The organism is Pseudoalteromonas sp. SWXJZ94C, assembly GCF_015864385.1.
Classification (GTDB): Bacteria; Pseudomonadota; Gammaproteobacteria; order Enterobacterales; family Alteromonadaceae; genus Pseudoalteromonas.
The window spans coordinates 115,343-172,793 of sequence record NZ_JADYXF010000002.1 but is presented as its reverse complement, the minus strand read 5'-3'; the positions used below and the strand labels follow the sequence as shown (position 1 = coordinate 172,793).

The following is a 57,451-nucleotide window of genomic DNA, read 5'->3' as shown; positions in this document are numbered from 1 at the left end:
TCTTCCCAGCCTTGGCATCCAGACACAACAGCGCTGACGGCTAAGAATATGATATCAAATAGTTTATGAACCACTTTACCTTGTTGGCGAGGATCATCGATTGATTCGAAATATTTAAATAGCTGAATATCAAGCATGAGAATGCTCCTTGAAAAAAGGAGTATAAGATCATACTTTTAAGTCAAGGTAAAGTTCGTGATCTTGCCCTGCCCAAAAGACCCACTTTTTAAACGATTTTAAGAACATAAAATAAGTTACTTATTCTTAAAACTGATAAGAAATCGATAAGCGAATATCGCGCCCAGATTCGTATGGACCAACAACAGTGTCAAATACTTCACTGTAATCACCCACACTTGAATGATCGATATATAACTCATTAAATAAGTTAGTAACAGCAACATTAAATAATAATGCATTCGTCACATTCCACTGCCCATATAAATCAACAGTGGTATAGCTTGGTTTATTTAGGGTATATAAAGAATCAGTCCAACCAAGGTCAACAGCTTGATGAAGAGTATCAATATCGAGTGAATCGACTTTAGTTACACTAAAACCAACCTTTGCATCGGTGTTAATGTCGTAATCAACGCCAGCAACCCATGTATTGCCTCTGCTATTACCTAAACCGACAAACTCATAGCCATTAATATCAATTGCATCATAACTTACACTGTACAACCCATCACGTGGGTCAAGCTCTGTATCAGTAGCTGAAAATCCAATGAAGAAATCAAATGAATTTAAACGATATGCTAGGTCAAACTCAAATCCTTTAGTCTCTAACGTGCCTATATTGTTATAAACCGAGTTTCCTTCATACCCTTCAAATATCACATCATCTAAAGACGAATTATAAATACTTGCCTTAGCGGATAAATTTTCATTAGTGTACGTTATGGATGCTTCAATATTAGCTACGGTCTCAGGTACTAAACTTTCATCCGCTACTGGAATATCTGAACCGTCATATAAATATCCATCAATGGTAAAGCCATCCCCTATTTGTTTACCACGCGCGGCTTCAGCATACCCAAGCCCTACTGTCCAAGCATCATTAATGTCATATGCTAAACCGATATTAAAGCTCACTTCATTGTCGTCTAAACTCGATGCGCTTTCTGTAATTGCAGTGCCATAATATTCATCTAATAAGATGTCTTGTTTAAACTTATAACTATCAAAACGCACCCCATAACTCAGTAAAAGTTGTGGAGTAATATCACTATAACCTTGTGCATAAACACCCAGTACACTGCCTTGTTCTGAATTTTCTTTTGCACCTGCTGCAGACCCACTCGATACTTCATCGTTTCTATAATCAATGCCATAAACAAATTTATGTTCATCAATAATACTTGTATTACGAATATCTAAGCCATATGTGTCAATGTCAGCAAGCCAAGCAAATCGACCGCCATTAAAAGATGATTCGGTTTTGTATGCTGTCACCTCTAAATACAATAAGTTATTGTGAGAAAATATATAATTAGCAACGTAAGTCTCTCGCTCTGCTTCACTTGGGTACAAAGCATCACCTTCTTGTACCGCCCAGTTAGGGCGTGCTGAAAAATCCCCTTCTTCGTCGCGTTTTTCAATACTTACCGACAAATGATGATTATCTGCTAACTCACCACTGGCTTTAATAAACATCATATCTTGATCGGCAGCCGTACCATAAATAGTATCGCCATCACCATCTTCCATGTTGTCGCGATCCACAGTACTGAAATATCCTAGTACACCCCATGTATCACTTAATTTACCGTATACACTGGTGCTTAAACGCGTACCGTCATTTGAAAAGTAACTTGCTTTAACACGTCCACCAAATTGTTCACCTTGATTAAGTAGGTCTTGCGCGTCTTTAGTTTTAAAGCGGATAGAGCCGCCAATCGCACCAAGACCACTTGTTGCTTCTCCGGCACCTGCTTGCACATCTATTTGCTGTAATAGGTCAGGATCTATTGTTACACGACCAATATGATGAAATAACGTTGATGTTTGCTGTGCACCATCAACCGTTATATTTAATAAAGAATCTTCAACACCACGAATATAGATCTTTTGTGCAACGCCTACCGAGCCACCCACACTAACAGAAGGTGAATGTCGAAAAATGTCAGCCAGATCACTTGCTTGATATTGTTCTATTTCTTCAGCTGTAATACTCAAATTAGTTGCAGAACCAACTACAGATATTTTTTCAACAGACGCTGTATTTTTAGCAAGTTCTTGCGCGTATATAGGTGAACTAAATGATGCACAAATAGCACTCATTAAGGCTAATTTTTTCAAGGGGGACGTTCCTTCTTAATTGCAAATAAGAAGGATTATCATTTTCTTTTAATGAAAAGCATAGCAATTTTACATTTGTTACATTTAGGACATATACAAAGACGTGTTAGGTGCAATCTACTTTAGTTGTCTAAAAACATGTAAGTAAGGGCGTGAGCAGGACGAGAAAGCGTTGCTCAGTTTTTACAAGCACAATATAAAATGTAATTTATACACCTTTAGGAACCGTTACAGTCATCACTAAACCACCTGCAGTATCGTTTTTAGCAAATACTGTTGCAGCAATCGCATGTAATTGCCTTTGTGCTAAAGCAAGCCCTAAACCAAAGCTATCACTGTTGCATGAGCGAGCTGAATCAATCCGGAAAAAAGGTCTAAAAATAGTATTTAAATGCTCTTTAGGTACTCCTGGACCTTGATCTGCAATAATAATTTGATATTCATGTTTATAATCAATGAGGCTAACCCGTACTTTTTTATTAATGGGTGTGTAACGTAGTGCATTTCTAAGTATGTTCTCCAGTGCTTGACCTAATGCTCTGTGATTACTGTTTTCAATATGGGCTTGATTAGGTAAGTCAGCAGAAATCAGTTTATCTGGGTACTCAAAACGCCCATCTTCAATGAGAATTTCGAGTAAATCGACTAAATCCAAAGATTCAATGCGCAACTGAGGTGACTCGTTATCTAACCAGGATAAAGTAAGCGTGTCATCCACTAACTTACGGATGTGCTGTGACTCTTTGTGAATACGCTCTAATTTGATTTGCGTGTCTTCTACACCTTTTTCTCTGTGAGTGAGTAAATTGTCAGTTGCTATGTCTAAGCGTGTTAAAGGTGTTCTCAACTCGTGAGACAGATCAGTTAGTAATACACGTTGATGCATAATCTGATCACTGATCCGCTCTGCCATTAAATCAAATGTTTCAGCTAACTGGGATAGTTCATCATTGCGTGAGCCCAGCTGCTCTCGAACTCTGACACTAAAGTCTCCTTTGCTAAATGCCCTACTTGCTAAGTCGAGTTCTTTAATGGGATGCATAATATGGCGATATAACACAATCGATAAACACACCAATATCAGCATTGGTAATAAAACTTGTAACGACAAACGTGTTAAATTCCAAAGTGATCCTGGGCGCATTCTTTGCGGCAACTGCACAACAAGGCTAGTTGCACCATCTTTAAAAGGTAATTGCATAACGGGTGCATGCTCAAAATACAGATGGATTTTCCAATCAATACTTCGCCCCAAGTTATACCCTGTATACTCATAACGATGAGAGCGATTACCAGCTAACTCAACCACATTGGCTTTAGCAATTACAGCCCAAATATTTTCTTGTTGTTGTAAATCATCAACCCAACGCTCAAGTTCGCTCATATCGCCTTGATCAAATATAACCTCAGCCTTTTTTTGCCAATTAATTAACTCTTCTCGGCTTGAGTCACTTAACATGCTCATATCATTTTCAAAATGATTAACCGCGACATTAATTAAATAAAACATCGCAACAACACCAGTACCAATAATTAAGCACAGCTTCCAAAATAAACGTCGTGTCATTTAATACAGTACCCTTGCCCATGCACAGTGTGTAAACGGCTGCCATCCCAGCCGGCGTTATTTAATTTTTTCGTATACGACTCATATGCATATCTAAACTACGATCGTACTGACTGAAACGCTTGTTAAGCGCCACTTGATATAAAAAAGGTTTTAACAGTATTTGTTCTTGGTTTTTCATTAAAATTTGCAGCAAGGCAAACTCAATAGGCGTAAAAGCTAATAGCTCACAATGCAGAAAAACCTGCTGGTGTAGGCTATCTATTTCAAGTCCATCAATATTAGCAATGTAAGGGGTATTTGTGTCTTGTTTAAAAACGCGCCTTAGTACTGAATCTACGCGTAGTAATAATTCTTGGCTATTAAACGGTTTTGCTAAGTAATCATCTGCACCGGCTGATAAACCTAGAATACGCTCTTCTTCAGCATGTTTTGCCGATACAATTATTACAGGGGTGTTATTACAACTACGTAAAATATTAAGTACTGCTAAACCGTCTTTGCCCGGCAACATAACATCTAATAAAATAAGACTAAAACGTTGAGCAACCGCTAAATCAAGCGCTTGATTACCATCAAAACACTGTGTAACAGAGTATCCTTGGTTGGCTAGTAATTCCGTAATTTGATCATTAAGTAATGTATCGTCTTCAACAACTAAAATATCAAAATCAGATTTGTTGCGTTGATAGGCCTGTGGTGCAGACATAGAAAGCCATAATTTTTATAGTATTAAAACAAATTAAAGCAAATGGTAATACAAATCAATATCAAAAGCAGTGTGTAGGAAAAAAGTTAACTTTTTGAGTGTTTTGAGTGTTTTGAGTGTTTTGAGTGTTTTGAGTGTTTTGAGTGTTTTGAGTGTTTTGAGTGTTTTGAGTGTTTTGAGTGTTTTTTCAAGCATAAACTTGTTATTGAGGAAATAACAAGTGGCGGAGTGGACGGGACTCGAACCCGCGACCCCCGGCGTGACAGGCCGGTATTCTAACCAACTGAACTACCACTCCATAATAAGAATATGTTTTACAACCATACGTTGTGTAAGTGTTGGCGGAGTGGACGGGACTCGAACCCGCGACCCCCGGCGTGACAGGCCGGTATTCTAACCAACTGAACTACCACTCCAGCTTAGTACTTACAAGTTTTCGAAAATGGCGGAGTGGACGGGACTCGAACCCGCGACCCCCGGCGTGACAGGCCGGTATTCTAACCAACTGAACTACCACTCCATATTTCCGGTGCCGTTTAGGTCTCCCTTAACAGCGGCGTGAATAATACGAACCAGCCCCTATTTCGTCAAGGGCTTTTTTACTTTTTTATAGGTTTTTTAGTCATCTGACATCGAAAGGTTTAAAATTTCACCTGATTTGTCATTTTTTGACCCGTTTGAACTACTTTGATTATTTTTGGAATCAGTCATTTCACTATTTTCGTCTTTCTTTTTATTTAAGAAAGGCAGCTTAACTTTAAATGTAATTGGTTTTTTCTGAACAAATATACGAACACCAAGCCAACCTATTAATAAAACGAACAAATTACAACCAACTATTAAGCTAATTAATGTCGCTGTTGCCATTTTCTCTTCTTCGGGTTCGCTCTCAATTATAAGGTCGGGGTTAATTATTGTACTAGGATCGATTTCTGGTACGGCTTCGATAGGTCGTGCTATTTCAAATTTGTATGTCGGGAGCGTCGCCATAAATTCACGACCATTAATATTTGTACCAAAAACAGACAACTCAACACTATATCGACCCCAATCATAATTTTTAATTGCAAGCTGACGTGATGCATTAGGTGCGGCATCAATGGTAAACATTTGTTCTTCATTATTGGGATAGTAAATTTTACCCTGAATAAGCACTGTTTCTGCTTTAACTATTTTACTATCAATATTAATAGTAAGCAGATGCTCATCAATATTTTCCTCACCGAGTACAATATCGTAACTAAAAGGAGGCTCATGAACGATAATTGTGTCTTGCACTATACGGCGCTGTAGTAAAGGTGTTGCAACGTACAATTCTGGTATCCACTCTCCTTCTGGAAAATCTAATTTAAACTCACCAGTAAAAATACCGTCGTTTGAGCGCTCATCAAATTCCCGTCCGTCGTCTTTAAATGAGGCGACTTCTTGTGTGCTAGTCCCAAAGTTAGCAAATGCATCATTATTAGTACTAACAAAGTCGACATTGAGGCTCACCACATCTTTAAATAAATTGGCATTAATTGACTCGCCATCATTTAATATTTTTCCAGTGATTTTGAGTGTCTCACCTCTAAATAACATAGGCGGGAGTGGATCTGCCAAAAGAGAAATTTCCCCAAGCACTACAATTCGGCTTTCGGGCAATATACTGCCGATTACTTGCCATGGCCCTGGCATAGGATTTTTAATAGTAACAAGATCGTAGTTTAGCTCGTCAAACCACTCCAAATTAGGGTTTTTAACCGACTCAGTAGCAAAATACTTGCTTCCGTCTGGTCTGACTAAAATAACGGCTGGCGCGCCTGACTTTCTAAAGAAGAGTAAAGTTATTTCATCAACTTGGCTGTCGATACGAAAACGATTTTCTAAAAGAGGGATCTCATTTTGTTGCCCGTCGCGCTTTAGTACCTCAACTTGCTTAACACCATACGCATGGCTTGTAAAAAAACTAGCTGTGCATAGCGCTGTTACAAAATACATCGTTTTCATTTATTAGCCTTATTCAGCGCGCCATAAACATTGACCGCCTTCTTTATTAACGAGATCTAATCGCGCCTCGTGTGCGCTTTGTTCTGCATCATCTGCATGCAATACAATAAGCGGCGCTCTATCGCTACTTAAACGTTTTATTCCACCCTTTTGTTGATCGCTGCCATCATCTTTATTTTGATTCAAATTCAGCTTTGTTTGACCCCCAGTCATAGCAAGGTAAACATCAGCTAATATTTCAGAATCCAGCAATGCGCCATGCAAAGTACGCTTAGCGTTATCTACATCATAACGACGGCATAATGCATCAAGGTTGTTCTTTTGACCTGGATGCAAGTCACGCGCCATTTTAAGCGTGTCGAGAACTTGGCAAAATGTACTTGTTTTAGGATAGCCCTGATTAAGTAATGCAAATTCATTGTCCATATGCCCAACATCGAACGGTGCATTATGGATAACGAGTTCAGCTCCTTCAATATAGTCGAAAAACTCTTGTGCAATTTGATGAAACAACGGCTTGTCACGTAAAAACTCATTAGTAATACCGTGAACGTCTATTGCTTCCTCTTCGCTTGCTCGTTGTGGATTAATATAAACATGAAAGTTATTACCTGTTAAGCGGCGATTTACTAACTCCACACAACCAATTTCTATAATACGGTGCCCTTGTTTAGGGTCGATGCCGGTGGTTTCTGTATCTAAAACTATTTGTCTACGTGCCATATCGAATTTAGCCTGATTCTGGTATCTTTCTATAATCACTTTATTGTACATAAGATCAAGGTAAAACAGTGCAAAAAACCGTAGAGATTTACACCGATGGCTCATGTTTAGGTAATCCAGGCCCCGGCGGTTATGGTATTTTTATGATTTACGATGCCCACGAAAAAGAATTAAGCCAAGGCTATAAACTCACAACTAATAACCGAATGGAAATGCTCGCGGCTATTGTAGCCCTTGAATCACTGACCCGCCCTTGTGTTGTAACTATAACAACCGACAGCCAGTATGTTAAACAAGGTATAGAATCGTGGATTGCTAACTGGAAAAAACGTGGTTGGTTAACATCCGCTAAAAAACCAGTTAAAAATGTAGATTTATGGAAACGTTTAGATAAAGCATGCAGCGAACACACTGTAACTTGGAAATGGGTTAAAGGCCACAGTGGTCATAAGTATAACGAAATAGTTGACGACCTCGCTCGCGACGCAGCCGGTAGTAAATATTTACTAGAGGATGTAGGCTACCAGCCTTAAAATACCTTTATTCTTAATAAACTTATCTCAGGCAACAGTTTAAAATTTTTGCCTATAGAGCATTTACTTTATTAAAAATTAATGTATCTGCAAGACATTTAATAATCACTTAACTATTATTTTTGTCTTGCTCACATTGCTTAAAGTGTTGTTTAGATGTTTGCCTTAGTCCGGCACCTTTTACTGGTGAAAACTGCGGTCTAGCATGCCACTTAGGTTTAATAGGCGTAAGTGGCGCAACTCTTTTACGTGCCACCAGCATATAAACACTGCCCATCGGTTTTAAATATTGCTTAGCAAAGGTACGCCAAAATTCAAACCTTGATAACCGATTTCCTCTTGCTAATGATGAATAAATAAAACGCTCATCGCCTACAATTTCAAATCCTAATAAATTAAGCCAATCTTTAACTCTTGCCGGAGTAAAAAAGCGCCCTGTCCACGGTAATTTTTGCCCACTAAAGGGCAGCATTTGTGCAAGTCCGCATAAACTAAATGGGTTAAAACCTGTAATAACAATATACCCACCAGGAATTAACGTGCGGTGAGCTTCGCGTAAAATATGATGCGGATCAGAGTGATACTCTAAGCAATGGCTTAAAATGCACGCGTCAACGCTATGCTCATAAAATGGTAACTCATCTATATCAGCAACCACCCCAGTGTAAGGTCCAGGCTCAGCAACACATACTTGGTGCTTAATAGTGCTGATACTTGTATTTAATTCTCCGCTTAAATTACCTAACTTAAGCATATGATAACCAAACATACGGGGTAACCATGGTTCCATTTTACGTTCAATGCCTGCACGTAAATAGTCCCCATGAGGAAACTGCTGCCACGACAGTGGTTTGGGTCCTTCTTGAAAACTAAGGGCTGGTTTCATTTTATGAGCTCGTTATACTATGTGTTAACTGTCACTTTATAGAGCAATTTACCATGGTGCAAGTCAAAGCAATTAAAGCCTTTTCCGATAATTACATTTGGTGCTTAACAAATAGTAATAGTAACCAAGCTTGGGTAGTTGACCCAGGTCAAGCCGAACCAGTAATAGCGCACTTAGCTGAGCATAACTTAATACTTGCTGGCATTTTAATTACACACCATCATTATGATCATACAGATGGTGTAGCAACATTAGTTGCCAGCAATCCAAGCATACCTGTTTATGGTCCGGCTAATAGCCCATTCAAAGGGATTACTCACCCACTAAAAGATGGTCAAAATATTAATGTACTTAATGTTGATTTCAATATTATCGAAACGCCAGGACACACGCTAGACCATATTTGTTATACCAATAACGAACTCGCATTTACCGGCGACACATTATTTAGTGGAGGATGTGGGCGTTTATTTGAAGGTACTGCAGAGCAAATGTGGCATTCATTTAATAAACTACGTAGCTTACCTGAAAGTTGCAATGTGTATTGCACACACGAGTACACGCAAGCAAACCTTGCTTTTGCAAAAGCAGTTGAACCGCGCAATCCTGAACTACTTGCATACAGTAAAAAAGTTGATGAACTGCGTAGTCAAAATAAAATATCTTTACCGACCTCAATTGGGCAAGAGCTGAAAATAAACCCATTTATGCGAAGCGACTTACCTACAATTACAGAACTCGTGCCAACAAAAATGTCCTTAGTTACAAAAAACAATGAACCTTGGGAGAACTTTGCGAGTCTCAGACAGTTCAAAGACAATTTTTAGCACAAGCGTTATTATTCAATAATAATTACTAACTAACTAACTATCAAATAGTTAAAGTTAGTTAGTAATTAAGCGTGATGTATTGAAAAGTCATTAAGTGGCAATGTTTACTCATAACGGGTAGTATTCGCCGAGTTTTTTACTCGATGTATTGGTATTTATGAATAAATCTCCCCTTTTATTAGCCTTAGTATTAGCACTAAGTGGTTGTCAAACGCTGACAACCCAAGATTCAGACTCACAAGTTGCTAATCAGGCAAACGAACAGCTCGAAGGCGCAAGCCCTGACGACATTAACAATGCATTGAAAATAAACGCACAATATCAGCAAGTAGCTGATGATAATGACGACGAAGCAGCCCCTATTTTTGATGATGTATGGGAGCGTATTCGCTACCAGCTTTCTATAAAAGTCCCACAAAATCGCCCAGTCGTAACGCAACGTAATTATTATGCAAAGCATCAAGCTTATTTAGATCGTATTTCTAAACGAGCAGAACCATACCTACACTTTATTGTAGAAGAAGTTGAAAAGCGTGAAATGCCAATCGAAATAGCCCTACTTCCTATTGTAGAAAGTGCATTTGACCCTTTTGGTTACTCTAACCGTAGTGCATCCGGTATTTGGCAATTTATGCCACAAACCGGTGAGCGTTTTGATTTAAAGCAAAATTGGTGGTACGACGGTCGTCGTGACATTGTACAGTCAACACGAGCTGCTCTTGATTATTTGTCGTATTTACATAAAACCCTTGATGGTGATTGGTTAAATGCAATTGCTGCCTATAACTCAGGTGAAGGTCGTTTATTACGAGCAATAAAAAAGAACCGAAAAAAACACCTACCAACCGACTTTTGGTCACTTGATTTACCAAGTGAAACAACGGCATATGTCCCTAAATTACTCGCGCTCGCTGATTTATTAAAGCGTTCTGATGATTTTAACGTTACGTGGCAACCCGTTATTAATGCACAAGTAGTTGAAGTAGTTGATGTGGGATCGCAAATTGACTTAGCACTCGCAGCTGACATGGCTGATATAACACTGACTGAACTATACAGATTAAACCCTGGCTTTAACCGCTGGGCAACTGATCCAAACGGTCCACATTTTTTACTATTGCCAGTGGATAAAGCAGAACAGTTTAGTCAAAAACTAGCTCTTACCGATGCAAAAGATCGACTACGCTGGCAACGTTACACTGTTGTACGTGGTGATAGTTTATCGGTTATTGCGAAAAAATTTACGACTAGCTCTAGTGCAATTAAATCATTAAATAAATTAAGCTCTAATACTATTCGTGTAGGTCAAAAGCTACTAGTACCACTTACTGATGGTGCAATAAATAGTGAGCATTTACCTAAGCAGATGCGCTTAGCTGCAAATAAGAGTACGCGTACAAAGCTTTCGCATACAGTAAAAAGTGGTGATACGTTGTGGGATATTAGCCGTGAATACGACGTAACTATGGATGACTTGGCAAAATGGAATAAGCTAAGAAAAAATTCTGTACTACGCTTAAATCAAAAGCTAACCGTTTATAAATCGGCTAATAAAACCCAAACTGCAAAAAACAGAACCGACCGTACAATTACTTATAAAGTACGCCGGGGAGATTCATTAGCACGTATAGCGTCTAAGTTTAATTTAACTATTAACGATATTATTAAGTGGAACAATTTGGCTGGTGAAAAGTATTTGCAACCAGGTCAAAAGCTAAAACTTAAAGTAGATGTAAGAAGTAGCTAATTTACAAAGCCATAAACATGAAAAAGGAGCGCATGCGCTCCTTTTTGCTCTTTACCTTAGCAACTTTAGCTAAAATAATACGTAAATTAAGATGGCAGCTTTTCCAACCAACTTTTTAACCAAGGCTCTGCAACCGGCCAAGGTTCAAAATCTTCGCATGCATCAATCTCTAAACGATTACCAACAGGCTTTGCTTGTAAATCACGTAATAGCTCATCAAAACTGCGGCCTGCCCCACAAAAGGTATCACCGTAACTTCTGTCACCCATCGCAATTACACCAAAAGGCTTATCAGTTAGCATAGGAAAGGTACTATTCAGCGCATAAAATAGTCCCGCTAAATTATCTGGCACATCCCCTTGCCCCGTGGTTGAGGTAACAATTAAAATGTGTGATGCGTTCTTAATATCATCCAGCGCAGGCTCACTAATAACAGAGACAGTGTGCCCAGCTTGTTCAATTGTTGTTGCAACTTCGTCGCTCAAACGCTCAGCACCGCCATTAACGCTGCCTACAAAAACACTAATATGTGCCATTAATAATCCTTTTCATCTTCTGGCCAACCAAGTTGCTTGCAAATTTGCAGCATTTCTTTACCTAGTGGCGCTTTAATTGTTATTGATTCATTACTGTAAGGGTGCACAAAACTAAGCTCAGTTGCAAATAACATTAGTCTTCTGAACTCAAAATGCTCCCTAAAAAATTGGTTATGCTGGTTATCACCATGATTTACATCGCCAATAATAGGATGTGACAAATGCTTTAGGTGCCTGCGAATTTGGTGTTTACGTCCTGTTTTTGGAAAACACTCAACTAACGAGTAACGTATTGTTGGGTATTTGCCTATCGGGATAGGAAGCGCGACTTGGTGCAAACAGTTAAACTGCGTTTGCGCCTCTTGCGGGGCTTTATCTTGATCTGCAAACTTATCGGCTATTTTATCAAGCTCTTCTTTTAATGGTTTATCTAAAAATACCGACTCAGGCGCAAAACCACGCACTAAGGCTAAATATCGCTTAGCGATAGTGCCTTCAATAAATAGCTGGTTCATATCACGAGCAGCTTCTGAGCTTAATGCAAAAAGCAATACACCGGATGTTGGTCTATCGAGTCTATGAACAGGGAAAACATGTTGCCCTAATTGGTCACGCAACATTTGCATTGCAAATTGGGTTTCGTGTTTATCTAAAAATGAGCGATGAACGAGTAAACCTGAAGGCTTATCTATCGCTACATAGTTTTCATCTTGATACAAAATAGTCAGTTCGCCATATTCAATTGGCGCTGGGCGCTCACTCATTTTACCTCCTAAAAATGTATCTAGGGCTGTTAATATTTCAATAATTTCATCGCTGCCATTTTTATTAATAAGTGTCATTTGCGCCATAGGTGCAATCGCAAAATTACGCGGTAAGGGTTGCTTACAGTTAATTAACAGCTCAACTTTTTCAATAAATACAAACTGTAACCACTGCTCAAATACAATAGTATCGTGACAAAATGGTACATTAGATTGTAATAACTCAGGAGCTATTGGCTCACTTTGCCAAAGCTGATGCTTTTTTAAAAGCGACTTTAATTGCTCTAAATAAGCTTGGGTTTGCTGGTACATAACCACCCTCTTTTATATATGTTATACAATTATACCCTGTTCCCTCATAAGCAGCTATGTCGTATAATTAATGTAATTTTGCAGTAAAAACAGTTGAGAATACGATGAGTGAACAAATAGCTACATTAGGGCAGCTTTTAGATAACGCGGGTACTCAATGGCGTGCTTTTGATATTGGCAGGCATATTACTAAGCTTGATAAAAAACAATTTTTAGCTATTGAACAAGCACAAGTTCCTTATCCTTACCCTCTTGCTGGTCATGCTTGGTTAGCTATTCAGTTTTGGGATGTTAAAGCCAGTAAAGAACCGTATGTATGGTTTTTAAAGTTCCCAGTTGATGAGCAAAGCATGCTTGTAAGTGCTAGTCGCGATCACTTTGCCGATATGGTTATTCAAGCATTAGGCACTGAAATTACGGGAGAACAAGCCGATGGTAAGCTCGATAATAACCCATATATTTTTACACCAAACGCAAATAAGTTAGCTGCATTTAACGCCCAAATAAAAGTCCTACTAAAACAACCAGCATCACAATATTACGAACATGCACAATTGTATTTTAGCGGTAAAATTGGCTTTGATAATTGGCAGAGTGTTGCATTACAAGGTATTGCGGACTTTGCGCTGCGATTAGATAGCGATACAAACTTAAGCAATCTCAAAAAAGCATGGTCGCATTTACCAGTTGAGGTACTACAGCCACTCAGTGCTATGCTTGAGCATGTAGAAATACCAACATCGATAAGTGAATTACTTGTTGATTATGCACAAACAGCTATCGATAATAAAGATACCATAGCTATAACCTCAGCACTTAGAGCTATTTCAAAAGGTCAGGCTCAAGGGTTATGCGCTCAATTAGTAGATAACGTATTAAGCTCACCTGTAGGACAAGATTCAGACGTGTTATTAACAATTGCTGGGCGTTGTTTTACTCAATTAGAAAACCCCGAGCGTTTACATATATTTATGGATAACTGTGCACATCATCAACAAATTGAAGAACTATTTCCAAGTATTTTTGCAGACTTAGTTGCAATACCCACTATTCGCCCGCATTTATTAGGCTTATTACGAAAAGAAAATCGTAGCGAAACCCTCGCGCGTGCAATCGGAAGGTTATTCTCTTAAATGGCAAGTTTATGGACGTTCATACTCATTGGTAGTGTAATTTACTTATTTTGGCTTAATCGAAAAATTGCAGAGGCTGCTAATGCTCATGCTAAACGTCAAAGTGAACAATTGCAGGTTCAGTTAATGAGCGTTGCATGTGCTAAACGTCGTTTTGGTTTTTTAAAAGACAGTAAACCTGGGATAAAAAGCGAATTTATATTTGAATTTTCTAGTGATGGTGAAAATGCTTATCAAGGCGTGCTTATTATGGAAAATGAATTATTAAAAAGTGTGGTTGTTCCACCGCATAAAATTTAAATTATAAGTGGATTTAATTTAGGGCTAAATTAAATTTATTCAAACACAAAAAACTAAGGCGTAACTAAAGTTACGCCCCAATTGGACTGCATCCTGCTAGATATCCATTATCTATAAATCCGTATTATCATCCCCTGAACGAGTAAACAACCCTGTTTACCCTCACATTGCATACCGCAATATCCCTTCGCCATCCTGGCTATCAAACGTAAACTAACGCTCGGCTACATCTGCAGCATCATCCGTGGTAATCCTTTAAGTAGCTCCTGCCACTTTATGCATCCTGCATATCCTATTGCCGTCTTGGCTATCGTACGTAAACTAACGCTCGGCTGCATCTGCAGCATCATCCGTGGTAATCCTTTAAGTAGCTCCTGCCACTTTATGCATCCTGCATATCCTATTGCCATCTTGGCTATCAAACGTAAACTAACGCTCGGCTACATCCTGTAACATCATCCATGGTAATCCTTTAAGTAGCTCCTGCCACTTTATGCATCCTGCATATCCTCAACCATCCTTGCCATCCGTGTAAACTTGTCCTTTTTGCTTCTTGCTAGCATCTGCTATGTTGCCTATTCCGTATCCTTGGCAGTAACTTAATCATTAAGCTATGTCGTCTTGACAAAGTGAAGTTTAAAGCAAATGGGCTTCAGTAATAGCACTTAACATTAAATAATTATTTGTCACAAATATGCAAAATTTAAATAGTTAATTAATAACAGTTAGTTAAAGTAAAAAAGACCTCCTAATGGAGGTCTTTTACTGATAATGCTCACGACAATGTGAGATATATCTCACGGTCGAATGTCCGATCCGGCGCATATGCTCACAATGTTTATTTTACTCAATTAACGATACTGTTGATTTAAACAGCAGTTCTCCGTCAACACGGTTAAAAGTAAGCTGTTTAAACGATGTAAAACCTTCTGTTTTGAAAAGTACTTTGTGCTCTTTTCGCGTAACAAAAACGGCAATACCTGTAGACTCTTTGTTAGATTTAACCAAATCATCCAGCCCTCTTAATAAATACCGACCGAACCCCTGTCCATGGAAACGTGGATCAACAGCTATAAAAGCTAAAAAGTAATAATTACCTTGCTCTTTTAACGCATCACGAATAGTTTGCTCTTTTTCTATCAATTGATTTGTTTGCAAATAACCTGCGCTCAGCATTAGCTTTAAACGCCAGTGCCAATAGCGTTGTGCTTGTAGTTGGCTGTTAGATGCAAACACACATGCAACACCTTTTAACTTATCATTACGGTATAGACCAATCAGTGGCTGTTTTTCTTGCCAAAAACTACTGAGTTCTTCTCGAATTAACGAACGTAACTTTTTCTCATATACCGATTTATCATCTTCGCTATAACTAAGCATATTTTGTAATACAGGATCGTCATGATAAGCCTGGTAAATTAGACTTGCAGCCGTACTAATATCCTCTGATGCTAAATATTGTACGCTTAATGTATCGATTGGTGTGATTGCAGTCATTGTATTTCCTTTATCCTTGTATTACTTATTACTACGCCTTACAGTTGTTAAAGGCTTACTTTTTATTCATAAATTAAGCTTTACTTAAATTTGGTCTCAAGTTAACTATATACCTAAAATAATTAATATTTAAGGTAATTAACCGTAAATTCAGCGAGAGTTTAACTAGTTAGGAGTACCTTATTTTTAGTATTAGTTTTCATTCACTACAAGGAGCAATATCATGGACACGACAAAACACGACATAAACACACTATTTGCACAGCTTGGTTTACCTAACTCTGAATCGCAAATAGATGAATTTATTGCCTCTCATAAACTTGAAGATACTACATTACTACAAAACGCCCCTTTCTGGGATGAAGCTCAACAACACTTTTTAGCCGAATCGCTTGAACAAGATGGTGATTGGAGTGAAATAATTGATGAGTTAGATGTTCGCATTCGTCAAAACAAATAATCTGCTCTGGAGATATTGAACTGAAAAGACTTTTTTAGTTCAATATCTTAATAAACCTCTAAACCCGAGTTTAAATTAAATAAGTTTATTTGGTACGTTAGTTAATGTACCCACCTCTATTTATTGCTAACATAGCACCTACGCTGCGGTTACAAGCTGCGTATTTATTTTATTAAAGAGTTATAAATCTAATGAATTCAGTTGTATTTGATGCAATTAAAGCCCTTCTTGATGAAGGCAAAATCCCGACTGTAGCACTAACAAAAGCTCGTTTGGCACAACCAGTGCCAATGCCAATGATTATTGCTGCAGTGAGCCAATATAAAAATAACCCTGATTCAATTAATAACTTTATGAGAAACCCACAACAGGCAGGCAATACCGGGCCTAAAACAAACCAACTTGATAGAATTGAGCAAAAACTCGATCAGTTACTTGCCCTGCTAGAAAAAAAATAATTTGAGACTATAAATGTTCGTTGTTGATTTAACATTTGATTGCTACCAAGACACCACTTTAGAACAAGCCGAACAAGCAATAAATCGCTTGGTTAATGCATTGCGTTTTAACGGTCAAATAATGGGTGAAGAATTTCCAACTGTATTAAAAGACGGTTACTTTATTACTCGTGTTATGTGCCCTACAGAGGATGCAATGCACCCGCTTAATAACAGCCCTTTTGTTAAACACAGTATTGAGAAGTTACATACCGCAGGGTTACTCGCACCAAAAGTAAAAGTTATTGGTCAAGATATTCACTCAAACGGCGCTGACTGTTGCAAAGAGCCTTCGAGTTATATTTTATATACTACTTATGTTCATACTTGTAGCCCGCTTTACTGTGGAGATGATTTTTTACCGGTGCCGTTATTTCATATTCCGGCTATTGCTAATGGTGATTATAAAACGCTAATAAAATGGCAGGAAGATTGGCAAGCCTGTGACCAAATTCAGATTAATGGTGCTACGCGTTGTGAGTTTCCGGCACTTGAGGAAATTTCGAGTATAAAAAGTGATTTATATCGTCGCGGAAAAGACATTACTAAACGAATTAGTTTTTTAACCAAAAAACCTGTTTACTATTACTTATATCGCGTAGGCGGTGCAGATAAAAAGTCTGAACTTGAACGAAAATGCCCAAGCTGCAATGGTGATTGGAAGTTACCAGAATCATGGTTTGGATTGTTTGATTTTAGATGTGAGCCATGTGGTTTGGTATCAAATATTTCGTGGGATTTTCAATAAACACACAAACCAGTTAGATGCTAAATTTACATTTAACTGGTTTTTAAAAAGCTAAGTTATAAAAATCAACCCACTAACGCTTTCATAAACTCTTCAATATTAGCAGCTAAAACGTGATGCGTTTTTTTACCTACATGTTCTAAACATACTTCGCCTGTTTGTATTAAAACACTAACAAGTAAATCATCTTGGTCTGTTAAACCAATAAATACAGTTTCTGGTTGCTTAAGTTTGCGTTTCATTAATACATGACCAGTAATATTTTGCTGTAATAAATCAAAGTCCTCTTCGTTCCACGCTTGTAATAGCTCTACTTGGTGACCGTCAATAGTGGCTAAAATACTGCCGCCGTACATATGCCCATAAAACGTACTTAGGTCAGCCGGGAATGAAAGATCTAATGCGTTAGCTAAATCGTTTAATGATCTTGCTGGCTGCTGCAAAGTACCTTGCCATTGTATAAAGCCTTGCTCGTCCACTTCTCCTAATTCACATGGGCTTGCCCATTGTTCATCATGCATCATAAGTGGATACTTTGAGGTGTTTTTAAGGCTTTTTTCACTAAATTGTTTATGAAGTTGGGCTAAATGCAATGCTACAGACATACTGTGAAACTCATTAAAATTAGATATAATGTGCCCATTGTAACTATTTAAGAGCAAACATGACAGATTACAGCAATTCTCCAGACCTTAAAGGCAGCGTATTAGGCCAATCTACCGAATATGTTGATCAGTACACACCCAGCTTGCTTTTCCCTATTGCCCGCAAGTTAAATCGTGATGCTTTAAATATTGACGAAGCTGCACTCCCTTTTAAAGGTCAAGATATTTGGACCGGCTACGAACTTTCTTGGTTAAACTCAAAAGGTAAACCACAAGTTGCCGTGGCATTATTTATTTTTGAATGTCAGAGCAGTCATATTATTGAGTCAAAATCGTTTAAGCTCTATTTAAATAGTTTTAATCAAAGTCGCTTTGAAAGTCGTGATGTAGTAAAACAACATCTTATTAATGACTTATCAAACGCAGTAAATAGCCCTGTAAAAGTAACCCTTTATAGCGCTGATGATTTTAATTGTTTACCTTGCACTTCACTACCTGGCGAATGCATTGATGACTTAGACATTGAAATTGATAACTACCATATTGATGCAAACTCGCTTCAGTCACAAAACGATAAGGTGGTAAGTGAAACACTGCACAGTCATTTACTTAAATCGAACTGCTTAATAACCTCTCAACCTGATTGGGCAAGTATTATTATTAGATATACTGGTGAGCAGGTATGTAGGGAGTCGTTATTACGTTATTTAATTTCATTTAGAACGCACAACGAATTCCATGAGCAGTGCGTAGAGCGTATTTATAGTGATTTAACTACACAGCTCAATATTAAAGAATTAGAGGTCTATGCACGCTACACACGCCGTGGTGGGCTAGATATAAACCCATATCGTTCAACGCATAATAATGACACACCGTTTTCGGTTAAAATTAATCGACAATAAAGTTTTAAGCAGCGTTTAGTCCAAATACAAAAAGGAGCCATGGCTCCTTTTTTGTTATAAACATTAAAGCTGTTAACTACCACGCTTAGTTGGGATTGGCATACCGCATACATCAACATAGTTATATTTTTTAATAAACCAAGGCTCACTGCGGTTTTGTCTGGCTGTAATTAAACGTTTAAAAGCAGATGAATCAGTTTTCAGTACTTTAAATGTGCTTCTATCGCTTTTAACATCTGCAAGAACATGTATATCTGCAATAGGGTTAAATACTTCATTAGCTGTTGCAACTCGCTTTAAGCGATTAAAATGCTCCATGCCTTCAAGTACACGACCAAATACTGTAATGTTTTTATCAAGATAACGCGGACCTTGCCCTATTGTTACAAAAAACTCAGTGTTTGCGCTGTTTATATCATTATCACGCGCCATAGCAAAAACGCCATTACAGTGTACTTGCCAAGTTTGTGTATGTACTGCATTTTGCGCAACGGCAAAGCCGTTTAAAAACCCTGTAACCGCAGCATACCCATCGCCCTCAAGCTCTGTAATTAAAAGTGGCTCATTTGTCGTTAAATAAAATTCAGCAGGGAGTGTTTTCTCAGCCGTTTTAATTAACTTTTTCCCTGAACTATCGCCACCTTGCGCAACAAAACCTTCAACAAACCTGTATACGCTGGTATTTTTATAAAATCCTTCACGCGCTAACTTTTTTATATTACTTGTATGTTTAGGTGCTAACTGCGAATTTAGTTCAACATATGCAGCACCTGTTGGTAGGCTTATTTTTAAAATATTTTGCCTATTAACAACTCGCCACTCTTCGTCTGCGGCATTGGCAATTACTTCGTTTGCAGTCAATGTTGGCAATTTCGGTTCAGTTAAATTGCCAACGCCTTGAGAGCTACAACCACTTAAGTACACGCTCAACAGCGCTATTAATATGCGTTTATTCATAATTAATTTCCTTATTATTTGTAGTTATTATTTATAGTTATTATGAGTTTTTAATTATTCCCAATCGAACTTATAAAGCACATCAACGTTTTGATAAAGGCCGCTAGTTATTTCTATATATAGCTGCGAAAGTAATTGATAACGTACGGCAACTTCACTCAATGAATCGAACACACCAACACTGTATTTAACTTGTAAGCTTGGTGCTACATAGCCTGATATTTCAACCTTAGTGCTATCGCCAGAGCCTGATGAGCTCAAACTTACATCAGATAAGCCAAACGTTTCACCAACCTTTGATACAACCCCCTCACTACGGCTAACGCCCTGAGAGAGTAATAACTGCGTTAACATTGCATCACTTGATGAGTTTTCGCCACCACCTAAAGGTTGACCGTTAAGTAAATATGCAAGAGCTTGCGCTTGATCCATAGCCGGTTCTGAAAACACTTTAAGTACGGGTTGCTCAACATTACCAGTAAGTGTTACCCCAGCAACCACATCGTTTGCTGTGTTGCTTGGATTTCGAATTGCTTTTATATTTAAGTACGGCTGCTCAATAGAGCCACTAAAGCCTACTTGTCCAGTCCTAATTATTAAATCTTGTCCAAAGGCTAAGTAAGTGCCATCAATAAGGTTAAGCTCGCCAGTGGCTATGATAGGAGCGCCTTGGCTCATTTTTATCGCCAAGTCACCCACAATTTTTGACTCCAAGCCAAACGACTCAACTTTTACGTCATTTTTAACAATTACCTTTAAATCAACATCGTAATTAAAAGGGACTTTTTCGGTTGCTTCACTTTGCTGATCAATAATAATTTCATCGTCGCTTACTTGTACTGCGCCCTCAGGTAGCTCTTCAATCATTATTCGACCATAAGGTACAACCACTTCACCAACTAGCTTTAATGCATTATTAGCCAAGCCAATTTTTAAATCAGGCGATACTTTAAATGTAACGCCCTGCTGCGCACGAACAAAAAACTTATCGCCTAATACCACAACATTTACAGCTGGCTGCTCGCCTTGCCAATCAACATCTCCGGTTAGGTTTATTTTACCGCCTTGGTTGTCATTTAAGTTGCCTTTAATTGTGGCTTTTGTTTTATCAAACAATACGCTTATATTAGATTTTTGTAGCGCGATAGGTAACTGTTCGCCTTCTAAATTAATATCGCTAATATTGAGTTCTCCGTTTAATAACGGATCTTTTAACGTCCCAGCTAATGCTACTTTACCGCTTATATCGCCTTTTAACTGTTCTAAAGTTTCAAGAAAAGGTTGTAGATCTGAGAGTAAAATTTTATCAATGTTAATACTGCCATCAAGTCCTTGGGTATTTTGTATATCATCTATATTAATTTGCGTATTTATTTTACCCAGTACACTCGACTCTAAATTAGCTTCAAGTTTGCCAACCTGCGAGTCTGAAAATGCACTTATATTAAGTGTTTCTATAGGTAATTTAAATTTGTCTTCTTCTGAGGTAAGTACCGCTGTTAACTCATTAGAATTTAGATTAGCTCGGAATGTTTTAAGTGCACCAGATTGCCAATTAACAGCAAAGTCGCCTTTTATGTCGCCTCGAGTACGTATGTTTTCTGGCAGCAAATGTTTAAGTTCTTCAAGTGACAAGTTACTAAGTGTTGCATTAAATTGCCCTAACGCCTTGGTTTGCGACAATGTATCGATACACAGTTTACTTTGATTTGACTCCCAGCAGTGTGCGCTAACATCAAAGTCTCCACTTTGTGAATCAAACATTACGGCTATTTTTTTTGTATTACTAAAGCTTAGTTTTTTATCTGTAAGCGTTATATTACTTAGCTCGCCGTCCCAAATAGTGTTATTAAGCTTACCATTCACTTCAAGCTCTAGCGCACCTTGTTCAGCATCAACAGAAGCCGTAAGTTGATGGTCCGTTTTATCACCGCTGGCATCAACTTTAATATTATTAATTTGTTGATCAGCAACAAGCGCTGAGTCCACATTAATGCTTAAGTTTGTTTGCCAGTCAGTTGCGGTATCTAGCTGCCCTTTTACCGATAGCTTATTAACTTGTATTTCGTTAAAAATAAAATTATCTAGCATTAACGCTAAATCAACTGACGGAGTAAGCCTTTCACCTCGTACTTTTAAATCAGCCTTACCATTGGCAATAAATGGCATATTGGCTTGCTCATCGCTTTTTAAAGAAACAACACCATCTACTTCCCACTTATTACCAACTTGACCACTAAGCGCTAGTTTATTGGCACCACTACTTAAATAGAGACTATCAATATTTGCTTTTAAAGTGTTGTCTAACTTAAAGTTTGACGCAAACTCTAGCGGTATATCATTAAGTAAACCTGTTAATTTGGTATTGTTCATTTGCAGCTGCCAAGTGTCGGCTTTAGTATTAAATGCACCTTTAAACTGCCCTGAAATATCACTTGTTACAGCATCTGTTAAGTACTGAGCTTTTAAGTGAGATAAAGCGCCTGTAAAGTCAGCTTTAATACCATTTTGCCAATCAACTTTTGCTTGTATGTTTGCACTACTATCGTTAGCTTTTATTGAAAGTGTTTTGAGCGTTGCATTGGTAAGCGAGCCATTGAGTTGAGTATTTAAATCAACTGCTGGATAGGCACCTAATTGACTATTCCCCGTTACACTTAATTGATAGTCGTCGGCATTTCCCTGAGCACTTAAATTTACGTTGCGCACTTTTAATTCATTACTTTGTGCATCAATAAGCCATTGGTTAATTTTACCGTTTAAACTAAAAGGATAATTTTTTTGTTTAAGGTTTGCCGTTGCCGAAAGGCTTAAAGGAAACTGACCAGTAGTATCTAAATCAATATTAAGATTTGATAAATCGCCTTTTAAAAGAAGGTTAGCGCTGTTTTCATCGCTTTTTACAATAATATGCCCTTTAATTGGCATATTGCCAGCAAGCTGGGTATCAAGCTCGGTATTTAAACTCCATTGCTCATACTTAGCAGATAAAGACTGCACGTTAATATTTGCACCCTCTACACTAAGTTGCAGTGCAATATTCTCAATATTGTGTTGCTGCTCACCTTGATTAAGTGTCACTTTAGTAATATCAAATTGTTCAATATATATATTAAGCGGCGAGGTAAATTCTATATTAGGTAATGCCGGTAACTCTGTAATAGGTGCTGAAGCAATTTGCTTTGTTTGTACTTTTTGTGGTGTTGCTTGCTCTTTTAATGCAACAACAACATTTGGAATAGTTAAGCTTTTAATTGTAAAGTCAGAGCCCTCTGCTTTTGCTGATAGCTTAAAGTTATTAACGATTACATCCGCACTAGGGTGGTTTAAAGCAAACTCCCCCACAGAAATATTTTTTAATGAAATATTGAACGGTAAAGTGATTTTTTCAAGAGGCTCAGTTGGTGCCTCTTCTTCACTTGGTGCTGAAGGAGGTAATGTAAGTTTTATTGATTTAGCACTTAAGTTGTCAATGCATATACCATCACACTGCCACCAAAATAAATCTAATTTTAACTGTTGAGCATTAAAATCAAGCCCATTACTATTAAAACGTACATTAAATGCATCGTTATACAAAAAACGTCCATTTTTAATATCAATGCTTAAACCATCGACCGCTTTATTGACGCTATAAGCAATAAATTGGTTACCAGGTGAGGTGAATAATAAACAAAATAGTGTTACCAAAAGGGTCACTAATAAGGCACTAACAACCGCTGTTATTTTTTTAAATACTGACATTAAATTTCAGGCCCTATAGTAATACTTAAACGAGTACTTTTACTTTCTTTAGTCAAGCCCCAAGCATGATCAATTCTGACAGGGCCAACAGGTGTTAAATAACGAAAACCAAAACCTGCGCCCACTTCAAACTGGTCCGAAAAGTCATTTGTTGCTGTACCACCATCAACAAACAAAGCAGCTCTCCAATTTTGGGAAAACTGGTAGTTATATTCCATTGTGCCTGATAGTAAATACTTACCACCAATTAATTCACCATCTTCATTTTCAGGCGAGATAGACTGGTACGAAAAGCCACGAACACTTTGATCGCCACCTGCGTAAAAGCGAAGTGAATATGGAACATTGTCTATATCATCCACTAACATTGCTCCTACATTAGCTTTCAAAAACACTAAATGACGGTCTAAATATGTTCTTAACCAAGCATGTTGTAATTGCACTCTTATTAAATTAGTACTGGAGAGCACATCATCTAAACCAAACTCAGCAGATATAAGCCATTGCTCGCCCCAATATGGCGTTGTTCCACCTTTTGATTTTTTACGCGCGTAGCTAATGCCGGGCATTAACATCTCAGTACTCTCTTCTTCTTCATCACCTATACGATAGGTTTCTTGGTCTCGGCGTAAAAAGGCTGTACGGACCCATTTATTTTCAGTTAACCATTGGCGCTGAACTTGACCAGTTAATATTTCACTGTAAGTATCATTTGTAAGTTCATCTTCTAATTTATAACCTACCGAAAAACGCCATAAATCATCATTAGGATCGTCAACAGGGACGGTATAAGCCATAGAAATATCTTGCTGCTTTTGCGACACATTTAAATTTGTTTCAAGATAATGTCCATCTTCGGTGATCCACGGTTTAGACCACTTAAAACGTATTTTTGGACCTAAATCGGTGCTAAAACCGCCACCAACCTCGTAACTATTTGCAGGCTTGGGTAATACATCGACTTTAATTGGAACCTGCTTATTTTTACGTGCAGCAATGTCGGCATAAACACGCACACTGGCAAAGTAAGGAGTGCTTGATAAATCAAGGTTGTAGTCTGCTATAAATGTTGATTTATAAGGCTGCCCTTGAGTAAAAGGTGCAATAGAGCGAATATACTTTTCGGCAGGTGTATTACTCGCAATTTCAATATTACCAAATTGATAACGAATCCCGGTATCAATAACAAATGTAATAACAGCGCTATTTTTTTGAATCGAAATTTCTAGCTTTCGAGCAGGCCATTTTGCATCAAAATAGCCAAGTTCTAACAACATAGACTCTATTTTTTTGTGAGCCGTATCGTATTTACCATGGTTTAATACATCACCTTGCTTTAAGCTAGTATTTTTTATAAGTGATTGAAGTTGTTCATCCTCTTTACCTTCACCCTTTACGGTAATATTGATTAATTCAATTCGAGTTGCTGGTCCACGCTCTACTTTAACAATTAAATCACTGTCGTCTTTATCAAAATCAACCTCAACTACTGGGCTGTAATAGCCAAGCGCTTTTATGCTGTTTTCAACTTGTGTTTTAGCATAACGACGAAGTGTACGTGTTGGTTTTTCGCCTATGAGTTGCTTTAAATAAAGAGCAACATTATTTTCAAGATCGCCATTTAACCCTTTGATCTCGTAATCTTCAATGACCTTTTCGGATGCAAAGGATTGCGTACTTAAAAAAAGGCTTAAAACACACACGCAACGTAAAAACGAATTGAACAAGTAAATATCCTTACTTTATATTCTTAAATTTTATTGATTATCATTAAGTATAATATCATAGCCATAATGAGCGTGGCATTAACTCAAGTGTTAAAATTAGTACGCGTAAAGCATTTATTTTAGTTACAATGGCAACAACAAGTACAAAATAATTTTAGTGAGTTTTTAAATGCAATTCCCAAATGATGATAATGGTCAACTTTTAGCCGAAATAGCAGCCGAAGGTATTGATTTAAGTAAAATGCATCAAGTAGATTTTTATATTTTATTTGAAAAAGAAGTTGATGCTGAAAAGTTTTCAAAAGAAATAGTATCTGATGCTTTAGTACAAAATGCAAAGCTTGAAAAATGTAAAGATACTGGAGTTTGGGAAGTTATTGCACAAGTACAAATGGTGCCCGATCACACTTTACTTGGTCAAGCAGAGCAATATATTGAAAGCATAGCCAATAGCCTTAATGGTTATGGCGATGGTTGGGGCTTAATGGATGGTGAAGAAGCTTAATCATCCATTGAAGACTCTACCAGTTAAGCTTAGCGGCTTAACTGGTTTGCCTTTCTAAAACTCCCTTTATAGTCAAATAGCTTATCTGCTACTTTCCAGCCATATTTTTTACTTTTACGAGCAATAACAAAATCAGGTGAAACCAAATCAAATTGTGCATCAATAACTTGCTGTGCCGAGTTAAAGTCTTTTGGCGTTTGCCCGTGACCTACCCGCTTACCGAATTGTTTATTAAAAATGTATTGCGCACCTTTATTTCCCATATTATAAACTTCATCACAACTTGTACCATCTTCATCAAAATACGTTATTTTAATCATTTCATCTTTTAGAAGAGTAACACTAAGACCACTGCACCTTAGTACTAACGCATCTTTTAAATTAAGTGCGTTTCTTAGCTTATCATCTGGGTCTGCCATTATAGCGCCACAATCATGACACTTTCGTGCTGCAATATCGTTTTGAGCACCACACTCCTCACACTCTTTAAATCTAAAGCGGTAATCGCACTGCGCTTTAAGTCCATCATCGTCCTCTAATAATCCTTTACAACGCCTACCAAAGTGTTCGATTACTTTACCTGCAGAGTCAGTTTTTCCCCAAAAAATATTAGCAAAGCCACATCCAGGGCAAAGTACTTGTACAGGATCATTATCACTATCCCCTTTTTTATCACCCACTTCAGGATAGAATAAATCAAAGCCATTACCTGCATAGTCAATTACTAAGCAATCCTTTTTGGATTCAGATAACCTAAGTCCACGCCCAACAATTTGCTGATATAAGCTTACTGATTCTGTCGGTCGTAAAATAGCGATAAAATCGACGTGAGGCGCATCAAAACCAGTCGTTAATACTGATATATTTACTAAATATTTTAGTTGCTTAGCTTTAAACTGATTAATAATTTTGTCACGCTCGTTGTTAGGTGTATCACCTGTAATAAGTGCGCTCTGTGCTTCAGGTAAGTAACTTAATATTTCTCTCGCGTGCATAACTGTTGCAGCAAAAACCATAACACCTTCACGGGTTTCGCTGTATTCAAGTACTTGTTCTAAAATAGCCTTTGTTGCACGAGTACTGCTTTTTAACAGCGCGTTCATATCCTCACTACTATATTGCCCAAAAGCATTAGCGCTCAATGCAGAAAAGTCATAATGGCTAATTGCTGCATCAATTTCATTAGGAGGTGTAAGGTAGTTGTTTTTAATCATGTATCTTAAAGGCAACTCAAAAATACAGCTTTTAAAAGGACTCTCGCTATTTCCACGTACAAAGCCGTGATAATGATGATGGTAAATCCAACCCATACCGAGGCGAAAAGGCGTTGCCGTTAAACCCAACACTTTTAGTTTAGGATTGTGTTCCTTTAAAGCATTTATCACTTTACCGTATTGGCTTTTTTTATCGCCATTAACTCTGTGGCATTCATCAATAATAAGTAAAGAATAGTGCTCATTCAGCTTGTCTAAATTGCGAGACAAAGACTGTACGCTCGCAAACGTTACTTGATGAGAAAGTGACTTTTCTTTCAAGCCTGCCGAAAATATACTCGCCTCTAAATTAAAACTTTTATATTTTTGGGCATTTTGCTCAACTAACTCTTTAACGTGAGCAAGTACTAATATTTTTTGCTTAGCAATTCGCGCAAGTTCGGCAATAACTAAACTCTTTCCAGCACCAGTGGGAAGAACAATAACTGCGGGATCATTCGTTTTTCTAAAATGTAAAACGGTGCGTTCTACCGCTTCTTGCTGGTAAGGTCTTAGTTTATAGCTCATGGGGAAACAATTGGATTTTAATGAGGTGATTTTAGCAAAGAACTGCCATGAAATTTAAACTTTAATTTTTTAAATTGAGAGGTAAACAAAAAAGAGAAACCGAAGTTTCTCTTATCTTTAACTTTAGGCTAAAAACTTTTCAAGTTCGACACCTTCAAACGCTTTAGGACGACGGCCTCGACCAGTCCATTCAATAGTTTCACCATCAAGTTCCATACGGTACTTTGGCTTAACTTTTGTGCGTTTATCAGATGATCCATCTTGTAAATCCTCTAACGTAAGTCCTTTTTCTTTTAAAAGATCCAAAACTTCCTGTTTCGCTTTTTGCTGCTGGGTATATTTTGAAATTGCATCATTGATAAGCTGTTGCGCTTTTTCAAGATCTGTTAATGATGCTGTTTTAATAAAAGATCGGACTTCTTTCATTTATATCTCTCTTGCTTGTTAGTGTTTGCTTTTAAATTTCAAGCTAAGTATAAGCCCAACTATTTATTTTTACCATTATCGGAGCGTTAATGATCATTCAACCCTAAAAACAAGAACTTAAGTATTAGATAAAACTTAGAGGTAGTGCAATATTTAATCAGAAATGAAAGTCGATGATAAAAGTAACTACCATAATAGATTGATTTTTCTACGACATTATATTTTAAATGATTAGCCGAAAGATTATGTTGTATTAAAATAAATCACTATAGTGATACACACATATTAAACTGACTTAATCACCAACTTTACGTCAGGCTTTAGCCTGAGATTTATATGCGTATACGTAAATAAAAAAATTGACTAAAACATAAAGCTTTATTCATTCTCAATCAATTTTTTATCGAACAGTTAAGCGATTGCTCTACAAGTATTTAAGCGCATTCATCCGTTATTTATTTTTTAATATGTCAGCCTGGAACATGTATATATCCTAAGGTTAATTTGTACATGTATTGGTTTTGATGAATTGTGGCTCTTTCTTACAAATAGACATAAACACGCATAAGTACCAAATGCGCACTGCAAAATTATCCTTCTAGGAATAATTGACTATTTATTGCCTGATAGAAATATAAACAATAGGCATGAGCAGTAAACAAAAACTTGACTCAGTTTTTATCTGACCTATATGGAGGAGAGAGGGTTTAATTAAATAACACACGAGTAATTACAAAATCCATTAGCTTAAAAATCTAGTATCGAAATTAAATCTACTTAGATAAAACAAATTCCCCCCCAGAGATCAATATTACTTTATTGCTGTTATATGCTTTTTTATTAAATTATATGCATTAAAAAGCCCATAAAAATGGGCTTTTAATAGTTCAGCTATTTAAGCAGATTAGAACTTCAGATTGAAGCTTGCATGAACAAAACGACCTAACGAGTCATAAAAACCTGCAATCGTATTTGCATTTGAAGATACTGTACCACCAACTAATGGTGGCTCTTTATCAAAGATATTATTCATACCACCAGTAAAGGTTAAATGCTCGTTATATGAATAGCTACCAGAAACATCAATAAAGCTATATGCTTCAATGCCGCCATCTTCAATTAATAATGAATCTGTAGAACCTTCATAATCTACAGTTCCGTAATAGCGCCATTTAACACCAACACGCCAATCATCACGTAGGTAATTTACATTAGCTGTGTGACGCCATTTTGGAGAAGCAAAACAGTCTGTACTAACTACACCAGCACAGTCGTAAGCTAAATCAGCATCACCTAAAATTGGCTCAACTTCTTTTTGAATACTGTAGAAACCATTAATATCAAAGTTTAATGCACCTTGCTCTAGGTCCATTTTGTAACCCGCTGTTAAGTCAACGCCTTCCCATGTTTGTGCGCCAATGTTGTCACTCAAATTTGTAACAAAACCAGATTGCCCTAACCATAAACTACCAGATGGGCTACGAGAAACACTGTCACAGAAGAATGCGTCGCCTGTTTTAGCACAGTTATCAACAATACGTTCTGCGCCTATAGTGCCAACTACTTTTTCAATTTCAATTTTAAAATAATCAATTGAGAAATTAAAGTTATCGAAAGGGTTGGCAACTAAACCAATTGTAATTGTATCGCCTTCTTCTGGCTCAAGGTCCGGATTACCACCTGCAAATTGATTATATTGGCTAGCTGGAGATGCACCTATATTCCCATACTGTGAAGCACTTAACCCAGTGTTAGCACACTGACTTTGTGAAAGTACTGGCGAATCACCAGCACAAGAATCAACACCACTCCACAAACTAATACTTTGCGCAGAGAATAATTCACCAACATTTGGTGCTCGCACTACTTTTGCATAACTTGCTCTCAATTTATATGCATCAGCTAACGTGTAATCAGTACCAATTGAGTATGTTGTATCTGAACCAGTTGTTGAATAATCTGACCAACGAGCAGCAGCAGATATATTTAGTTCATCAAGTACAGGAACTTGTAATTCAGCGTAAAGCTCATTTACGTCAATAGACCCTTCTAGACTTGGTGATGGACCACCTTGACCTAACAGTTGACCTTCTTCGTATACAGTATCTGAAATACGTTCGTAATCTTGCTCACGACGCTCAAAACCAAATACAGCAGCTATAGGTGTTGACGCTGTTGGTAAAGTCCAATCAAACTCACCCGATACATAACCACTGTAGATAATTTGAGTTACTAAACCTGTTTGTATACCAACACCAGCCAATTGTGCAGCTTGTTCAGCTGTTACACCGTCTAATTCAAACACGTTATATAATAAACAATCATCTGCTTCGTCACATTCAGTGCCTACAGCACCTACGCGTGGAGCAATTTTTGGGGCTAATAAGTCATTTTTATAAACTGAACTTGACGTTGTTGCAGAGTAGTTATAGCTAACATCATAAGACCAGCTATCGTTAATTTCACCTTCCATACCCGTTAAAATGCGGTATGACGTATGCTCTAGGTTATCTTCTCGTGGACCGCCTTCAACATTACGCTTACCAATGTATGCAACAAATTGATCATCGCCACCTTGGTTAAATAAAGTTTGTAGCTGTTGTTTTTGAAGATCAGATAGTAACGGGTTATCGTAATCAAACAAAATTTCTTCATTGAAGAAAGTACCAGACTCAGCTATTTGACCCGCTGTTCTGTTGTGCATGAATGAAAATTCTAAATATGGTCTAAAGTGCTCATTTATTTCATAATCAATAAATGTACCAAACGTAAAACGCTCATTCGGGCGTAAAAAATGGTTTACTGGAGCAAAGTTATAACGGGTACCATCATCCTCAAGAAAGCCCTGACCATTTGGATTTAAGTTACCAAAGAACCTTTGATCGTAGTCAACTACGCCATCTACAACTGGGTAAATATCAAAATGAGGATTTGGTGATGTAGAAGAGCCACCACATGATTCGCCATCATCAGCTAAGGCACATGATGAATAGTCACGAGTACCTTGCACTAATTCATTTTGACGGTTGTAAGTAACATAACCTACCGCATGGCCTTTTCCGCCATCAAACCCACCACCAATAGTAAAGTCGATGCTATAAGCTTTACCATCAATACCAGTGTTACCAGTATCGTAGTCGTAGCCTCTATCATCCATTAGCCCTTGAATATATTTATTATCATTGTTGTGTTGATAGCCTGAGCTACCCACATTTAATGAAATACCATCAAACTCATCATCCATAACAAAGTTAACTACACCAGCTACGGCATCAGCACCGTAAACAGCTGCTGCACCACCAGTTAATACATCTACACGCTTAATTAGAGATGCTGGAATTTGGTTAATATCTGCAACTTGCGAAGTAATACTACCCGCTTGCATTCTACGACCGTTTATTAACACTAAAGTTCTGTTTGAGCCTAAACCGCGTAAATCAACAGTTGCAGTACCTGTTGCGCCATTTGCTAAGAAAGAGCTTTGTGCAGCTTCAATTTGTGGAAGTTGGTTTAGTACATCTTCAACACGTGTAAAACCACTTAATTTAATTTCTTCTGCAGTCATTACTGTTACTGGGCTAGATGTTTCTAGGTCGGTTCTTTTAATACGAGAACCTGTAACCTGAATTCTTTCTACTTTTTCAAGACCATCTTCTGCAGCAATTGAACTTGAAGAAAATGCAGCTGTTGATACTGCGCCAAAAGCGATCGCTAAGCGAACTGCCTTCGAAACTTTATTATTTATCATTCGATTTTCCCTTGAGATATATAGTTCTTAATTATAATTATTTAACTAATACAAACCGTGCAAAGGCGTTTTATGTATTAATCGTAAATTATTTTAGTCACTAAGTAGCGCAAAGGTCAACATATCATTAACTTTAAGGTGTTTTTATTTACTAAATTAACAATGCAATAGCTGGCAAAATAATTCAGTTTAAATTCAAACCATTGATTAAAATGAATTAAATTATAATTTAACAAACGTTATTTAAAAAAATATTTTTTACTTTTATATTGACTTCCAAGTAACAAAAAATATTTTTTGTGACAAAAAGCCGAACAGGAGGGCTGAACGGCTTAAAATATATAGATATATTTACAATACAATAAATAAGCTATTGGAGGTGCTTGGCTAGAAACCTTTCTATTTTAGTATACAGTTCTATCTTATTCTCTTCTTTTTGAAATCCGTGCCCTTCATTCTCTTTCATAATCCACTCATCATCAGATAGTGTGATACCACGTTCTTCTAATGCGTCTCTTAAATTTATTGCATGCTTTTTTACAACTCGTGGATCTTTAGCACCCTGAACTATCATCAAAGGAGCTACTATTTTATCTACATGATAAAGCGGTGACATTTTTTTCATTAGCGCTTTATCATTAGGATCGCCAATCTGCTTTTTCAATGTCTCTCTTTGTGGTTCCCAATGTTTTGGGAGAGAATCAAATAACAAGCTAACATCCGTAATACCAACATAATTAATACCACACTTGTAAAGTTCAGGTGTAAAAGTAAGACCAGCCATCGTTGCATAGCCACCGTAGCTTGATCCATAAATACATACTTTTTTAGGGTCTGCAATACCTTCGCTTACTAAATACTTAACAGTATCGGTTAAATCGTTTTGCATTTCAGCACCCCACTTACCACCATATCCTGCTTGCTGAAATTTTCGACCATATCCACCAGACCCCCGAAAGTTTACCTGTACAGTTGCATAACCACGGCTAGCAAAAAATTGTGTTTCAGGGTTATAACCCCAAGTGTCTCGAATACCATAAGGTCCTCCATGAGGATTAACTATTAAAGGTAACTTTTTACCCTTACTACCTTTTGGAATTGTTAAATAACCACGAAGTGTCAAACCATCGCGACTAGTAAACCTAATTGGTTTCATTGGAGATAGTTGACTCTTATCAAGCCAATCCATTGGTGAAACTAAAGACTTTAATGTATTTTTTACCTTATCAAATAAGTAATAATGCCCAGGGTCAGTGTCACTGCCAACATATACAATATTAAGCACTTCATCTTCTGATCGGCTTACCACACTAATCACTTTATTTTTGAAGGCACTCTCTAATGATGCCATCATCTCTGCAGTTTCTTTATCAAAATAAACTACTTCACGGTATTCATCTAAGTAACTAACCCCTATTAATTTTTTACGCTTAGTCGATAACATTAAATTAGAAACATCTACTTCTGGCATGCCAAATATCAATTCGCCTAATTCATTTTTATCTGGGTAAAAATGATAAATTGCTAAAGTATCTCTATCTATATTTGACGCTACAAATAATGTTTTGTTATCAAAGTCAAAAGCTAAAGGTGAAATACTTTCTTCATCAAGATCGTATTCACGTAGTACACGAAATTCTTTTTCTCCTTTATTTTTATAATGAAGTTTTCCTTTTAAAGCATTAATAGAAACGGCTATTCTTACTTCGCCATCATGATCTAAAAGCCAACCTTGAAAATCACCTGGGTTTTTAGCAAGAATATCCATCTTGAAATTTCTTTCTCGTTTTCGATCCCACTTACTATTTAACGGTAATTTATAAAGATCCGGAGCTTTAATATTTCTGCCATTATATTGGATAATGATATGCTCTGGATCATTAGGTAGCATATGTACAATACTTGCTGAACGAATACCTGATGACCCAACTTTAGAACCCACTAACTCTATAACTCTTGCCCTTTTAGCATTTACATTTATTTTATAAAGACTAAAAGCTTCATTTCCATCGCTATCAAGTGTAAAAACAATTTCGTCGTCATTCGCCCACGAGAAGCTATTAATATCTTGATCATCAAACTTTGTTATAGGCTTTGCATTTTTTAGCCCGTCAGTTTCAAGTATAACTATATTTTTACGTTCATTAATTGGAGACAAAACTGCCAAGTATTTTCCATTAGGAGAGAGTTGAAGGTTAGAGAATTTAGGGTTTTTGAAAAAGTCCTCAATTGTTGCTTGTGCTTTCTGTGCACTAGTTTCAAAAGAAATAATGCACAAAAAGGAAATTACGATTAATTTAAATATTGTTGACATAATATTTTCCAATTAATTTAAATACTTCATAACAGCAAATGTATGCTGATGATTTATTAGGTGTTTATTAAATAAAAAAACCCTGCTAAAAATAGCAGGGTTTAACATTTATAACTAAATTACACAGTACTTTGCTTAGAATGTTTGTTCTAAACGTAAGTATAGTGAACGACCTGTTTGATCATATAGTGACCAGTTAGAATCACGGTAATCACGGAATCCGTCATAATAGCTTGGTGCAACTTTATCAAATAAGTTATTAACACCTAATGCAATTTTAGTATTTGTAGGTGCAACATAAGTTACTTGAACATTGTGTTTGAAGTAGCTAGGAACATTAGCTAGGTAGTCAACTTCGTACTCTTCATTACCTGATTCTTGTGTACCAACATAAAACATAGTCCATGAAGCAGAGAAGTCTTCGTAAGCGTAGTTAACCGCTAAGTCAGCTTTCCACTCTGGATAATCTTGTAATCCAGCGTAATCAAATGGTTCTGATTCTGAGTCAGCTACTTCTTCAAACGATAGTACTCTTGATACATTTAATGTACTTGAGAAGTTACCAAAAGATGTATCAAAACGATATCTAGCAGTTAAATCTATACCATCTGTAGAAAGTGAACTTTTGTTAATGTAACCAGTGTACATAAAGTCAACTTTATCAGTAACACTGTTACGGTCAATTACACTTGGTAGTGAGTTTAAACCACCTTGTTCTATTTCTAGACGAAGAAGTTCAGAGTTATCTACACTATCAATCTTGTCATCATAATTAATTGAGTAATAAGTCATTTCAAGAGAAAGGTTTTCAACTGCATCCCAAACAAAACCTACTGTTGTAGAATCGCCTGTTTCTGCTGTTAACTCAGTATTACCACCAAACCATGTTGCAACTTGTTCACCAGCATCACTACAGTAACCGTCAAGCTCTTGACTTGGGTTAGCTGAACACCATGCAGTATCACGTATAGTTGGGAAGCTTAATGCATAAGATTGGAACATCTCGCCCATATTTGGAGCACGGAATGACTCACCCCAAGAACCACGTAGTAATAACGTATCCATTGGACGCCAAGTTAAACCAATTTTTGGTACAAACTTATCAAATGTTGTACTTTTTTCACCAAGGTTTGTAGTACCACTTTGCTCATATTTTTCGTAACGACCAGCAACGGTTAAATCAATATCAAATGGGAACGAAGCTTGTACTTCTACATAAGCAGCAGTACGGTCGCGATTAGCGTAAACATCATCACCGCCTGAACCACCTGAGATAAAACCATTTGCAGATTCTGGGTCACTAATCTGAGAAAAATCGATTTGCTCAAATTCACCACCAACTACACCGGCAATCATAAATTCACCGTCGTCTAGTAATGTAGTTGAAACTAAGCCATCAACCTGTTTACTTTCATAACGACCTTCATAAGTACCAGTATGATTTGCTTGTTGATAAAGCTCACTCATACTTGTACTCCAGTCATCATAAGTCATGCCTGAAACATTAAATACGTCGTACTCTCCAGTATCAATAGCTGCTTGGAAAGCAACGTCATTTACTAGATTTTTACCAAATGAATTTGTTTTAGAAACACTATTTTGGAAATTAACTTCCCAATCAATACCATTACCAACATCTGTATAACCTTCAAGACCAACTAAAATATCAGTAGTTGTTACTTCAGTCGTTGTATCACGATTACCAATTGGTACTGCACGAGTATATATACGTACATCTTCGTCTGATGGGTTGTACTGATTATCTTCACCCATGTAAATTGGTGTTGTAGATACAGGAGTACCCGCATAACGCGCATCGGTTTCATTAAAGCTAGCCATCGCACGACCAACAAAACGAATGTTATCTGCTAGTTCATATGTGAAGTTAGTTAAGAATGAGTTTTTGTTTGTATCAGGGTAAAATTTAGTAACTTCGCCATAGCTATAAGTACAACGACCATTACCGTCTGCATCAATGCCATTCACGGTATTTGGTTCAGCGTCACAAAGCTCAGAGTTTGAGTGATAACCTGTGCTATCTAAGTAGTTAGATACAGGGCTATACGTGCTATATGCACCGTAAGTTTCATCATCTAGTGCCCAAATATCTCTATCGTAAATAGCATCACTTTCCGAATGTTCAAAAGTAAAAATAATATTACCTTTCTCTGCAGTAAAACCAGACGTTACTGAGAACTTACTATTATTTCCACCTTCTACACTTGGTTTATTAAACTCATATTTAAGATTTAAACCATCAAAATCTTTTTTCGTAATGATGTTAATTACACCTGCAACAGCAGCAGAACCATATACTGCAGATGCACCATCACGTAAAATCTCAATACGTTCAACGATAGACATTGGAATAAGAGATGTATCAGCAGAAGCACCTGAAGAAGTACTTGTACCAGGCATACGACGACCATCTAACAATACTAAAGTAGCATCTGAACCTAAGCCACGTAAGTTAACGCTTGAAGTTGCAGAAGAACCGGCACCATAACCCGAAACACCAGTCCAAGAACCGAAAGAGTTTGAAGATAAGTTGTTTAATACGTCACCTACAGATGGCTCACCTGATAGGTTAATGTCTGCAGCTGTAATAACAGTTACTGGTGAACTATTTTCAAGGTCAACTTGCTTAATACGAGAACCAGTTACTTCAACACGTTCAAATCTGTTTTCACTTTTCTCAGCTGCGAATGAACTTGCCGAAAAAGCAGCAGTAGACACTGCACCGAAAGCGATCGCTAAGCGAACTGCCTTTGAAACTTTATTATTTAACATCCGATTCTCCCTAGAATACTTTGTTATTATTTGTTAATTATTATTTATCAATCGTTTTACGACCCCATTATGGGATGAAACGCAACGACTGTGTGATGAATAGTAATGCTTTAATACCAAAAAGGTCAACACCGAATTAACTTTTTACATGTAAATTTACATATGTAAGTAAGACCCGCATTCTAAGATCAATGAGTTAGGAATAACTTAAAACAATAAGCTATTGATTTAAATTGAATTTTTTATTTATCATTAAACTAAAAAATAATAGAGTTTTTAATCTAAATTATTATGAAAAATCTAAATTATTGTTAAAAATCTCAATATTACATATGAATTATTGATTAATGGCACCCATAAAAGAATTTTAATTCAACCAGATTAAATTTTTATTCATTAAAAAACAAACCGACTCCAACCCGTTACTTTTTAATAACAAAAATTAATTGTTTACAATATTAGGTTTATGCTTATTTTTGGGGTTTATTGTTTTTTAAAATAAGTACTTTATGTAATAGCGGAGCCAACTTATAAAAAACTAAGCTGCTCACCTTGGAGTTCTACTGAGGCTGATTCTAATGAGTCTAAAATCATTTGCGCGATGGGTTCTAGCTGTTTTTGTATATAAAGAGGGTAATTTAGACTGTTTTTATCTTTTGGTATTTGTGGTCCTTCTTTCGTATAAATATATTCAACAATTTGACCGCGTGTAACTTCAAAGTCAGCATTTTTAGCTTGTTGTTTTTTTATAGCTTGTACATGTGGCGGAATATTTTTTAAATATTCATGTAAATGCTGCCCTAACCGTTTTCTATAAATTAATTTGTGATCAAACTCTCCTGCATACAGTCGTTCAGTATAGTCTTTTATAATGGGCGCTATATCACTTGCTTTGAAGTTATCTTTAAATAAAGCACCAAATAGCTCTTTCTGAAACTCTTGAGCAAACTCGGTCCAATCACTTCTTACTGTTTCCATGCCTTTAAATATAAGTTTAGGTTGCTTATTATCTATTATTTGCCCTACATAGCGTTTTTTAGAACCTAATTTTTTTCCTCTTATAGTAGGCATAAAAAATGGACTATAGTGAGTTTCAAACTCAATTTCTAAATAGCTTGGCAAATTAAATTCTTTTTTAATATATTCTAGCCAACGTGTATTAATCTCACTCGCTAGCATTGCCCCAACTTCACTGCATTTTTGTGTTGAGTAATCATCACTTACTTTTACAAATGTTGAATCTGTATCACCATAAATAACTTCATAACCAAGGCTTTCGATCCATTTACGGGTTGTTTGCATAATTTCATGCCCCCGTAATGTTATTGAGCTAGAAAGCCGTGGGTCGTAAAATCGGCAACCTTTAGAACCAAGTACGCCGTATAAGCTGTTCATTATTATTTTTATAGCTTGCGATAGCATTGGCTGATTAGTGTCTTTTGCTTTTTGACGGGTATGAGTTAAATGTTCAATTAATAAAGGTAAATGATGTTCATTTCGTGAGAAAACCGCTTCATTAAACCCTCTAATAGCGTGCTCTGGTGAGCCTAACCCTTTAATTAACCCGAGAGGGTCAATACAAAAAGTTCGCATGATTGAGGGATATAGGCTTTTAAAATCTAAAACGAGTATATTTTTATAAAGCCCAGGTGTCGACTCCATTACATAACCGCCAGGGCTTTCAAAAGATAAACCATGGTCCCCTAAATTAGGCGCAATATAACCACTGCGATGTAATAAAGGTAAATATAAATTAGTAAATGCGGCAACCGAACCACCCATTCGTTCAAGCTCAAGCCCTGTTAGTTGGGTTCTGACTATTGCAAATTCAAAGAGCTTTAACTCTGTAAAAATTCTATTAACGAGTATGCAATCTTGCCGATTATAAGCAGCTAAACTTAATTTATCTTCATTAAATTGGCGGATAATTTCACTCAAACGGTTATTCGCTTGAATTAATTTAGACTCACCTAAAACCTTATGTGAAATATTGGCAAGCGAGTAATTATCAAAGTGATAAGTGGCATTCTTTAAGGTATCAATACCATCAATAACACTTCGACCTGGTAAGGTAAGGCTAGTGTAATGTCCTGTTTTTATGTTTAACGGTTGCTGATCTCTACCAAAATCAAGCGTTAATCCAAGCGCCTCTGCCCTTGAATTAAGAACAGAAAAATCAAATTCAATAACATTCCACCCAACAATAACATCTGGGTCATTATTATTTATATATTGCTGTAATTTTTGTAATAAGCTTATTTCGTCAAAGCACCAATCAATATTAAATGATTGATTATGCTCTTGTAGCTCACCAATCATTAACACCGTATCAAGACCATTTCCTACAAGTCCAACCGAAAATAATACGCCTTCTGCGTTGCACTCTATATCTAGTGAAAGCGATTTTAGTTTTGGAGTATATTCAGGGTTTGCTTTTAACTTTGCATCATCAATTAAAATAAAACCATTTTTTTGAGATACGTCTCCAGTAACCCACACCCCACCTTTTATAAAACGCTCCATTAAAAACCGATCACTGTGACGTATGTCTGCTTCGTATATATTTATACGCTCTTGAAGTAACATGCGCGCCTTATAAAGGGTGCCTGTGTCATTAAAATAGCAGCCTATGCATGCAACTCCACTAAAATGGCGCATTTCTACCATTTTAAAGTTAACACTTATATTTTCTTTATTTAGTATGCTTTGTGCAAAATTATGTTTATCTTGTGGAATAAAAAACACAGCTTGTTGGTTTTCAACAAGCACTTTAATAGGTCCATGCTCTGATACAAGCCAATAGCAAAGCGTGATCCCTCGCCTACTCTTAGATGAGTATTGTTGCCTTGATAAAATAAAGCCCTGATAGATTGCTTGTGTCAATGTACGATCCCACTTAATATATACACTGTAATTATATACATACTTTAGGTAAATCATCCCATGCTTTCTGACTCACTAAAAAAAACAATTAGGCAAGTACACCAGCATGTGGCTAGTAACCTAAATGATTATCGCCCTCGCAGCAGTCAAAACTACCTTGTTGCCGAAATAGCAAAAACCCTTGCAGGCGAATATCACAAAAAACAACGCATATGTGTTATCGAAGCTGGCACCGGTACTGGTAAGTCTCTAGCTTATTGTTTAGGCGCATTGCCTCTTGCCTTAGCTCAAAAAAAGAAGTTGGTTATTTCTACAGCAACCGTTGCGCTTCAAGAACAATTAATAGCAAAAGAGCTTCCATTTTTTAAAAAGCATTCCGGACTCGACTTTAAATTTGACTTAGTAAAAGGTCGCCATCGTTATATTTGTGCCCACAAACTACACAATGCTGTAAATGGCGATAGCCAAACACAAATGGATTTTATGCCCACGCTTACCTCACCATTAAGCCCAATGGAAACCAAATGTTTAAATGAGTTATACAACGCGTATGTAAATAAAAAATGGCAAGGTGATAGAGACAGCTGGGCTGATACCGTACCAGACAAAGTGTGGAACTTAATAGCGTGCGACAAACATTCGTGCCAGCGCCAAATGAAAGCACATCAAACGTGCCCGTTTCAGCTTGCTCGTAATCAATTAATGCAAATGGATGTGCTGGTAATTAATCACTCTTTATTACTTGCCGATTTAGACTTAGGCGGCGGTAAAATTTTACCCGAACCCGACAACACTATTTACGTAATTGATGAAGCGCACCATTTAGCGCATATAACACGCGATTTTTCTTCTGCCGCAGCAACAATTAAAGGCACGATAGAATGGCTTGATAAGCTCACTAAGTTTAGCGGGAAAATGGCTAAAATTTTAGTGGGTCAAAGGGCTATTGGACAAAACTTTAAACTTTGCGACAGTATTAACGATGCAAATAAAGATTTAAAAGTAGTTCGCGATATTCTCGATAATGCCGATTTTGAATATTCAAAAGATGATACTTATCGCTTTGAGCACGGTGAAATTCCAGAATCGCTGCACAGTAAAGCTAAAGATATAAGCGAAGCCACGCAAGACGCACTTCGTTGTTTAAACAAAATGCACGACACCCTTACCCAAGATGTAAGTGATGGCGACATAAAACCTTACGTTGCCGACCCAATACTAGGCGAAAGCGGACAATATATAAACCGATTAGAGCAATTAAATAAACTGTGGTTTAGTTACGCTAAAAAAGGTGAAGGTGCTCCTCATGCAAGGTGGATAAAACGTCTTGAATATAAAAGCCACCACGATCACTTATTAAGCGACTGTCCTATCGAAGTAGGTTACTACCTAAAAGATAAGTTGTGGAGAGAATGCGCAGGCGCTGTTTTATGCTCAGCTACGTTAAGTGCACTAGGCTCGTTTGATCACTTTGCTTACGAAACAGGACTTGCCAAAGAGGAAGGGGTTAAATTTATTAAAGTACCTTCTCCTTTTGATTATCCAAAACAAGCTACTTTACGCATTCCTGTATCTAAAATAGAACCAACCGACAAAGAATTTAGCGACCACTTAGCTAAAACATTACCAGAGTACCTAAATGATAAAAAAGCGAACCTTGTATTGTTCGCTTCTTATTGGCAAATGGACCATGTAACAAAGTTTCTTAGAACAAAAGGTTTTAACTTATTAGTACAAGGTGAGATGTCGCGAGAGGCTTTGCTTAAATTACACACAAAAAATATAGACGAAGGCAAAGGTAGTATTTTATTTGGAACTCAAAGCCTTTCAGAAGGTCTTGATTTACCTGGTAAATATTTAGAGAACCTAATTATTACTAAAATCCCCTTTGCGGTTCCTACTTCACCTATAGAAGAAGCGCAAGCAGAATTTGTGCAAAGCAAAGGCGGTAATCCATTTTTAACGATTACAGTGCCCGACGCCGCAAAGAAATTGGTACAAAGCTGTGGTAGACTGCTGCGAAAAGAGAGTGATGAAGGCTGTATTACTATTCTCGATAGACGCTTAATTACTAAGCGATACGGTAAAGCCATGCTCGACACCCTACCACCTTTTAAAAGACAAATAGATTATTAATGTTTGAACTCGCACTCGATCCAACAACCTGGGCTGTTTTATGTGCTGTTGCACTTGCCGCAGGTTTTATAGACGCTATCGCTGGTGGCGGTGGTATGTTAACTGTGCCTGCTTTATTAACTGCTGGCTTACCTCCACATTTAACATTAGGAACAAATAAACTAGCAGCAAGTTTTGGCTCCTTAACAGCAAGTTATACATATTATAAAAAAAACTTATTTAGCCCAAAATTTTGGGTCGCATCCATTATTGCCACAGCAATAGGGGCGTTAATTGGTACTGTTGTCGTTGATCACCTAAGTCTCAATTTTTTAAATAAACTACTGCCTATTATCATCATTTTAGTCGCATGCTACAGCTTGTTTGGCAACTTGAGCACAACTCAAGGCGACGAACTGCCTAAGCTCACTAAAATTATGAAAATTAAACAGTGGTTACAAGGTTTAGTATTAGGCTTTTTTGACGGTTTAGCAGGTCCTGGCACAGGTACCTTTTGGACAGCATCAAATGGCATGATTTATAAAATGAATCTACTTTTGAACTGTGGTTTAGCGCGTTCAATGAACTTTGTATCTAACTTTATATCGCTCATAACCTTTGTAGCTTTGGGGCATGTAAACTTTTTACTTGGCATTACCATGGGCTTTTTTATTATGCTTGGTGCATGGATTGGCGCCCATTCTGCGATACGGTTTGGCAGTAAATTTATTCGCCCTGTATTTAATACTATGGTTATACTTTTAGCATTAAAGCTAATTTATGAGGCTTACTTTTAATATGCACCCTACAGCTTTAGATAAACTACGCCAACAAGTTGCAACACTAAAACAACAAGCCGAGCAATTTGATAAAGCTAAACTTTTTTCTAAAAATCGCTATATGCAAGCACAGCCTAGCTTGTTTGACCGTGCAGTTTTTAGTACAAAGAGTATGAACCTAGCCGATTACGTAATAGAAATAGAAGACGAAGTATCAAGGTTACCACCAAGCGATCATCGCCATGCTTATACCTATGCATTAGAACGTATAAGTACTCAGGTACAAGCCGTATTTAACGTTATTAAATCAACGCCTATTTGGGTTAAAGAAAACAAAAGTCACTATAAACCTCGCCCTAAGCAAACCGTTTATAAGCAAGCAGTACAAAAAATCATGCAATCATCCCATGAGCTTTACGACGAATTAAAGCAAAACCATGAGTTTGAACGCCGTTTAGTGCTCATGATTGAAGAGCGTAAAATGCAAATGGATAAAGCCTCGCCAGCTAAAGCACAAAAGCTTAACCTTGAAATATTAAGCACACACGCTCGATTAGGCCGCTGCAGAAAAGCAATTTCTGCCACTGAGGATAAAATACAACAAGTAGAAAAACAGCAGCTGCGTTAAGGCGCACTTTACTATGCAGCTTTATTATCATCCATTGTATTCAGATCTTACTCTGCCAGAGCGCCATCGATTCCCTATTCAAAAGTATCAGTTACTTAAAACCGAAATAGAAAATCTAGGTGTTTCGGCTATTCACTTTCAAGATCCTAAAAAAGTAACCGCATCTCAACTTGCGCTATGTCATAGCCAACGTTATATAGATGACTTTTTAAATGGAACACTAAGTGATAAAGCGATTAAAAAGATGGGATTTCCCTATTCGCAACAACTTGTAGAGCGTACTCTTTTATCAATTGGCGGGAGTATTCAAGCTGCTGAAGCGGCTTTTAGTCACGATCTAACCTTCAATTTAAGCGGTGGTTATCATCATTCTCATAGCGATTTTGGCAGTGGCTTTTGTATTTTTAATGATTTAGCTATTGCAGCAGCACATTTAATAAATACAGAGCAAGCCGACACTGTTTTAATTTTTGATTGCGACGTACACCAAGGCGATGGCACAGCACAAATCACTAAAAACCATGACCAAATTATTACCTGCTCAATTCATTGTGATCAAAACTTCCCTCGTAATAAGCAGCAATCCACCTACGATTTTGCATTGCCCGCTAAAACAACCGACGCTGAGTACCTTGCTACATTAAGGCAAGCACTCGGTTTTTGCGTGCGCATTCATAACCCTGACATTATTTTGTATAATGCAGGCGCTGATATTTACACTAAAGACGAGTTAGGCTTGCTTAATATATCGCTCAATGGCGTATATGAGCGCGACTTGTTTGTTATCAACTTTTGTAAGCAACATCAAATCCCACTAATGTGCGCTTTAGGTGGCGGTTATCAGCGTAATTTGAGTTCACTAATTAATGTTCATAAACAACTATTTAAAGCCGCTATCGATTTATAACAAGCCTTAGTATAGACTCAGTAAAACGGATTATTTTTAAAGCGGTGGAATATGCGACTACATGAAGACATACACAACTATTACGAAAAGATTGTTCTAGAAGAAATTATTAAACGTAAACTTAATGAACAATACAACGAAGATGTAATGGCAGACTTTTGCTGTACTGTGTTAAATCAACTTCCACCTCGCTACATTCGTTACGATGTAGATATGGCATTTTATTTACCACAAACAGAACGTATACACATGGAAGAACGCGTACAAACAGCTATAAATGTTGCCATCAGCCAAATATCAAAAAAGAAAGAATTACATGACAAATCCACTTGATCAAGCACCAAAACATATCAAACTTGCAGTAGATTTAATTATGATACTAGAGCAACACGATGTTGCTCCAGAGGAAGTACTTAAAGCACTTGAAATAGTTAAAAATGACTTTGAAAAGAATCAAACTGAAAGTTAGTTTTACTCAACCAGCTCAATTGGGGAAGTTATTACAACGCCTTCGTATTTCTCACAATCAACTTTCACTTCGTTAAAGCGATGTTTAGCGCTTACTGATTTTTGACAACTTACATTTTGTGATTTTAAACCATATTGCTGTTTGTATAAGGCAACTATTTCATCAAATTGTTGCTGTTGCACTACTGAAGCTGCATTATAAAAAGCACTACACTGCGACGACCACTCATCAATCCCAGCCTCAGCTGCAACCCCTAACCAGCCCATGCCGAGTTTTGTTGACTGAGTTAAATACTGGCCTTTCAAAAACATAAACGCCAACGTGTATTGTGCGCTTTTATAGTCTAGCAGGCTCTTTTAAATAATTGAAAGCGACCTCAAACTGCCCTTTTCGATACGCTTTAATACCATTGTATTCATTCTTTTTCATAGTTGTATCACTGTAAAGGTTGATTGGGCTTGAATTACATCCCCACAACAAAGTGATAAATACCATAGAAGCTACTGAGAACTTTTTCATTCTTATCCTTAATTTATTATTTTTATATGCCAGTTCCGAATATGGCTTACACTTTTTATAAACCCTGTTATTCTAAAAACCAATCAGCATAATTAAAATACTATTATGACCTTAGCAAGCTTACTGCGATTATTTTTTCTGGCCGCTATTTGGGGCGCTTCTTTTTTATTTATGCGAATGGCAGCTAACAGCTTGGGGCCTGCGGTATTAATTGAGCTTAGAGTCGGCTTTGCTGCAGTTACTTTATTTATTGTCGCTTTGTATTTAAAACGCCGCTTAGCGTTTATCCAACATAAAAAACACTTTTTTATTATAGGCGCGTTTAATTCTGCTTTGCCGTTTTTATTTTTTGCTTACGCAGCCCAAACTATTAGTGCATCCACACTCTCAATTTTAAATTCTACAACACCAATATGGGGTGTTGTCGTTGGAATTTTATGGACGAAAACAAAGCCCAATAAAAGTATGGTGCTTGGTTTACTACTTGGCTTAATAGGCGTTGCAATACTTGTTGGGCAAAATCATTTTGTATTAACTAGCCAATCCATCATAGCTATAGTAGCAGCATTAAGCGCATCACTTTGCTATGCCATTGCATCGCATTACACCAAAAATGCGCCTAAACTGGCCCCATTCGATAACGCCCATGGCTCAATGTGGGCTTCAAGCTTTATGGTATTGCCGCTTATCTTATTTATGCCAATACGAGAAATACCAAGCACCAACGTTATGCTAGGTGTACTCGTATTAGGAGTAGTGTGTACCGCCCTTGCTTATATTTTATTTTTTAAATTAATCGACGATATAGGCCCAACTTCGGCACTCACTGTTACCTTTTTAATTCCGTTATTTGGTATATTTTGGGGGCATTTAATTTTAGATGAGAAAATAGGGTCCAATACATTACTAGGCGCATTATTTGTAATTGTAGGCACAATGCTTGTAACTGGATTTTTACCACGAAAAAAGCACTTAGCTAAAACAAGCTAAATGCTTTTACCAAACGCTTACTTTTGTGCCTTTTTGCTTAAGTTTTCAATTAAGTCTTGGGCGCTAAAACTGTTGTCGCTAGGTTTTATTCCTTTACCCATTTTAATGTCAATCAGGGTGTGCACTTCTTTGCGTTTATCATTGTTGCTCACCTGCACGCCTACGCTGCTTGACGGGCGGACGCGTGTTTCGCAGGTTAATAAACCGCAGTTTCGCTCATATTGCTGGCTTTGTGATGCACTAATAGATGACGCGGGGGCTTGCGATTTAGACTCAACAAAGGTTTCTTTATTAGTTACAACAAACCAGTCGTAGCCTTGCGCTTGGGTAAGCTCAGCCGCACGTAATAATGCATAGTCACCGGCATCGGCTACGTTGTTTGACACACTTTTAAACTCTACTCGGTATTGGTCGTCGCTAATTTTTTGTTCACTGTAACCTTGCGAGCCATTATTCGCGGCACGGTAATCAGGTTTAGATGCACAACCTGCCATTAATAGAATACTAATTATTAAAATAGATGTTTTCATAATTCACCTCGTTTTATACACACTATTATTTGTTTAACTGCCATTTTGCGCTAATTGCTTGCTGCTCTTGCGCTCTATCTAGTGGAGCGCCACTGATCATGTCATCAATAACAGTATCTAAAGCACTTTTGCTTGATGCTGTTTGATATTGCGCGTTGTTAACAGCTTGCTGTTTAGCGGTTTTCGCTTTGATTTGCCAACCGTTTTGGGTTTTACAGGCAATGCTTATTTGTGTTGTATTTTCTAAGCTTATTGCATACTGCCTACAAAGCTCACCTTGCTGACTTTTAAAGCTAAGCTGTGCATTAAATAGTGAACCATCACTCTGCTCAAACGTATCACCACTTAGCTGTGTATTAAGTGCTGTTGTAATAGTATTGCCAGCTATATTTTGCACGCTACTTGGTTGTAAATAACTGGTCATTGCAATACCAAATACCACTGCAATACTTGCCGCTACGGCTAAGCTTTTATTAGCCGATTGCTTAAGCTGTTGCCAAAGAGAAAACTGTACAACATTATTCTCTGCATTTAGTTTGGCAGCAGTTCTTGCAAGTGCATCACTCATTGGGGTTGAATCAATACTCGTTGAATTCTCTTTTACTAACGCATCCACCTCACTAAGTTCGGCTAATCGCATTACTAATTCGTCGTCGGTTTCAAGCGCTGTTCGCACTTGCTCCATATCATCATCGTTTAGTTCTGAGTCCAAAAAGGCGCTAAGTGTTTCATCGTTAATGCTCATACTTGCTCCTTATTAAAGTCAGGTTTAATTAAATTATAAAGTGTACTGCGTGCTCGTGATAACTTACTCATTACGCTACCTATAGGTATATCTAATGTATGTGCCACCTCTTTGTAAGCCATGCCCTGTAAAGCCACCAGAGATACAATCGCTCGTTGTTCATCTGGTAATTGGCCTAAAGCTACATTTACTTTTTGCATCATTTGCATCATTTCTAATACGTTATGTTCATCATTTGTTATTAGCTCTGGTAAAATATCTGCTTGCGCTGTGTTTTGTCTAACTTTGCGTGAGCGATACTCATCTATCCATACATTACGGCAAATTTTAAAAGCCCATTTTGCGGGCTCAACATCATCTGGAATACCTTTTACTAATAGTTTTTCAATTGTTATTTGCACTACATCGTCTGCATCTGCTTTACTACCTGTTAGTGAGTAGGCAAAACGCCTAAGCATAGGTAATAAGTTTTTTAATGTTTCGTTCATTGATTTACCCCTTTTATAAAGAAGACGATTCAAAAAAACATTTATTCCCAATTAAATGAAATTATTTTATTTGTTAAACGTTATACATCTAACAGTGTAATTTATAAGAGACAACTCAGTATGAATATTAAGAATATCAATGTTAAAGGTATCAACGTTAAACATCTAATTACCGTGTCACTTTGCACTTTTTCAATGTCTAGCTTTGCAAGCATTTTGCAAGTTGACCAAGTTCTGCAACAATTAAACCCGATCGAACAACGAATTGAGTCAGCTCTAGAACGAGCTCAGCGTTTGCCGTTACCCGTGCCTATACCCCAAATATCTATTGATGAATTAAAAGCACAAATAAGCGAACCAATTAGCAACTTGCCTAATGTGCTCAACATAAATATGAATACTCAAAATACGGTATTTGTAGAGGTCGTCGTTGAAGATGGTTTTAGAGCGATAGAACGTCAATGGTTACTTATGGTCAATCTTGAGCAGCTAAATATACTCAAAAATAGAAACATCTCAATTGTGTCTGTAAAAAATTACAGTGCGCTCAATATGAGCTTAGTCCGCTTTAATGTGCCGCAAAACATTGACTCTAAAACAGATCTTTTAAAAACTCTTAATTTAGACAGCTCAGCATTACTTGATAGAAACCATATTTATCAAGCTCAAACAAATACAAACCAATCAACTAACCATAAACTAAGTATGCCCTCATCTTACTGTATGGATCCTACAAAAATAGGAATAATTGACAGTGCTGTTAATCAAAAACACAGCGCGTTTGCAAACGCAAATATAAAAACCAGCAGCTTTTTACCCCAAGGACTTAGCTCTCCAAATTTACATGGCACAGCTATTGCTGGTTTATTGATCGGAAAAAACAAACAACTCACGCCATTACTTGGTAATGCACAACTATATAGCGCAGAAGTATTTTATCGCCAATCAGAATATGCTCAAGGTGCTACATTATTTGCTATTGTTGAAGCGCTTAATTGGTTAGTAAGCAATAAAGTACCCGTTATAAATATGAGCCTTACAGGACCAAATAACGCAATTTTAAAGGCAAGTATTGAAGCCTCCATTAATGAAAACGTATTAATTGTAGCCGCTGCGGGCAATCAAGGCCCGGCTTCGCAACCGCTTTATCCAGGGGCTTATGACAGTGTTATTGCAGTAAGTGCTATTAACGAAAAAAATGAAATTTACAGATGGTCAAATAAAGGGACCTATATAGATTTTGCAGCCTTAGGGGTAAATGTACTAACAGCTTTGGGGAATGGAAAGTTTGGTAGGGAGTCTGGTACATCTGTTGCAGCACCACATGTAAGTGCTGCATTGAGCTGTTTATTAGTAAAACACAATAATAATAAATCAAAAGCGCTTGATGAGTTGACCTCTCTTGCTCATGACTTAGGTGAGCCTGGTAAAGACACTACTTTTGGTTATGGTGCAATATATCCTCCTAAAAATGCACTTTAATAGAAACCGAAAATACAGACTGAGTGTACGTGTTACTACTTAGCTTTGATTGATAGTCACCATATTCAGCTTCAGTCATTAAGGTAACATGTTCAAATATATCTACATTGTAAAACGTATTTACTACATTTCGATGCTCATCTCGTGACGAAACATCTTCAAAAAAATCATCACTAATTTGTTCTTCATAATTTTTATTTTGATAGCGCCAACCCGCCCCAACTTGATTTACCATATTAAACGCAGTAAATTTATGCGTTATTTTGGTATTAACACTATAACCACTAAAATCGTATTGGTTGTCGTTTGCATCTTCCTTATCAGCACTTAATGACGCCATTACCATTGTTTGACCACTATTTATAAAATGATAAATAGCTAAGTCGGCACCAATACCATCTGCATTTCGTTCTTTTACAGTAGCAAAGCGTTTAGCCTTTGTTTTTATACTCATACGTAAGTAAGTTTGTGGATTTAAAAAACGTCCGTAATAAGCACTCGCTTGGTTAAAGTGTAAAAATGTATCGCCATCAACATTTGCTTTTGCGCCATCGTAACGCACACCTATTTCGTGTCCATTAAAGCTATAGCTGCCATCTAAACCATACTGATGTAAATCCAAATCATATTGATCAAACTCATTATAGTCTTGCTGTTCAAATCGGTAGCTTGATGTAAGTTTAGCTGCTTTAGTTATCTGCCATTTTGCACTTGCCCCTGTCGATAGCTTAATACCGCTATCGCTTTGCGACGAAATGTCATCAAGCTCTTGAATCGAAAGAGCAGAATTACTTAATATTCCAACTGATACATCGCCATTTATATCAAAACTACTTCTTTGTTCACTCGTTGGCGTTTGTGCAAGAGTTGCTTGGGCGCTAAATACACATAATGTAGCTGTAATAACTGCTTTCATATTATTCTCCAACAAGCCGAATAGATAAATCTATCCGACTTTCATGAGCCATATTAAATGCTTTAAAGACCTAGGTCTAAATTGTTTGTGATACTTGTAACTACTTCACTTGCAGTGGTAAGTGCAACATCATTACTAATTTGATCGGTCACTGCTGAGCTAACCTGTCCGCTTACACTTTGTTGTATTGTGCTTTGCAGTGAGTCAACCGTACTATTTTGCACGCTTGCAATTAAAGATTGCTGAACACCGCTCATTACCTCAGAGTTTGCATCCATAACACTCACTGCTTGCAGTGCTGGATTGGTTGCATCACCCACGTTAATTTGGCTCGTTAGGTCACTTGTATTAACCGTGTTTAGAGCATCAGTTTGAGAAACCGCATCACTTGAATTGCTAATACTCGATAATAACGATGTATCAGTGCTTGCAGTGGCAGATTCGGTGGAATCTAAAGTAGGAATTGGCGTTAAACTTACTAAAGAAGAGTCACTCACAACATCTTCTAAGTTAGTTGTTGAGGTAGTTAGCTGCGTTGTAGCATTTTGTGCTGTATTAACTGCACTACTTAATGAAGAAGCTGAAGAGTTAAGTGATGAAGTATTTAGTGCAGAACGAGTAGATGAAACAAGCGAGTCTGGTAATTGCATTACATCGCCTTGTTCACTCTGTGTTGCAGACTCTGTATTATCAGTGGGTGTTGTTGGTTCCGCTGTTTCTGATTCAGAAGTAGTTACACTCGACTCATTTGATACATTCGTTTCATTATTGCCGCTTGCATTTAAACCATTTTGAGAAATTTGCAACGATGTAGATGTTTGTTGTTCTGCCGACGCTGACTGAGTGATTTCAATATCTGCTGCGTACGCTGCACCTACAAAAGTACAAGTACTGCTTAACATCATTACACTTACAATTTTATTTAATTTAATCATTGTTTTGTCCTCTAGTTTGTCGGATTGACATAAAGAAGACGAACGAGTAACTATTTTATTCCAAAATAAAATGAATAAATTAAATTTAAAGGCGTTAAAAACTTAAAACAGCTAGAATTAAAAACAAAAAATTTAACCTCTAAAGATAAACACGCCCTAATCATTTGCTTGCTGAATCAGCAATAACAACTCAGCTGTAGCAGTCGCATCAGCAAGTGCTCGGTGATGGCTGGTTAAATTTAAATTAAAATGCGATGAGAGATTACCCAATGAGTACGACTTTAAGCCTTTAAATGCTTTACGTGATTCAACGACGGTACACAGCTTTGGCATTTTAAAAAAGTGCCCTGCCATCTCGCATTCTTTTTTAATAAAGCCATAGTCAAAGTTAACGTTATGAGCTACAAAAATACTGCCTGCTAGTTTATCTATTAGTGGTTTTACAACCTCTGAAAATACGGGCGCGTTATAAACCATACTATCGCTAATACCGGTTAATGACGTTATAAACCCTGGTATATGCCGCTCGGGGTTAACTAAGCTCGTCCAGCTATCAATTACTTTTCCGTGCTGTACTTTTACAAGGCCTATTTCGGTAATTCGGTTACCGCCTTTTAAACCACCGGTGGTTTCTATGTCTACCACACTGTAAATACGGTTAGGATCTACAAACCATTTAACCGCTGCAATGTGTACTTCAAAACCAACGTTTTTTAAATTATCAATGGTGGTTAATTGGTTGCGTCTTAGTTTGTCGCCCGGTGCTTTTACCTCTTCAAAATGTACCTTGCCATTATTGATAACCATTAAGTCGGGGTAGCCGTCTTTTAGCTGTAAATAATGTTTACTCATATTAATTAAATGAGTATTTAAAGCCTCTATAGGGCTATTTAAAATAAGTGCTTCTAGCGGTTGTAACAACTCTTGATGCCATCTAAATAAGCCGTTAGGTTGCTCAAAATATTGCGCTATATTTTTACATACTAAATTAAGTAATGACTGTGGCGTTTGACACTGTGCTAAGCGTTCATTTATTTGTACTTGTTGCGCTTCATAAAAATTATCGAGCCTTAATACTTGCGGGTAAATATCAAACTCATTACATGGCGGGTAAGGCGACTCAATAAATAATTCGTGCCAAAACACTAAGCCAAATAAACTCTGCCAAAGCGTGTTTTCGGTATTAAATACTTGCATCCCTTGGCGAGTATAATAATCGTTTACGCCCTGCTCTACTTCACCTCTATACAATTCATCAATTTCAAGTATGCACTGTGTATCGCTAAGCATTGCACTTAAACGCGATCGTGTTTTTTTATTAAACTTACGCATTAAAAAATCGTCAGCAAAATACAGTAAATCATCAGTAAGCGGGCTTTCTATAATGGTTTCTAACCGTGCCTTTACCCACTCTTTATTACCAAGTCTATATTGCTCTCTTATTTGAATTTCTTGTGCTTCGCTATCCTCTACACAGGCTTCAAGCAAGCTAAAAGCAAGTTCGCTATCAACTACCTTTAACTGTCGATAAAGCTTAACTAATAATTTATTTTTTAGTAAAACTGCAATTGCACCATGCGCAGCTTGCACTAAAACCTGCGACGCTAAAGCAGCATAGTCGCTTTCATCAGTTATATTTTTAAATGCTAATCTGTAGCGGTTTAATAAGTAATTTGATTGCGCTTCGTCAAGTGTTTCAAAACGCGATAAGCTCTCGCTGTGCCCTTCGCGCGTAGCGGTTAAGCCTAAATCTCGCATTACAAAACGGTTTTGATGATTTACATCACCACTGCTTAGCTTACCTGCAAATAAAAACTCAAAGTACTCGTAATAATCACTGCGATTATTAATTACGTACTGGCTATAAAGTGGTGCTAAATCATATGGTCGAGTTTTAAAAAATGCACATGCAATACCAACCAGCGCGCCTTTAGCTGCACTTTTTTTAAAGCTTATCTCTTGTGGGTAATTACCTAGTAATTCTAGCAATGAGGGTTTTGTTAAGTGCGCTAATAGCTCTGAATAATGCTGCTCGTTTGGCTCAAATAAAATACCGACCGCTTTTAAGGCATAAATAGCCTGATGTGGCGAGGTTATTTCTTCATAATTTAATGACTGCGTTTGCACTAAATAAGGCTTTCGCGAATATACCCGCGCCAGCATGCATTGGCTTTGTTCATCAAGTTGATTAACTTTATTAATAAACACTTTATGTTTAGGTTCTAACAAGTGCATACATTTATTAGTCACAAATTCAATGAGTTCTCTAAAGTGCGCTAAATAGTATTTTGCTGGTAATTCTTTTTTCATAACTTCGCCACAACTGTATATAAAAACAGTATCCAGTATTTGTAGTTATTATTCAATATTAAAGTTGTACCAATAGGTGTTTGAGCAAATATTTGATAAAGAAAAGTTTATTGTGACCGTTCACTCTTTAGTATTTTAAAGCGAAATTACGGGGCAGTTAGCATTTTAGATAATGGGATTACGCTATATTGAAATAACGGTGGGAGGTAGTGCGACTTAGAGCACGAAGTAAATAAAGCGCTTTTATAAAAAAGCGCTAACATAAATATAATTATCGCTTAGGTAAGCTTTTACTTATTTCTGCACAAAGTTTAGAAAACGGCAATGTTTGCAAAAATACCGTCCCGCCTTGACCAATTCCGCGAACTCGACTGTTAAAAATGCCTTCTCCTGAAAAAATTACATTTCTTAAGCCACCAGATAACTCTGCATCAAATCGAATGCCTTTTGTGTAGCCAACAAGACTGCCACTATCAACGATTAGCTCTTCGCCATCTTTTAAATCATGCTGAATAATCGAGCCACCAGCATGAAAAATTACTTTATCGTCACCTTTAATTGACTGAAAGACTAAACCTTCTCCGCCAAAAAAGCTGCCCATACCCGTTCCTGCAAATGCAACCGAGATACTGGTACCGAAAGAAGCCGCTATGTATGCGCCTCGTTGCAAAAATATTTCGCCATCAACTTCGCTCAAATCAAGCCCAACAATGGTTCCTAAGTACGGAGCTCCAAATACTACTTTTGCTCGTTTATTACCAACATTTTTGTATTGCATAACCGTAGCAGATTCGCCAGCCATCATGCGTTTAGCTGCGCCAAACAAATTACTTACAAGCCCACTTTTAATTGCGCTTCCATCTGTTAATGTGGCTTCCATAGTAATGCAAGTATCCATCCAACTCATTGCACCGGCTTCAGATATGCATATTTCCCCAGGATCTAATGTAATTTCTGCGGCTTCAGCCATTGGCTGACCAATAATTTCAAGATCTATTTCATGGCACTGTTTCATAATCGTCCTTGTTTTTAGTTAATTATTAATTGTAATGCATATATTAAACACTATTTGACAATTTTATCCACTGCGCTCAAATACTTTAAACGCAACAATTGTTTTTGTTTACTTGATGAAGTTTACTGAATATGAGTATTTACTCACAATGACATACTATAAGTTACAAGAAAGCATAGAACACGGTTCAATATAGAAATACTATTAATTTTAAGCAGTAAAAATCAAACTCTGAGTCAATTTAAACTTTCGAAGAGTGTTAATTTTATAAACACGCCACCATTTTCACCTACATATTCAATTGCTACCTCTTTGCCATCAATAAAACGCTTGTACATATCGCTCTTTTAACAATTAATATATTTTTTACCATCTAGTTAATCCTACTAAATAATATTCCTAACTTTACTGGCTTGATTGAATTAATAGCAAGTGAAGGTAGTAAATAAGTAACAATAACTCATTTAAATTGGCACTTATCAACGGCTGCAAACATTCATAATCACCTGAAATTAATTTAATACCGTAAAGTGTTAAGCATTAATGGTTTGCTATACTATATGCCTTTGTATTAATTAATGTTCAGAGCGCACAATGACAACACATACACCACCTAATAAGCCCATACCGGCAGTAAGTACACCGACTGAGGCATCCATTTTATATGTTATTTTTATTTCTGCCGTTGCTGCTATTGGTGGCTTTTTGTTTGGTTTTGATTCTGGCGTAATAAACGGTACGGTTTCAGCGCTTGGTAATGCATTTAACTCAAGCAGTGTAGCAACCGGATTTAATGTAGCGTCGGTGTTGTTAGGTTGTGCTTTAGGAGCATTAGCTGCAGGACCGCTTGCTGATAAATTTGGTCGCCGATCTATTATGATTGCTACAGCCATCATATTTGCTATTAGCGCATTTGGTTCAGGTATTAGCGACAGTTCAGCTGAATTTATTTTTTACCGCTTATTTGGTGGTTTGGGTATAGGTGCAGCATCTGTTTTAGCTCCCGCATATATTTCTGAAGTTGCCCCTCCTACAATTCGCGGTCGCTTAGCTACTTTGCAACAACTTGCAATAGTGCTGGGTTTATTTGCCGCTTTTTTAAGTAACTACCTTATTGCAAATGCGGCTGGTGGCGCACAAGAAGTATTAACGTTTGACTTAGCCGCTTGGCGCTGGATGTTTTGGGCAGAGCTTGCGCCTGCAACGCTGTTTTTAATCGGCGTTTTATTTATACCTGAATCACCGCGTTATTTAGTTGCCCAAGGTAAAATTGATGACGCTAAAACTGTATTTAGTAAAATATCGAATGACAATGCTGATACGCAAATAAACGATGTTAAACGCTCACTCCAAAGCGATACAAAACCAAGTATTCGTGATTTATTTATCGATGGCAGTAAAAAAGTCCACCCTATTGTCTGGGTAGGTGTGGCACTGAGTGTTTTTCAGCAATTTGTAGGTATTAACGTAGTATTTTATTACGGCTCTGAGCTGTGGCAAGCGGCGGGATTTGATGAATCGCAATCACTATTTATAAATGTACTAGCAGGTACTACTAACATCGTATCTACTTTTATTGCGATTGCATTAGTTGACAAAATTGGTCGTAAACCACTGTTACTAATAGGCAGTATTGGTATGTTTGTGAGCCTAAGTGCACTTACTTACATATTTGGCAGTGCAGGACTTGATGAAGCAGGAAAGCTTGCCCTTAGCGATAATATGGGTACTTTTGCACTGATTATGGCGAACTTGTTTGTGGTATTTTTTGGCTTAAGTTGGGGTCCTGTAGTATGGGTGTTATTAGGCGAAATGTTTAATAACCGTATTCGTGGTGCAGCCCTTGCTGTGGCTGCAAGTGCACAGTGGATTGCTAACTTTGCAATCACCATGACCTTCCCTATTATGCTTGCAAATATTGGTCTTGCGGGTGCTTACGGGTTCTATGCTTTTTCGGCACTTATTAGCATATTTTTTGTGGTTAAATATATTAAAGAAACACGCGGTAAAACGCTCGAATCAATGTAAATTACAAAATATAAAATAAACTCCCGTCTACTTGGTTTAACCCAATTGTAGGCGGTGCTTTATTGCTTTAAATATATAGGAGGTAATAATTAAAGTGCTAAAGCTCAATAAAAGCACTTAAGCCTCATTGCCAATTAAGCAAAATCACCCTAAGTGCATACCATACAAACTTTTGAATAGCTTTATCATAAATGTGAATCATGACTTACATTTAAATCTCTATAAGACACACATAATAATTGTTACACTGCCCCACAAATTTAAAGATTGTTAGCATAAAACGTATTTTAAAAGTTATTTATATCGATAAATTTATTTTCAATTTTACTCATGCCCTTATTTCGATTTCTCTCTTATAACTCGATATATTAAGCATCTAATAATTGCTTATAGGTTATCCGATATTATTTATGTTTGTATCGCTCCTTAAATCATTTCACTTTAAACAAAAAAACAGCCCCCTAAAAAGCCTAAGTTTATTATTTTTTACATCAATTATTTTACTTATTAAGCCCTTACAAACCTAATAGCAAAGTTTGCTATAAAGCGCTTTGTAAAACATATTCAAAAAACAGGTACGTTATGAAACCGAACATTATTAGTTTTATCTTAGTCACACTAATCGTTTTATTATCAGGGTGTGCTGATAGTGATCCGAAACCAGAACCTGTCACGCTA

At 37.1% G+C, this 57,451-nt stretch carries 49 protein-coding genes, 3 tRNA genes and 1 pseudogene (1 of these 53 only partly in view); 20 read left to right on the top strand and 33 right to left on the bottom strand.

Features of this window, described 5'->3' with window-relative positions:
* From I6F65_RS01570 to dnaQ, 9 genes are all read right to left on the bottom strand, one after another.
* Positions 1-137: transposase family protein (locus tag I6F65_RS01570; protein WP_197111189.1), on the bottom strand; the 137-nt coding region annotated here is incomplete at its 3' end.
* A 127-nt stretch (positions 138-264) separates the two neighbouring features.
* Positions 265-2,301 carry a TonB-dependent receptor gene (locus I6F65_RS01565; protein WP_197111187.1) on the bottom strand — a complete coding sequence of 679 codons (2,037 nt, stop codon included), beginning with the start codon at positions 2,299-2,301 and terminating at the stop codon, positions 265-267.
* A 208-nt stretch (positions 2,302-2,509) separates the two neighbouring features.
* The gene (locus I6F65_RS01560) at positions 2,510-3,868 is read right to left on the bottom strand and encodes a histidine kinase sensor domain-containing protein (RefSeq protein WP_197111185.1); all 1,359 of its coding nucleotides are present in this window, start codon (positions 3,866-3,868) and stop codon (positions 2,510-2,512) included.
* Positions 3,869-3,929: 61 nt separating this feature from the next.
* Positions 3,930-4,577: a response regulator transcription factor gene (locus tag I6F65_RS01555; protein ID WP_331461410.1), complete on the bottom strand. Its 648-nt coding sequence runs from the start codon at positions 4,575-4,577 to the stop codon at positions 3,930-3,932.
* Positions 4,578-4,798: 221 nt separating this feature from the next.
* Positions 4,799-4,875 (bottom strand) — tRNA-Asp (locus I6F65_RS01550).
* Between the two features lie 41 nt (positions 4,876-4,916).
* Positions 4,917-4,993, bottom strand: a tRNA-Asp gene (locus I6F65_RS01545).
* Positions 4,994-5,020: 27 nt separating this feature from the next.
* Positions 5,021-5,097: transfer RNA gene (locus tag I6F65_RS01540), tRNA-Asp, on the bottom strand.
* A 98-nt stretch (positions 5,098-5,195) separates the two neighbouring features.
* Positions 5,196-6,566 carry a TIGR03503 family protein gene (locus tag I6F65_RS01535; RefSeq protein ID WP_197111184.1) on the bottom strand — a complete coding sequence of 457 codons (1,371 nt, stop codon included), beginning with the start codon at positions 6,564-6,566 and terminating at the stop codon, positions 5,196-5,198.
* A gap of 9 nt (positions 6,567-6,575) precedes the next feature.
* Positions 6,576-7,289: a DNA polymerase III subunit epsilon gene (gene dnaQ / locus I6F65_RS01530; RefSeq protein ID WP_166113773.1), complete on the bottom strand. Its 714-nt coding sequence runs from the start codon at positions 7,287-7,289 to the stop codon at positions 6,576-6,578.
* Positions 7,290-7,357: 68 nt separating this feature from the next.
* Here dnaQ and rnhA point away from each other — a divergent pair, with 68 nt between their 5' ends.
* On the top strand, positions 7,358-7,822 hold the full coding sequence (gene rnhA / locus I6F65_RS01525; protein WP_197111183.1) for a ribonuclease HI: 465 nt from the start codon (positions 7,358-7,360) through the stop codon (positions 7,820-7,822).
* 109 nt (positions 7,823-7,931) lie between these two features.
* On the opposite strand, the gene I6F65_RS01520 is transcribed toward rnhA, so the two are convergent.
* Complete coding sequence (locus I6F65_RS01520; protein ID WP_024612062.1) at positions 7,932-8,708, bottom strand: class I SAM-dependent methyltransferase; 777 nt, start codon at positions 8,706-8,708, stop codon at positions 7,932-7,934.
* A gap of 53 nt (positions 8,709-8,761) precedes the next feature.
* On the opposite strand from I6F65_RS01520, the gene gloB reads away from it, so the two are divergent.
* Both gloB and I6F65_RS01510 read left to right on the top strand, forming a co-directional pair.
* The gene (gene gloB, locus I6F65_RS01515; RefSeq protein ID WP_166113776.1) at positions 8,762-9,535 is read left to right on the top strand and encodes a hydroxyacylglutathione hydrolase; all 774 of its coding nucleotides are present in this window, start codon (positions 8,762-8,764) and stop codon (positions 9,533-9,535) included.
* 160 nt (positions 9,536-9,695) lie between these two features.
* The gene (locus I6F65_RS01510) at positions 9,696-11,285 is read left to right on the top strand and encodes a LysM peptidoglycan-binding domain-containing protein (protein ID WP_024612064.1); all 1,590 of its coding nucleotides are present in this window, start codon (positions 9,696-9,698) and stop codon (positions 11,283-11,285) included.
* A gap of 86 nt (positions 11,286-11,371) precedes the next feature.
* Here I6F65_RS01510 and I6F65_RS01505 read toward each other — a convergent pair whose 3' ends face one another.
* From I6F65_RS01505 to I6F65_RS21680, 3 genes and pseudogenes are all read right to left on the bottom strand, one after another.
* A complete protein-coding gene (locus I6F65_RS01505) occupies positions 11,372-11,821 on the bottom strand; it encodes a flavodoxin (RefSeq protein ID WP_197111182.1) in 450 nt (149 codons plus the stop codon).
* Complete coding sequence (truC, locus tag I6F65_RS01500) at positions 11,821-12,585, bottom strand: tRNA pseudouridine(65) synthase TruC (RefSeq protein WP_231613075.1); 765 nt, start codon at positions 12,583-12,585, stop codon at positions 11,821-11,823. The genes I6F65_RS01505 and truC overlap by 1 nt, the downstream gene beginning before the upstream one ends.
* Positions 12,586-12,612: 27 nt before the next feature.
* A pseudogene (locus I6F65_RS21680) lies at positions 12,613-12,897 on the bottom strand (YqcC family protein); the annotation flags it as partial.
* 104 nt (positions 12,898-13,001) lie between these two features.
* Here I6F65_RS21680 and I6F65_RS01495 point away from each other — a divergent pair.
* Together I6F65_RS01495 and I6F65_RS01490 are read left to right on the top strand one after the other, a co-directional pair.
* Entirely contained in the window at positions 13,002-14,030 is a 1,029-nt protein-coding gene (locus I6F65_RS01495; RefSeq protein WP_197111180.1) for a DUF3549 family protein, read from the top strand.
* Positions 14,031-14,330 (top strand): DUF3301 domain-containing protein, encoded by a 300-nt coding sequence (locus tag I6F65_RS01490; protein WP_024612069.1) that lies wholly within the window; start codon positions 14,031-14,033, stop codon positions 14,328-14,330.
* Positions 14,331-15,173: 843 nt separating this feature from the next.
* Here I6F65_RS01490 and I6F65_RS01485 read toward each other — a convergent pair.
* Entirely contained in the window at positions 15,174-15,827 is a 654-nt protein-coding gene (locus I6F65_RS01485; protein WP_197111179.1) for a GNAT family N-acetyltransferase, read from the bottom strand.
* Positions 15,828-16,050: 223 nt separating this feature from the next.
* Here I6F65_RS01485 and I6F65_RS01480 point away from each other — a divergent pair, with 223 nt between their 5' ends.
* From I6F65_RS01480 to I6F65_RS01470, 3 genes are all read left to right on the top strand, one after another.
* Positions 16,051-16,287 carry a DUF2789 domain-containing protein gene (locus I6F65_RS01480; RefSeq protein WP_024612585.1) on the top strand — a complete coding sequence of 79 codons (237 nt, stop codon included), beginning with the start codon at positions 16,051-16,053 and terminating at the stop codon, positions 16,285-16,287.
* A 191-nt stretch (positions 16,288-16,478) separates the two neighbouring features.
* Positions 16,479-16,745, top strand: a complete 267-nt coding sequence (locus tag I6F65_RS01475) for a hypothetical protein (RefSeq protein ID WP_024612586.1) — start codon at positions 16,479-16,481, stop codon at positions 16,743-16,745.
* 13 nt (positions 16,746-16,758) lie between these two features.
* On the top strand, positions 16,759-17,532 hold the full coding sequence (locus I6F65_RS01470; protein WP_024612587.1) for a Zn-ribbon-containing protein: 774 nt from the start codon (positions 16,759-16,761) through the stop codon (positions 17,530-17,532).
* A gap of 65 nt (positions 17,533-17,597) precedes the next feature.
* On the opposite strand, the gene syd is transcribed toward I6F65_RS01470, so the two are convergent.
* Positions 17,598-18,137, bottom strand: coding sequence for a SecY-interacting protein (gene syd / locus I6F65_RS01465; protein WP_197111177.1), 540 nt, complete (start codon positions 18,135-18,137; stop codon positions 17,598-17,600).
* Positions 18,138-18,196: 59 nt separating this feature from the next.
* Here syd and queF point away from each other — a divergent pair, with 59 nt between their 5' ends.
* The gene (gene queF, locus I6F65_RS01460) at positions 18,197-19,042 is read left to right on the top strand and encodes an NADPH-dependent 7-cyano-7-deazaguanine reductase QueF (protein WP_197111175.1); all 846 of its coding nucleotides are present in this window, start codon (positions 18,197-18,199) and stop codon (positions 19,040-19,042) included.
* Positions 19,043-19,114: 72 nt separating this feature from the next.
* Here the strand turns inward: queF and I6F65_RS01455 are convergent, their stop codons facing one another.
* From I6F65_RS01455 to I6F65_RS01445, 3 genes are read right to left on the bottom strand one after another with little or no spacing between them, the layout of a single operon-like run.
* Positions 19,115-19,999: a peptidylprolyl isomerase gene (locus I6F65_RS01455; RefSeq protein WP_197111173.1), complete on the bottom strand. Its 885-nt coding sequence runs from the start codon at positions 19,997-19,999 to the stop codon at positions 19,115-19,117.
* A gap of 54 nt (positions 20,000-20,053) precedes the next feature.
* Entirely contained in the window at positions 20,054-23,743 is a 3,690-nt protein-coding gene (locus I6F65_RS01450; RefSeq protein ID WP_197111172.1) for a translocation/assembly module TamB domain-containing protein, read from the bottom strand.
* Positions 23,743-25,470: an autotransporter assembly complex family protein gene (locus I6F65_RS01445; RefSeq protein ID WP_197111171.1), complete on the bottom strand. Its 1,728-nt coding sequence runs from the start codon at positions 25,468-25,470 to the stop codon at positions 23,743-23,745. The genes I6F65_RS01450 and I6F65_RS01445 overlap by 1 nt, the downstream gene beginning before the upstream one ends.
* A 169-nt stretch (positions 25,471-25,639) precedes the next feature.
* Between I6F65_RS01445 and I6F65_RS01440 the strand changes: the two genes are divergently transcribed.
* Positions 25,640-25,975, top strand: a complete 336-nt coding sequence (locus I6F65_RS01440) for a ribonuclease E inhibitor RraB (RefSeq protein ID WP_024612593.1) — start codon at positions 25,640-25,642, stop codon at positions 25,973-25,975.
* 29 nt (positions 25,976-26,004) lie between these two features.
* Here the strand turns inward: I6F65_RS01440 and I6F65_RS01435 are convergent, their stop codons facing one another.
* The 6 genes from I6F65_RS01435 to I6F65_RS01410 all read right to left on the bottom strand — a co-directional run bounded on the left by I6F65_RS01435 (position 26,005) and on the right by I6F65_RS01410 (position 39,917).
* Positions 26,005-27,756 (bottom strand): DEAD/DEAH box helicase, encoded by a 1,752-nt coding sequence (locus I6F65_RS01435; protein WP_024612594.1) that lies wholly within the window; start codon positions 27,754-27,756, stop codon positions 26,005-26,007.
* A gap of 123 nt (positions 27,757-27,879) precedes the next feature.
* A complete protein-coding gene (locus tag I6F65_RS01430; RefSeq protein ID WP_024612595.1) occupies positions 27,880-28,182 on the bottom strand; it encodes an H-NS family nucleoid-associated regulatory protein in 303 nt (100 codons plus the stop codon).
* A 904-nt stretch (positions 28,183-29,086) separates the two neighbouring features.
* The gene (locus tag I6F65_RS01425; protein WP_197111170.1) at positions 29,087-31,930 is read right to left on the bottom strand and encodes a TonB-dependent receptor; all 2,844 of its coding nucleotides are present in this window, start codon (positions 31,928-31,930) and stop codon (positions 29,087-29,089) included.
* A gap of 370 nt (positions 31,931-32,300) precedes the next feature.
* Positions 32,301-34,244, bottom strand: coding sequence for a S9 family peptidase (locus tag I6F65_RS01420; RefSeq protein WP_197111169.1), 1,944 nt, complete (start codon positions 34,242-34,244; stop codon positions 32,301-32,303).
* 135 nt (positions 34,245-34,379) lie between these two features.
* A complete protein-coding gene (locus I6F65_RS01415) occupies positions 34,380-37,034 on the bottom strand; it encodes a TonB-dependent receptor (RefSeq protein ID WP_024611743.1) in 2,655 nt (884 codons plus the stop codon).
* A 528-nt stretch (positions 37,035-37,562) separates the two neighbouring features.
* Entirely contained in the window at positions 37,563-39,917 is a 2,355-nt protein-coding gene (locus I6F65_RS01410) for a DNA polymerase II (RefSeq protein WP_197111168.1), read from the bottom strand.
* Positions 39,918-39,977: 60 nt separating this feature from the next.
* Between I6F65_RS01410 and dinG the strand changes: the two genes are divergently transcribed.
* From dinG to I6F65_RS01380, 6 genes are read left to right on the top strand one after another with little or no spacing between them, the layout of a single operon-like run.
* Complete coding sequence (dinG, locus tag I6F65_RS01405) at positions 39,978-42,053, top strand: ATP-dependent DNA helicase DinG (protein WP_197111167.1); 2,076 nt, start codon at positions 39,978-39,980, stop codon at positions 42,051-42,053.
* Positions 42,053-42,829 (top strand): TSUP family transporter, encoded by a 777-nt coding sequence (locus I6F65_RS01400; protein WP_024611740.1) that lies wholly within the window; start codon positions 42,053-42,055, stop codon positions 42,827-42,829. Before dinG ends, I6F65_RS01400 begins: the two co-directional genes overlap by 1 nt.
* Position 42,830: 1 nt before the next feature.
* Positions 42,831-43,439 (top strand): primosomal replication protein, encoded by a 609-nt coding sequence (locus I6F65_RS01395; RefSeq protein WP_165725431.1) that lies wholly within the window; start codon positions 42,831-42,833, stop codon positions 43,437-43,439.
* 13 nt (positions 43,440-43,452) lie between these two features.
* Positions 43,453-44,346: a histone deacetylase gene (locus I6F65_RS01390; RefSeq protein WP_197111166.1), complete on the top strand. Its 894-nt coding sequence runs from the start codon at positions 43,453-43,455 to the stop codon at positions 44,344-44,346.
* Between the two features lie 51 nt (positions 44,347-44,397).
* Complete coding sequence (locus I6F65_RS01385; protein ID WP_024611737.1) at positions 44,398-44,679, top strand: late competence development ComFB family protein; 282 nt, start codon at positions 44,398-44,400, stop codon at positions 44,677-44,679.
* Positions 44,663-44,815, top strand: a complete 153-nt coding sequence (locus I6F65_RS01380) for a YbaM family protein (protein WP_076917059.1) — start codon at positions 44,663-44,665, stop codon at positions 44,813-44,815. Before I6F65_RS01385 ends, I6F65_RS01380 begins: the two co-directional genes overlap by 17 nt.
* A gap of 2 nt (positions 44,816-44,817) precedes the next feature.
* Here I6F65_RS01380 and I6F65_RS21675 read toward each other — a convergent pair whose 3' ends face one another.
* Together I6F65_RS21675 and I6F65_RS21670 are read right to left on the bottom strand one after the other, a co-directional pair.
* A complete protein-coding gene (locus I6F65_RS21675; protein WP_231613072.1) occupies positions 44,818-45,126 on the bottom strand; it encodes a hypothetical protein in 309 nt (102 codons plus the stop codon).
* Positions 45,127-45,151: 25 nt separating this feature from the next.
* Positions 45,152-45,334 carry a hypothetical protein gene (locus tag I6F65_RS21670; RefSeq protein ID WP_231613071.1) on the bottom strand — a complete coding sequence of 61 codons (183 nt, stop codon included), beginning with the start codon at positions 45,332-45,334 and terminating at the stop codon, positions 45,152-45,154.
* Between the two features lie 105 nt (positions 45,335-45,439).
* Here I6F65_RS21670 and I6F65_RS01370 point away from each other — a divergent pair, with 105 nt between their 5' ends.
* Entirely contained in the window at positions 45,440-46,324 is an 885-nt protein-coding gene (locus tag I6F65_RS01370; protein ID WP_197111164.1) for a DMT family transporter, read from the top strand.
* Between the two features lie 17 nt (positions 46,325-46,341).
* On the opposite strand, the gene I6F65_RS01365 is transcribed toward I6F65_RS01370, so the two are convergent.
* The 3 genes from I6F65_RS01365 to I6F65_RS01355 are packed head-to-tail and all read right to left on the bottom strand — an operon-like array spanning position 46,342 to position 48,087.
* On the bottom strand, positions 46,342-46,854 hold the full coding sequence (locus I6F65_RS01365) for a hypothetical protein (protein ID WP_197111162.1): 513 nt from the start codon (positions 46,852-46,854) through the stop codon (positions 46,342-46,344).
* Between the two features lie 25 nt (positions 46,855-46,879).
* Positions 46,880-47,599 (bottom strand): anti-sigma factor, encoded by a 720-nt coding sequence (locus tag I6F65_RS01360; protein ID WP_166113831.1) that lies wholly within the window; start codon positions 47,597-47,599, stop codon positions 46,880-46,882.
* On the bottom strand, positions 47,596-48,087 hold the full coding sequence (locus I6F65_RS01355) for an RNA polymerase sigma factor (protein WP_166113834.1): 492 nt from the start codon (positions 48,085-48,087) through the stop codon (positions 47,596-47,598). The genes I6F65_RS01360 and I6F65_RS01355 overlap by 4 nt, the downstream gene beginning before the upstream one ends.
* A gap of 120 nt (positions 48,088-48,207) precedes the next feature.
* Here I6F65_RS01355 and I6F65_RS01350 point away from each other — a divergent pair, with 120 nt between their 5' ends.
* On the top strand, positions 48,208-49,569 hold the full coding sequence (locus tag I6F65_RS01350; RefSeq protein ID WP_231613070.1) for a S8 family serine peptidase: 1,362 nt from the start codon (positions 48,208-48,210) through the stop codon (positions 49,567-49,569).
* Here the strand turns inward: I6F65_RS01350 and I6F65_RS01345 are convergent.
* The 4 genes from I6F65_RS01345 to I6F65_RS01330 form a co-directional block, all read right to left on the bottom strand.
* A complete protein-coding gene (locus I6F65_RS01345) occupies positions 49,553-50,485 on the bottom strand; it encodes a hypothetical protein (RefSeq protein WP_166113837.1) in 933 nt (310 codons plus the stop codon). The two genes, I6F65_RS01350 and I6F65_RS01345, sit on opposite strands and share 17 nt — an antisense overlap.
* Before the next feature lie 62 nt (positions 50,486-50,547).
* The gene (locus I6F65_RS01340; protein WP_197111160.1) at positions 50,548-51,420 is read right to left on the bottom strand and encodes a hypothetical protein; all 873 of its coding nucleotides are present in this window, start codon (positions 51,418-51,420) and stop codon (positions 50,548-50,550) included.
* A gap of 156 nt (positions 51,421-51,576) precedes the next feature.
* Positions 51,577-53,730 carry an exonuclease domain-containing protein gene (locus I6F65_RS01335; RefSeq protein WP_231613069.1) on the bottom strand — a complete coding sequence of 718 codons (2,154 nt, stop codon included), beginning with the start codon at positions 53,728-53,730 and terminating at the stop codon, positions 51,577-51,579.
* 271 nt (positions 53,731-54,001) lie between these two features.
* Positions 54,002-54,745 carry an AIM24 family protein gene (locus I6F65_RS01330; protein ID WP_197111158.1) on the bottom strand — a complete coding sequence of 248 codons (744 nt, stop codon included), beginning with the start codon at positions 54,743-54,745 and terminating at the stop codon, positions 54,002-54,004.
* Positions 54,746-55,339: 594 nt separating this feature from the next.
* On the opposite strand from I6F65_RS01330, the gene I6F65_RS01325 reads away from it, so the two are divergent.
* Both I6F65_RS01325 and I6F65_RS01320 read left to right on the top strand, forming a co-directional pair.
* Positions 55,340-56,773: a sugar porter family MFS transporter gene (locus tag I6F65_RS01325; RefSeq protein WP_166114681.1), complete on the top strand. Its 1,434-nt coding sequence runs from the start codon at positions 55,340-55,342 to the stop codon at positions 56,771-56,773.
* Positions 56,774-57,355: 582 nt separating this feature from the next.
* Positions 57,356-57,451, top strand: partial view of a leucine-rich repeat domain-containing protein gene (locus I6F65_RS01320; RefSeq protein WP_197111156.1) — the start only. The gene runs 2,103 nt beyond the window's last position; 96 of the gene's 2,199 nt are visible here — the first part of the coding sequence; it begins with the start codon at positions 57,356-57,358; its stop codon lies beyond the right edge, outside the window.

What these genes read in the sequence shown, in the direction of transcription:
- I6F65_RS01390 (WP_197111166.1), top strand. Translation starts at nt 43,453, where the DNA reads ATGCAGCTTTATTATCATCCATTGTATTCAGATCTTACTCTGCCAGAG.
- I6F65_RS01340 (WP_197111160.1), bottom strand. Translation starts at nt 51,420, where the DNA reads ATGATTAAATTAAATAAAATTGTAAGTGTAATGATGTTAAGCAGTACT.
- I6F65_RS01520 (WP_024612062.1), bottom strand. Translation starts at nt 8,708, where the DNA reads ATGAAACCAGCCCTTAGTTTTCAAGAAGGACCCAAACCACTGTCGTGG.
- I6F65_RS01385 (WP_024611737.1), top strand. Translation starts at nt 44,398, where the DNA reads ATGCGACTACATGAAGACATACACAACTATTACGAAAAGATTGTTCTA.
- I6F65_RS01365 (WP_197111162.1), bottom strand. Translation starts at nt 46,854, where the DNA reads ATGAAAACATCTATTTTAATAATTAGTATTCTATTAATGGCAGGTTGT.
- I6F65_RS21670 (WP_231613071.1), bottom strand. Translation starts at nt 45,334, where the DNA reads ATGAAAAAGTTCTCAGTAGCTTCTATGGTATTTATCACTTTGTTGTGG.
- I6F65_RS01485 (WP_197111179.1), bottom strand. Translation starts at nt 15,827, where the DNA reads ATGACTGCAATCACACCAATCGATACATTAAGCGTACAATATTTAGCA.
- I6F65_RS01495 (WP_197111180.1), top strand. Translation starts at nt 13,002, where the DNA reads ATGAGTGAACAAATAGCTACATTAGGGCAGCTTTTAGATAACGCGGGT.
- syd (WP_197111177.1), bottom strand. Translation starts at nt 18,137, where the DNA reads ATGTCTGTAGCATTGCATTTAGCCCAACTTCATAAACAATTTAGTGAA.
- I6F65_RS01355 (WP_166113834.1), bottom strand. Translation starts at nt 48,087, where the DNA reads ATGAACGAAACATTAAAAAACTTATTACCTATGCTTAGGCGTTTTGCC.
- I6F65_RS01335 (WP_231613069.1), bottom strand. Translation starts at nt 53,730, where the DNA reads ATGAAAAAAGAATTACCAGCAAAATACTATTTAGCGCACTTTAGAGAA.
- truC (WP_231613075.1), bottom strand. Translation starts at nt 12,585, where the DNA reads ATGAGTGAGCGCCCAGCGCCAATTGAATATGGCGAACTGACTATTTTG.
- I6F65_RS01380 (WP_076917059.1), top strand. Translation starts at nt 44,663, where the DNA reads ATGACAAATCCACTTGATCAAGCACCAAAACATATCAAACTTGCAGTA.
- I6F65_RS01555 (WP_331461410.1), bottom strand. Translation starts at nt 4,577, where the DNA reads ATGTCTGCACCACAGGCCTATCAACGCAACAAATCTGATTTTGATATT.
- I6F65_RS01480 (WP_024612585.1), top strand. Translation starts at nt 16,051, where the DNA reads ATGGACACGACAAAACACGACATAAACACACTATTTGCACAGCTTGGT.
- I6F65_RS01360 (WP_166113831.1), bottom strand. Translation starts at nt 47,599, where the DNA reads ATGAGCATTAACGATGAAACACTTAGCGCCTTTTTGGACTCAGAACTA.
- I6F65_RS01440 (WP_024612593.1), top strand. Translation starts at nt 25,640, where the DNA reads ATGCAATTCCCAAATGATGATAATGGTCAACTTTTAGCCGAAATAGCA.
- I6F65_RS01350 (WP_231613070.1), top strand. Translation starts at nt 48,208, where the DNA reads ATGAATATTAAGAATATCAATGTTAAAGGTATCAACGTTAAACATCTA.
- I6F65_RS01395 (WP_165725431.1), top strand. Translation starts at nt 42,831, where the DNA reads ATGCACCCTACAGCTTTAGATAAACTACGCCAACAAGTTGCAACACTA.
- I6F65_RS01435 (WP_024612594.1), bottom strand. Translation starts at nt 27,756, where the DNA reads ATGAGCTATAAACTAAGACCTTACCAGCAAGAAGCGGTAGAACGCACC.
- I6F65_RS01400 (WP_024611740.1), top strand. Translation starts at nt 42,053, where the DNA reads ATGTTTGAACTCGCACTCGATCCAACAACCTGGGCTGTTTTATGTGCT.
- I6F65_RS01505 (WP_197111182.1), bottom strand. Translation starts at nt 11,821, where the DNA reads ATGGCACATATTAGTGTTTTTGTAGGCAGCGTTAATGGCGGTGCTGAG.
- gloB (WP_166113776.1), top strand. Translation starts at nt 8,762, where the DNA reads ATGGTGCAAGTCAAAGCAATTAAAGCCTTTTCCGATAATTACATTTGG.
- I6F65_RS21675 (WP_231613072.1), bottom strand. Translation starts at nt 45,126, where the DNA reads ATGTTTTTGAAAGGCCAGTATTTAACTCAGTCAACAAAACTCGGCATG.
- I6F65_RS01510 (WP_024612064.1), top strand. Translation starts at nt 9,696, where the DNA reads ATGAATAAATCTCCCCTTTTATTAGCCTTAGTATTAGCACTAAGTGGT.
- I6F65_RS01425 (WP_197111170.1), bottom strand. Translation starts at nt 31,930, where the DNA reads ATGATAAATAATAAAGTTTCGAAGGCAGTTCGCTTAGCGATCGCTTTT.
- dinG (WP_197111167.1), top strand. Translation starts at nt 39,978, where the DNA reads ATGCTTTCTGACTCACTAAAAAAAACAATTAGGCAAGTACACCAGCAT.
- I6F65_RS01345 (WP_166113837.1), bottom strand. Translation starts at nt 50,485, where the DNA reads ATGAAAGCAGTTATTACAGCTACATTATGTGTATTTAGCGCCCAAGCA.
- I6F65_RS01415 (WP_024611743.1), bottom strand. Translation starts at nt 37,034, where the DNA reads ATGTTAAATAATAAAGTTTCAAAGGCAGTTCGCTTAGCGATCGCTTTC.
- I6F65_RS01560 (WP_197111185.1), bottom strand. Translation starts at nt 3,868, where the DNA reads ATGACACGACGTTTATTTTGGAAGCTGTGCTTAATTATTGGTACTGGT.
- I6F65_RS01490 (WP_024612069.1), top strand. Translation starts at nt 14,031, where the DNA reads ATGGCAAGTTTATGGACGTTCATACTCATTGGTAGTGTAATTTACTTA.
- I6F65_RS01330 (WP_197111158.1), bottom strand. Translation starts at nt 54,745, where the DNA reads ATGAAACAGTGCCATGAAATAGATCTTGAAATTATTGGTCAGCCAATG.
- I6F65_RS01325 (WP_166114681.1), top strand. Translation starts at nt 55,340, where the DNA reads ATGACAACACATACACCACCTAATAAGCCCATACCGGCAGTAAGTACA.
- I6F65_RS01450 (WP_197111172.1), bottom strand. Translation starts at nt 23,743, where the DNA reads ATGTCAGTATTTAAAAAAATAACAGCGGTTGTTAGTGCCTTATTAGTG.
- I6F65_RS01470 (WP_024612587.1), top strand. Translation starts at nt 16,759, where the DNA reads ATGTTCGTTGTTGATTTAACATTTGATTGCTACCAAGACACCACTTTA.
- dnaQ (WP_166113773.1), bottom strand. Translation starts at nt 7,289, where the DNA reads ATGGCACGTAGACAAATAGTTTTAGATACAGAAACCACCGGCATCGAC.
- queF (WP_197111175.1), top strand. Translation starts at nt 18,197, where the DNA reads ATGACAGATTACAGCAATTCTCCAGACCTTAAAGGCAGCGTATTAGGC.
- I6F65_RS01535 (WP_197111184.1), bottom strand. Translation starts at nt 6,566, where the DNA reads ATGAAAACGATGTATTTTGTAACAGCGCTATGCACAGCTAGTTTTTTT.
- I6F65_RS01430 (WP_024612595.1), bottom strand. Translation starts at nt 28,182, where the DNA reads ATGAAAGAAGTCCGATCTTTTATTAAAACAGCATCATTAACAGATCTT.
- I6F65_RS01475 (WP_024612586.1), top strand. Translation starts at nt 16,479, where the DNA reads ATGAATTCAGTTGTATTTGATGCAATTAAAGCCCTTCTTGATGAAGGC.
- I6F65_RS01420 (WP_197111169.1), bottom strand. Translation starts at nt 34,244, where the DNA reads ATGTCAACAATATTTAAATTAATCGTAATTTCCTTTTTGTGCATTATT.
- I6F65_RS01370 (WP_197111164.1), top strand. Translation starts at nt 45,440, where the DNA reads ATGACCTTAGCAAGCTTACTGCGATTATTTTTTCTGGCCGCTATTTGG.
- I6F65_RS01455 (WP_197111173.1), bottom strand. Translation starts at nt 19,999, where the DNA reads ATGAATAAACGCATATTAATAGCGCTGTTGAGCGTGTACTTAAGTGGT.